At 31.7% G+C, this 52,866-nt stretch carries 50 protein-coding genes (1 of these 50 running past the window's edge); 26 read left to right on the plus strand and 24 right to left on the minus strand.

Annotation, left to right across the window (positions count from 1 at the left end; translation table 11 throughout):
• The 3 genes from LS73_RS03215 to purC all read left to right on the plus strand — a co-directional run.
• A protein-coding gene (locus tag LS73_RS03215) for a hypothetical protein (RefSeq protein WP_034556892.1) crosses the window boundary here: on the plus strand, positions 1 to 35 show its final stretch. It extends 1,075 nt beyond the left edge of the window; 35 of the gene's 1,110 nt are visible here — the last part of the coding sequence; the start codon falls outside the window, past its left edge; it ends in the stop codon at positions 33 to 35.
• Between the two features lie 247 nt (positions 36 to 282).
• Positions 283 to 1,650, plus strand: coding sequence for a S41 family peptidase (locus tag LS73_RS03220; protein WP_034556893.1), 1,368 nt, complete (start codon positions 283 to 285; stop codon positions 1,648 to 1,650).
• 20 nt (positions 1,651 to 1,670) lie between these two features.
• Complete coding sequence (purC, locus tag LS73_RS03225; RefSeq protein ID WP_052089471.1) at positions 1,671 to 2,507, plus strand: phosphoribosylaminoimidazolesuccinocarboxamide synthase; 837 nt, start codon at positions 1,671 to 1,673, stop codon at positions 2,505 to 2,507.
• A 172-nt stretch (positions 2,508 to 2,679) separates the two neighbouring features.
• Here purC and apt read toward each other — a convergent pair whose 3' ends face one another.
• From apt to LS73_RS03245, 4 genes are all read right to left on the minus strand, one after another.
• On the minus strand, positions 2,680 to 3,246 hold the full coding sequence (gene apt, locus LS73_RS03230; protein WP_034557419.1) for an adenine phosphoribosyltransferase: 567 nt from the start codon (positions 3,244 to 3,246) through the stop codon (positions 2,680 to 2,682).
• Between the two features lie 161 nt (positions 3,247 to 3,407).
• The gene (locus tag LS73_RS03235) at positions 3,408 to 3,731 is read right to left on the minus strand and encodes a hypothetical protein (RefSeq protein WP_172458495.1); all 324 of its coding nucleotides are present in this window, start codon (positions 3,729 to 3,731) and stop codon (positions 3,408 to 3,410) included.
• A gap of 34 nt (positions 3,732 to 3,765) precedes the next feature.
• Positions 3,766 to 4,197, minus strand: coding sequence for a ribose 5-phosphate isomerase B (gene rpiB / locus LS73_RS03240; protein WP_034556899.1), 432 nt, complete (start codon positions 4,195 to 4,197; stop codon positions 3,766 to 3,768).
• 13 nt (positions 4,198 to 4,210) lie between these two features.
• A complete protein-coding gene (locus LS73_RS03245; protein ID WP_034556901.1) occupies positions 4,211 to 4,873 on the minus strand; it encodes a site-2 protease family protein in 663 nt (220 codons plus the stop codon).
• A gap of 453 nt (positions 4,874 to 5,326) precedes the next feature.
• Here LS73_RS03245 and LS73_RS03250 point away from each other — a divergent pair, with 453 nt between their 5' ends.
• Together LS73_RS03250 and LS73_RS03255 are read left to right on the plus strand one after the other, a co-directional pair.
• Entirely contained in the window at positions 5,327 to 6,313 is a 987-nt protein-coding gene (locus LS73_RS03250; protein WP_034556902.1) for a cation diffusion facilitator family transporter, read from the plus strand.
• 396 nt (positions 6,314 to 6,709) lie between these two features.
• Complete coding sequence (locus LS73_RS03255; protein WP_052089472.1) at positions 6,710 to 7,669, plus strand: lipid A deacylase LpxR family protein; 960 nt, start codon at positions 6,710 to 6,712, stop codon at positions 7,667 to 7,669.
• Between the two features lie 48 nt (positions 7,670 to 7,717).
• On the opposite strand, the gene LS73_RS03260 is transcribed toward LS73_RS03255, so the two are convergent.
• From LS73_RS03260 to LS73_RS03275, 4 genes are all read right to left on the minus strand, one after another.
• A complete protein-coding gene (locus tag LS73_RS03260; RefSeq protein ID WP_034556909.1) occupies positions 7,718 to 8,002 on the minus strand; it encodes a DUF3240 family protein in 285 nt (94 codons plus the stop codon).
• A 43-nt stretch (positions 8,003 to 8,045) separates the two neighbouring features.
• Positions 8,046 to 9,050, minus strand: coding sequence for a tetraacyldisaccharide 4'-kinase (gene lpxK / locus LS73_RS03265; RefSeq protein WP_034556912.1), 1,005 nt, complete (start codon positions 9,048 to 9,050; stop codon positions 8,046 to 8,048).
• 295 nt (positions 9,051 to 9,345) lie between these two features.
• On the minus strand, positions 9,346 to 9,723 hold the full coding sequence (locus LS73_RS03270; protein ID WP_407918743.1) for a RidA family protein: 378 nt from the start codon (positions 9,721 to 9,723) through the stop codon (positions 9,346 to 9,348).
• A 47-nt stretch (positions 9,724 to 9,770) separates the two neighbouring features.
• Positions 9,771 to 10,628 carry a flagellar hook-basal body protein gene (locus LS73_RS03275; protein ID WP_034556915.1) on the minus strand — a complete coding sequence of 286 codons (858 nt, stop codon included), beginning with the start codon at positions 10,626 to 10,628 and terminating at the stop codon, positions 9,771 to 9,773.
• 166 nt (positions 10,629 to 10,794) lie between these two features.
• Here LS73_RS03275 and LS73_RS03280 point away from each other — a divergent pair, with 166 nt between their 5' ends.
• Together LS73_RS03280 and pseH are read left to right on the plus strand one after the other, a co-directional pair.
• Entirely contained in the window at positions 10,795 to 11,595 is an 801-nt protein-coding gene (locus LS73_RS03280; protein ID WP_034556917.1) for a cytidylyltransferase domain-containing protein, read from the plus strand.
• On the plus strand, positions 11,585 to 13,267 hold the full coding sequence (gene pseH / locus LS73_RS03285) for a UDP-4-amino-4,6-dideoxy-N-acetyl-beta-L-altrosamine N-acetyltransferase (RefSeq protein WP_138069979.1): 1,683 nt from the start codon (positions 11,585 to 11,587) through the stop codon (positions 13,265 to 13,267). The genes LS73_RS03280 and pseH overlap by 11 nt, the downstream gene beginning before the upstream one ends.
• A gap of 535 nt (positions 13,268 to 13,802) precedes the next feature.
• Here the strand turns inward: pseH and LS73_RS09820 are convergent.
• Complete coding sequence (locus tag LS73_RS09820) at positions 13,803 to 13,970, minus strand: hypothetical protein (RefSeq protein ID WP_158654959.1); 168 nt, start codon at positions 13,968 to 13,970, stop codon at positions 13,803 to 13,805.
• A gap of 503 nt (positions 13,971 to 14,473) precedes the next feature.
• On the opposite strand from LS73_RS09820, the gene LS73_RS03290 reads away from it, so the two are divergent.
• Entirely contained in the window at positions 14,474 to 16,255 is a 1,782-nt protein-coding gene (locus LS73_RS03290) for an anthranilate synthase component I family protein (protein WP_034556726.1), read from the plus strand.
• Positions 16,256 to 16,510: 255 nt separating this feature from the next.
• Here the strand turns inward: LS73_RS03290 and lhgO are convergent, their stop codons facing one another.
• From lhgO to hisB, 4 genes are all read right to left on the minus strand, one after another.
• A complete protein-coding gene (gene lhgO, locus LS73_RS03295) occupies positions 16,511 to 17,707 on the minus strand; it encodes an L-2-hydroxyglutarate oxidase (RefSeq protein ID WP_244912883.1) in 1,197 nt (398 codons plus the stop codon).
• Positions 17,708 to 17,803: 96 nt separating this feature from the next.
• Complete coding sequence (gene glaH / locus LS73_RS03300; protein WP_104692094.1) at positions 17,804 to 18,775, minus strand: glutarate dioxygenase GlaH; 972 nt, start codon at positions 18,773 to 18,775, stop codon at positions 17,804 to 17,806.
• Between the two features lie 365 nt (positions 18,776 to 19,140).
• Complete coding sequence (locus LS73_RS03305; RefSeq protein WP_104692095.1) at positions 19,141 to 19,629, minus strand: KdsC family phosphatase; 489 nt, start codon at positions 19,627 to 19,629, stop codon at positions 19,141 to 19,143.
• Positions 19,626 to 20,234: an imidazoleglycerol-phosphate dehydratase HisB gene (gene hisB / locus LS73_RS03310; protein WP_104692101.1), complete on the minus strand. Its 609-nt coding sequence runs from the start codon at positions 20,232 to 20,234 to the stop codon at positions 19,626 to 19,628. The genes LS73_RS03305 and hisB overlap by 4 nt, the downstream gene beginning before the upstream one ends.
• Positions 20,235 to 20,434: 200 nt before the next feature.
• Between hisB and LS73_RS03315 the strand changes: the two genes are divergently transcribed.
• The 13 genes from LS73_RS03315 to LS73_RS03375 all read left to right on the plus strand — a co-directional run bounded on the left by LS73_RS03315 (position 20,435) and on the right by LS73_RS03375 (position 38,930).
• Entirely contained in the window at positions 20,435 to 20,890 is a 456-nt protein-coding gene (locus LS73_RS03315; protein WP_052089598.1) for a Fur family transcriptional regulator, read from the plus strand.
• A gap of 233 nt (positions 20,891 to 21,123) precedes the next feature.
• Positions 21,124 to 21,261: a 50S ribosomal protein L34 gene (rpmH, locus tag LS73_RS03320; RefSeq protein ID WP_034557930.1), complete on the plus strand. Its 138-nt coding sequence runs from the start codon at positions 21,124 to 21,126 to the stop codon at positions 21,259 to 21,261.
• Between the two features lie 136 nt (positions 21,262 to 21,397).
• Positions 21,398 to 22,528 carry a tRNA guanosine(34) transglycosylase Tgt gene (gene tgt / locus LS73_RS03325; RefSeq protein ID WP_052089683.1) on the plus strand — a complete coding sequence of 377 codons (1,131 nt, stop codon included), beginning with the start codon at positions 21,398 to 21,400 and terminating at the stop codon, positions 22,526 to 22,528.
• A gap of 17 nt (positions 22,529 to 22,545) precedes the next feature.
• The gene (locus LS73_RS03330) at positions 22,546 to 23,622 is read left to right on the plus strand and encodes a GDP-L-fucose synthase family protein (RefSeq protein ID WP_034558185.1); all 1,077 of its coding nucleotides are present in this window, start codon (positions 22,546 to 22,548) and stop codon (positions 23,620 to 23,622) included.
• Positions 23,623 to 23,909: 287 nt separating this feature from the next.
• The gene (gene flgA, locus LS73_RS03335; protein ID WP_233708873.1) at positions 23,910 to 24,572 is read left to right on the plus strand and encodes a flagellar basal body P-ring formation chaperone FlgA; all 663 of its coding nucleotides are present in this window, start codon (positions 23,910 to 23,912) and stop codon (positions 24,570 to 24,572) included.
• A 434-nt stretch (positions 24,573 to 25,006) separates the two neighbouring features.
• Complete coding sequence (locus LS73_RS03340) at positions 25,007 to 30,664, plus strand: hemagglutinin repeat-containing protein (protein ID WP_104692096.1); 5,658 nt, start codon at positions 25,007 to 25,009, stop codon at positions 30,662 to 30,664.
• 7 nt (positions 30,665 to 30,671) lie between these two features.
• On the plus strand, positions 30,672 to 31,493 hold the full coding sequence (locus LS73_RS03345) for a hypothetical protein (RefSeq protein WP_034556995.1): 822 nt from the start codon (positions 30,672 to 30,674) through the stop codon (positions 31,491 to 31,493).
• A gap of 126 nt (positions 31,494 to 31,619) precedes the next feature.
• Positions 31,620 to 32,267: an outer membrane beta-barrel protein gene (locus LS73_RS03350; RefSeq protein ID WP_034556993.1), complete on the plus strand. Its 648-nt coding sequence runs from the start codon at positions 31,620 to 31,622 to the stop codon at positions 32,265 to 32,267.
• Between the two features lie 8 nt (positions 32,268 to 32,275).
• Positions 32,276 to 33,952: a ShlB/FhaC/HecB family hemolysin secretion/activation protein gene (locus LS73_RS03355; protein WP_034556990.1), complete on the plus strand. Its 1,677-nt coding sequence runs from the start codon at positions 32,276 to 32,278 to the stop codon at positions 33,950 to 33,952.
• Between the two features lie 603 nt (positions 33,953 to 34,555).
• A complete protein-coding gene (locus tag LS73_RS03360) occupies positions 34,556 to 34,738 on the plus strand; it encodes a S24 family peptidase (RefSeq protein ID WP_052089478.1) in 183 nt (60 codons plus the stop codon).
• A gap of 270 nt (positions 34,739 to 35,008) precedes the next feature.
• Complete coding sequence (locus tag LS73_RS03365; RefSeq protein ID WP_138069980.1) at positions 35,009 to 36,256, plus strand: hypothetical protein; 1,248 nt, start codon at positions 35,009 to 35,011, stop codon at positions 36,254 to 36,256.
• A 9-nt stretch (positions 36,257 to 36,265) separates the two neighbouring features.
• On the plus strand, positions 36,266 to 37,753 hold the full coding sequence (locus tag LS73_RS03370) for a phage portal protein family protein (RefSeq protein WP_233708872.1): 1,488 nt from the start codon (positions 36,266 to 36,268) through the stop codon (positions 37,751 to 37,753).
• Positions 37,746 to 38,930 (plus strand): phage head morphogenesis protein, encoded by a 1,185-nt coding sequence (locus LS73_RS03375; protein ID WP_034556988.1) that lies wholly within the window; start codon positions 37,746 to 37,748, stop codon positions 38,928 to 38,930. The genes LS73_RS03370 and LS73_RS03375 overlap by 8 nt, the downstream gene beginning before the upstream one ends.
• Positions 38,931 to 39,103: 173 nt before the next feature.
• Here LS73_RS03375 and LS73_RS03380 read toward each other — a convergent pair whose 3' ends face one another.
• Complete coding sequence (locus tag LS73_RS03380; RefSeq protein ID WP_034556986.1) at positions 39,104 to 39,574, minus strand: phage virion morphogenesis protein; 471 nt, start codon at positions 39,572 to 39,574, stop codon at positions 39,104 to 39,106.
• 190 nt (positions 39,575 to 39,764) lie between these two features.
• Here LS73_RS03380 and LS73_RS03385 point away from each other — a divergent pair, with 190 nt between their 5' ends.
• Positions 39,765 to 40,010, plus strand: coding sequence for a Mor transcription activator family protein (locus LS73_RS03385; RefSeq protein ID WP_104692097.1), 246 nt, complete (start codon positions 39,765 to 39,767; stop codon positions 40,008 to 40,010).
• Between the two features lie 327 nt (positions 40,011 to 40,337).
• Here LS73_RS03385 and LS73_RS03390 read toward each other — a convergent pair whose 3' ends face one another.
• From LS73_RS03390 to LS73_RS03430, 10 genes are all read right to left on the minus strand, one after another.
• Positions 40,338 to 40,550 (minus strand): hypothetical protein, encoded by a 213-nt coding sequence (locus LS73_RS03390; protein ID WP_034558057.1) that lies wholly within the window; start codon positions 40,548 to 40,550, stop codon positions 40,338 to 40,340.
• A complete protein-coding gene (locus LS73_RS03395; RefSeq protein WP_104692098.1) occupies positions 40,547 to 41,200 on the minus strand; it encodes a BRO family protein in 654 nt (217 codons plus the stop codon). Before LS73_RS03395 ends, LS73_RS03390 begins: the two co-directional genes overlap by 4 nt.
• A gap of 136 nt (positions 41,201 to 41,336) precedes the next feature.
• Complete coding sequence (locus tag LS73_RS09980; RefSeq protein WP_172458481.1) at positions 41,337 to 41,504, minus strand: hypothetical protein; 168 nt, start codon at positions 41,502 to 41,504, stop codon at positions 41,337 to 41,339.
• A gap of 160 nt (positions 41,505 to 41,664) precedes the next feature.
• Complete coding sequence (locus tag LS73_RS10505) at positions 41,665 to 42,015, minus strand: helix-turn-helix domain-containing protein (RefSeq protein ID WP_324736860.1); 351 nt, start codon at positions 42,013 to 42,015, stop codon at positions 41,665 to 41,667.
• A gap of 64 nt (positions 42,016 to 42,079) precedes the next feature.
• A complete protein-coding gene (locus LS73_RS03405; protein ID WP_104717589.1) occupies positions 42,080 to 42,586 on the minus strand; it encodes a BRO-N domain-containing protein in 507 nt (168 codons plus the stop codon).
• A 402-nt stretch (positions 42,587 to 42,988) separates the two neighbouring features.
• Positions 42,989 to 43,246, minus strand: coding sequence for a transcriptional regulator (locus tag LS73_RS03410; protein ID WP_233708871.1), 258 nt, complete (start codon positions 43,244 to 43,246; stop codon positions 42,989 to 42,991).
• Positions 43,247 to 43,259: 13 nt separating this feature from the next.
• Entirely contained in the window at positions 43,260 to 43,718 is a 459-nt protein-coding gene (locus LS73_RS03415; RefSeq protein WP_034559001.1) for a BRO-N domain-containing protein, read from the minus strand.
• 401 nt (positions 43,719 to 44,119) lie between these two features.
• Complete coding sequence (locus tag LS73_RS10165) at positions 44,120 to 44,461, minus strand: hypothetical protein (RefSeq protein ID WP_233708905.1); 342 nt, start codon at positions 44,459 to 44,461, stop codon at positions 44,120 to 44,122.
• A gap of 26 nt (positions 44,462 to 44,487) precedes the next feature.
• Positions 44,488 to 44,952, minus strand: coding sequence for a phage protein GemA/Gp16 family protein (locus LS73_RS03425; protein ID WP_034556828.1), 465 nt, complete (start codon positions 44,950 to 44,952; stop codon positions 44,488 to 44,490).
• A complete protein-coding gene (locus LS73_RS03430; RefSeq protein WP_034556829.1) occupies positions 44,939 to 45,124 on the minus strand; it encodes a hypothetical protein in 186 nt (61 codons plus the stop codon). The genes LS73_RS03425 and LS73_RS03430 overlap by 14 nt, the downstream gene beginning before the upstream one ends.
• A 525-nt stretch (positions 45,125 to 45,649) precedes the next feature.
• On the opposite strand from LS73_RS03430, the gene LS73_RS03435 reads away from it, so the two are divergent.
• The 4 genes from LS73_RS03435 (at position 45,650) to LS73_RS03450 (ending at position 52,482) form a co-directional block, all read left to right on the plus strand.
• Complete coding sequence (locus LS73_RS03435) at positions 45,650 to 47,119, plus strand: CDP-glycerol glycerophosphotransferase family protein (protein ID WP_034556831.1); 1,470 nt, start codon at positions 45,650 to 45,652, stop codon at positions 47,117 to 47,119.
• A 361-nt stretch (positions 47,120 to 47,480) separates the two neighbouring features.
• Positions 47,481 to 50,003: a membrane protein insertase YidC gene (yidC, locus tag LS73_RS03440; protein ID WP_158654970.1), complete on the plus strand. Its 2,523-nt coding sequence runs from the start codon at positions 47,481 to 47,483 to the stop codon at positions 50,001 to 50,003.
• Positions 50,004 to 50,092: 89 nt separating this feature from the next.
• Entirely contained in the window at positions 50,093 to 51,592 is a 1,500-nt protein-coding gene (locus tag LS73_RS03445; protein ID WP_034556836.1) for a sugar phosphate nucleotidyltransferase, read from the plus strand.
• Between the two features lie 14 nt (positions 51,593 to 51,606).
• A complete protein-coding gene (locus LS73_RS03450; protein WP_034556837.1) occupies positions 51,607 to 52,482 on the plus strand; it encodes a DMT family transporter in 876 nt (291 codons plus the stop codon).
• The last annotated feature ends 384 nt before the right edge of the window (positions 52,483 to 52,866 follow it).

A 52,866-nucleotide genomic window follows, 5' to 3' on the forward strand; every position in this document is an offset into this window, starting at 1 on the left:
GTAACGAACCATCAATCGAAATGACAATTAGTTAACAAAAACTAATTCAATTTAAGTTTTGATTAAAGTTATATATTGAATTGATTTTTACTATATAAAAATATTCATATGTTATTTATTGATTATAATTATATATAAGATCTATATTTGTCTATATTTATTATCTGGCTATAAATTCATATTTACACAACTTAATTATTTTTGTATAATCTAAGCTTTTTACTTATTGGTTCGCGAATATCATAATACTTTAATAACATAGAAATATCTTAAGGTGCAATAATGAAAAAAATAAATATTTATCTATTATCTGGAGTTCTTTCTTCTTGTTTGCTTATTGGTGGCTTTGGGGTTTCACAGAGTAATAGCATTAATCAATCGCTAAGTAATGCTCTCCCAAACAATACGAATAATGACCAAATAAAACCCAAGAAGAAACTAAGCAAAGCAGAAAGAGACAAAGCATTTCAAAGATTTCTGCATGCAGTAAACATAGTAGAAAGTAGTTATGTCAATGATATTGATACAGATGAAGTTATAGATAAGGCAATCTCTGGGCTATTAAGCAATCTTGATGCCCATTCTTCATACCTGCAAAAGAAAGATTACGAAGAACTACGAACTAAAACTAGTGGTAGCTTCAGCGGAATAGGCATTACTGTTGGAATGAAAGATGGGGCTTTAACTGTAATAGCTCCTCTTGATGATACACCCGGAAAAAAAGCTGGATTAAAAAGTGGAGATATAATACTTAAAATTGATGACAAACCTACACTAGACATGAAAATAGATCAAGCTGTTTCTCTAATGAAAGGAAAAAAAGGCACCAAGGTAACACTAACAGTTATTCGCGCTGGTGAAAACAAGCCTCTTACATTTGAGATAAAAAGAGATGAAGTAAAGATTCGCTCTACTGTAGTATCAAACATTGAAGATACAAACTATGCATATCTTAGGATTTCAAACTTTGACCAAAATGTAACACAGGAAGCAAGAAAAAGCTTAAAACAGTTAGGAAAAATCGATGGAATTGTGCTTGATTTGCGTAGCAATCCTGGCGGGTTACTAGATCAAGCAATAAGTTTGGCTGGATTATTCCTCGAAAACAAAATAATCGTTAGAGAAAAAGGGAAAACTGAAAATATAGAGCTTAAATCAGGACAAAATGCAGAATTCAAAAATATACCCCTAGTAGTGCTAGTTAATGGCGGTAGCGCGTCTGCAAGTGAAATTGTAGCTGGCGCATTGCAAGACCATAAAAGGGCTGTAATTGTAGGTGAGGTTACATTTGGCAAGGGAAGTGTACAAAAAATATTTTCATTTGACAAAAAAGGGGAAGAAGCTTTAAAGCTAACTGTTGCAAAATATTATCTACCCACAGGCAGAAGTATACAGGCAATAGGAGTTACACCTGATATAATAGTGTCAGAAGGTGAAGTTCCACTAGGATCTCAAAATCAAATAGAATTCAAAGAGGCAGATTTAAAAAGACATCTAAAAAATGAATTTTTAGATGAAACAAAAGAAGAAAGCAAAGAAAGCAAGAAAGATTCTGATAAAAGCATTAAACAATCTGCAATAGTAAAAGATATTCAACTAAAAAGTGCCATAGATGTTTTAAAAGCATGGGCTGTTATAAACAAAGAATAATAAAAATACAAAGGATTGATATGTCAAACTCAATATCCACATTAATAAACAAATCAATAAATACTCATAACCTATTATATGAAGGTAAAGGCAAAAAGCTATATAAAATAGACAATGAATTATTAAGTCAATTAGAGCAAAATATACAAGATAAGAACATAAAAACAGATGAATTGATACTTTGCATATTCAAAGATGATTTAACAGCATTTAATGCACAAAAAAAGAGCAACGAAAAAGGTAAGGGAGAACTTAATTGTCAAATATCAACAAAGATTTTTAATCTTTTGGAAAAGGCAAATATCAAAACTCATTATGTTTGCCTGCAATCAAGCATACTTAATGAACTACCAAATGATATAATGTTCTGTAAAAAAGTAAATATCATTCCCATTGAAGTAGTTACTCGCAATATTGCGACAGGAAGCCTAGTAAAAAGACTAGGCATTCAAGAGAAAACTATAATCAAAAATACACCACTAAATTCTCCACTAGTGGAATTTTATTATAAAGATGATTCATTAAATGACCCAATAGTTACAGAATCTCACTGCATATTAATGAATATAGCTACATCTAGCGAGTTAAAAACTCTTAGTAATTTAGCATTAAGTATAAATAATATTTTATTAGAGTATTTTGAAAAGATTGATTTGACATTGGTTGATTTTAAGCTTGAATTTGGCAAAGATTCTAATGATAATATAATCCTAGCAGATGAAATTAGCCCGGATAGCTGTAGATTATGGGATAAGACAACAGGTAGAAAAATGGATAAAGATAGATTCAGAGAAGATCTAGGCAATATACAAGCTACATATAAGGAAGTATTACAAAGGCTATTAAATAGCAACTGACCAAAAAACACAAATATATCAATTGTTTTAGTGTATAAATCAAAAGAATAAAATTAATTACTGTATATATAGCTTTAAAAAATGTAACATATAAAAATAAGACTTAAATTTTAAAATTATAAACTTCAATAAACAAAAAATCAAATAAATATTTAAACACAAGAATAAAATCCTATTTACCACCTATATCAATCAAAGAAAATAAATGAACTTGTTTCTCAAGCTCTTTTCTTATTTTTGTATCTTCAAAATCAACTAAATTAATAAGACAACATAGCTCAATGCACTTGGCTTCTAATTTCTTGATTAGCTTAAGAGCTGCTAATGCAGTTCCAGCCGTGGCGATTAAGTCATCTACCAATATAACATTAACCCCTTTTAATCCAGAAAAAGCGTCTTCTTTAATCTCCAAATAATCCTTTCCATATTCTTTAATATATGATTCCGTATGAACCTTGCCCGGTAACTTAGACTTTTTCCTAATTGGCACAAAACCAGCCTCAAGAGCATAAGCTAAAGCAGAACCGAATATAAAACCCCTTGATTCAACCCCAATTATATATTCAACCTTATAAGCATGATAGCGATGTGCTAACATGTCTATGTATTCCTTGAATAATTTCCCATTATGAATAAATGTAGTAATATCTTGAAATAAAATCCCCTTTTTAGGAAAGTCTGGAATCTGTGTCAATGATTGTTGAATCTCTTCACGTAAAGTGGGCTTATGTCTAGACATTTTTATCTCTCTGTGATGATTGCTCTCTTCTATAATCAAATCATCCATATCAAAAGCGTTGATTGGCTTTGGAATACTCTTATGCTGGGTATGTTTCATAGATGTCCTTTAACAATGATATATATTTGCAATATATACACAATATGGCAACTCCTAAAATCCTACAATAAAGCCTCAATCTTCTGCTCTAAGTCTTTGATACGTGTCTTATAATTATCAGTTTCAATTCTATATTGAGAGTTACGTTGTTTTAGTGTCTTTACTTCGCTCTTTAGCGCATTAAGCTCTTTTGTAAGAATATCAATATTACCTAACGCCCTTTGTAGTGAAAGCTGATGTTTTTGAATCAATACTTCAGTCTCAACTAATGTATAGCGCATATGGGCTGATTGTTTCTTTTCTTTTTGTGCTACACTTCTATAATAAAAGGCATTGACAGTCATAAATAAAATAAATAAAATAAAGATAACCAAGGCAAACCACATAATAGTTCCAGACATCACATCTCTCCTGTATTTATTAGATATTACCGCTTAACTTAGCTACTCTCTGGATATGTCTATCACCCTCAAAATCAGTATATAAAAAGCTCTCAACAATAGCTATGGCTATCTCATTGCCAATTAACCTTTCCCCCAAGCAAAGCACATTAGCATCATTATGCTTCCTAGATAGAATAGACATGTATGGATTAAGACATAAAGCAGCTCTAATATGCCCGTATCTATTGGCTGCAATGCTCATTCCAATTCCACTACCACAAATGAGAATACCCTTAGATTCTTTTTCAAGACTAATTTCCTTGCAAAGCAAATCAGCCACATCGGGATAATCCACCTTAGAATCTGATGAGACTCCTAAATCAGAATGCTCTATATGATTATCTAAGCAATATTGTAATAATACGTTTTTCAGCTTAACGCCGGCATGATCATTTGCAAAGAATAACATAAAAACCTCATTATTATATTGTTAGGAACATCATTATTGTAATTTGCATTACATTAAATATTGCGTCCCTAGTTAATGGAAAAAGTAACAAAAGAATGATAATAATCATACCATAATTTTCGAATTTATTATATAAAGACGCAAATGTGCTATTATTAAACATCAATCCAAGATATGCAAGAGCTTTTGAGCCATCTAGTGGAGGAATTGGAATGAGATTAAAAACACCAAGAACAATATTTATGTAAAGCAAAATAAACAAGAATTGCAATATTAAGGATTGTATATCAATTAGATTGAAATTTAAACCAAGCTTTAAAATCACAACACAGCAAAATGCCAAAAAGAAATTGTAAAATATTCCAGCAAGCGAAACAAACATACAAGCTTTGTAACCACCATTATCTCTTACAGTATCAATGTTTACTGGCACAGGCTTAGCATAGCCAAACATAATAGGAGATCCCATAACAATTAGAGTAAGAGGGATAATTATAGAACCAAACAAATCAATGTGCGGCAAAGGATTGATAGTTAGCCTGCCTTCCCTTCTAGCACTCTCGTCACCATATCGCAATGCAACTAAGCCGTGCATAACTTCATGTCCTATAACAGCTATTAACAAAGCTATGATTTGAAATGCAATGAGAATAATATCCAAACTACTAACGTCCATATTTTATATTTCCTTGCTTTAGAATTATAATGCTTAATTTATATAGATTACAAAATCTAGGATAACCCACCATAATCCTTAATATAAATTTTATTAGTCATAATTAACGCAATCTTTTAGAAAGATAATCAAAATTATATCGATAAGTATAATAGACATAGTGCTTGCTTATATTAATACATTAAAGTTATATCATTGAAAGTCTTTTATGAAATTCTTATGTTTTATAAGTAAGCAAATCAATATTATTTAATCATTTGCACAATAATTAATAACAATGCTATACACCAATACAATAAAGAAAAACAATTTGGTACAAGTAGAAATAAGCATTTGTTGTTAATCAAGGATTGAATCAAGATTCAACCATAATTTGAAAATTTTGTTTCTTGCTATAAGAATGCGGAAAGCATGGAACTAAACAAAATAACAATGATTGTAAAAGGATAGCATATGCAATTTAACAACATAAAAAATAATTATGGCAAAAAGATACGCGATAAAAAATCCCAAGATATAGATTCAAGCTTGCAAAATAAAAATCACAAACAAGAACAATTTGCTCTAAAAATATCTATGTATTGTGCGTGCCTTTTGGCATTTCTAGGTATTGGCTTTGGCTTGGTATTAAAAAGTTCAACATTGGTCTTTGATGGCATTGTATGCTTTGTTAGTGTTGCGCTTGGATTCTTAAGTGTAGTTACCTCGCGATATATATATAAAGAAGATGACGATATATTTCAATATGGATATGTGCGTTTTGAGCCTATGGTGAATCTGTTCAAAAGTTTAGTGCTTGTTGTTGTATGCATATATGCCTTCACAAGCGGGCTACGAGATATTATACATGGAGGATATACGCTAGAGATTGGTGGAGCAGTAATATATACACTATGCGCGTTTATTATATCATTTGCTTTATATCGATATACGTCATTCTATGCTAAGATGTTAGATTCTGATCTTGTAGCAGTAGACAGCACAGAATGGTGGATTGACTGTATAATGTATCTTGGTGGGATCATAGCCTTTGGCATTATTTTCATCTTTGATTCGAAGCAAGAGTATGCTATTAGCCACTATATAGACCCTAGTTTGTTAATGATACTGTCTATATTCTTAGCTATAACGCCTATTAAAATCATGATAGTAAATTTCAAAGACTTAGTAATGGTTGCTCCAAAAACATTAGACAATAAAATTACAGAAATTATGGAAAAAATAAGCAATGAATATGGATTTCAAGATTATGATACCCATGTAGCAAAGAGTGGGAGATTTTTCATGATAGAAGTGAATATCCTAAATACAAACAAAAATGACAAAATATCAATCGGAGAAATTGATGTAATACGCGATAAAATTGAAAAATATCTAGATATTCCAAGCTATAAAATTTGGCTATCTGTAAACATTACTGCAAATCCCAAATGGCTTTAATTGATTTTACAAATATTAAAATCCTTATGGACATTAACGATTATTAAAGCTTGCTAGCAATAAATAACTATCAATAGCCATTTTATGATGATAGCCTTTAAAAGAATATATTACTTGCATGCATTTATAGAATTAGGGCAAAAAATCATAAGAGAAAAATTCTTAGTTAACGTTTAGTTTTAACATGTTCAAATCAAATTCAATTTAACAAACCAAAATGCCATCAATAATTAAATACAAGATTTCTACTAGCCTCTCTCTCATACCCGAAATAATGGAGAAAAAATGTCATACTGTAGTAATAAATTAAGAATAAACATTATTTAATAGATATTATTTCAATCATAAATTAACTATTAAGTTTTTGAGAATTAAATAATTATAGAAAGAATTATTATGAATATAAAGATAATAATAATTTATGTTTGCCTATGTATTAAAGTATTGGCTTCAGATAAACATAGCATAACGATACATACAGAAAATGATGCATATTACTCGCCAACTGACTATGATAGATACTATACTGCCGGACATAATATCACATACAATTCTAAAGGATTCTATAACTCTTGGTTTAAACATATAGGTTTTATTCATTATTTAGCAGATTTAAATAGGTCTGCGTTTTCCATTGGATTGAATCAAGAAATCTATACAGCAGATGACAAAAAATCTATTATTCCTTCGACAAATGATCATCTTTATGGAGGATATTTATATGGCAATTTCACCATATATAACTACAATGATAATTTTATCGAATCCATAGGCTTAGATTTAGGTATAGTCGGTAAATATTCACTTGCTAAAGAAACTCAAAAATTTATTCATAAGCTACTTAATTTTAACTATCCAAAAGGTTGGGATACCCAAATTAGTAATGAAATAATTATAAACTTATATCATAAGCTTCATTATAGATTCTCTATAATAAAAAATATAGCAGAATTGATCCCATATAGTGAAATAGCATTAGGAAACGCATATACTCACGCGCTATTAGGAATAAATCTGCGGGTTGGATATGGACTATCAAATGATTTTGGGATAACAAAAATAAGGTATGGTCATGTTGGCAAATCAACTATTGGTAATGGCTTTAGAATATATCTTGCTGGTGGAATTAACGAAAAAGTAGTAATACGAAATATTTTTTTACAAGGAAATACGTTTGTTAATGGTAAAAAAAGTTCCTTGCAAATTAATAAATTTGTATATGAGGCACAAATAGGATTCCTTATTGGATATGCTGGTTGGAGTATTAGCTATTTATATTCATATAGGCAAAAGGAATTCTTAACTCAAAAAGAACCAATTGGCTATGCTGGATTAAGATTAGAAATAGCATTTTAGTAAACTAAAATGATTTCGCCATAATAATTTATAAGTAAAAATCAAAGCCTATAAATCACATTTATCTCTACATCTAACAGCAAAAACTCTAGCATCATTAAATGTATCTTCAATAAGCTTTGCGAGTGAATTACTAGTATTCTCATCAAGATAGATCTTAATCAAAGCATAGTTTTGTCTTCCTGTTACTTGTTCCTCATCATTTAATAGCATATTTTTGGCTGCATACTTCTTTGCTTCAAGGAAAAAAAAATCATAATACCCATTATGTAAAAGAAAATCAATCACATTATCCTTTATCTCATATCGAACATAAATATCAAGAACTATCATTACAATTCCTTAAAAATTAATTCCATAAAGATTGGCTACTATGCTAATCTTTTAAATATTCTAGAATCTTATCTAATCTATCTTTAGCAATGTCAATATGCAAATCAATTATATGTATTGGTAGGCTAAAATTTTGACATTTGACAAAATCCTTTTGCGTCATAAGAATATATTGCGCATTATAAATTTCTAACAAACATCTAAGCTTATTCTCATCAAAAATATCATGATCTGGCAAATAATATTTATATACAATCATATGCGGTTGCAATGATTCCAAAAATGGATCTAACCTAACTGGATTTGCAATAGCCGTGGCTAAGATGTAACGATTTGATTTAGATTCCGTGTAATTTGTGGAATCTTTTGTATACTCAAACTCTCTAGCAATAAATCCAGATATACAAAGGCTAGTCTTTCGCTTATAGTCTATACCCTCTTTTAGATGCATATCGCAATTAGCATAAAAACTAGGCGGGAAGCGATAATAGCCACTAGGCAAAACCCTATCATAATATGGTAATATCTCTGGTTCTAAGAGAATATCAAATTTCTCAAATGTAAAGCGATAGGAATCATCGAGCAAAATGATCTTAATACCCTGCTCTTTCGCGCGAGAAATAGCCTCTATTCTGCTCTCATCTACAAAGATAGATGTTTTAAGCGTGCTTGTTCGTATAGCAATTAACATTGCTTCATCGCCGCTATCTGCCACATTGCATAGAATCTCTCCATTTCTACTTACTTGCAAAAATCCCTTTGTATCCCTCTTATAACCACGCAAGATAACAGCTAAACATGTATAGTCAATTGAATGCAAAAACTCAAGCAAAGCTATGCAAAAAGGAGTTTTTCCACTACCACCACTTACAAGATTTCCAATACTAATAATCTTTACATCAAAATTTTGTTTGACACCATATTTCTTACGAAGAATTGCTATGAGATAGTAAATAAATGATATAGGCAATAGAAGGAAGCTAATAAATTTATCAAACACATTTGGGGTAAAAAAATATCTATTTATAAATTTCTGTATAAATATCATAATGCATCTTTTATGAAAGTTAAGTTACAGGACATTGCTAAGACTAAGCAAAACATAAGTTATATAGTTTTGAATGATAGCTAAATTTTGATTACGTATAATACAAACGCTATGCTTGGAAAATCTAATAACTTTTCCAAACAAAATCATAAATTCAAAACAATATCAAAGCTAGAGAAAATATAATCTAACCCCAGCCTAAGAAATTAAACCAGTAATAAACAGCCTAAAGCAATGCAAAACCTAATTCAAGTATAACAGCACTTCAATATATAGTAAATAATAACGATTCTTTTTACTTCTTAACTGCCACACATTCTATCTCAACCTTAGAATCCTTTGGTAGTTGCTTTACAGCAACCGTGCTTCTAGCTGGCTTATGGGAAAAATACTTAGCATATACTTCATTAAACTCGGAAAAATAGCACATATCACTAAGATATACAGTAACTTTAACTGTGTGGGTTAAATCACTCTGTGCTGCTTCTAGGACTGCTTGCAAATTCTCACAAACTTGATGTGTTTGGGCTTTTATATCAGAATCTAAAAATTCACCATTTGGTAATAGTGGAATCTGCCCAGAGGTGAAAATAAAATCCCCAACAACAATAGCCTGCGAATAAGGACCAATAGCACTTGGGGCGTCATTAGTATGAATAATCTTTTGTTTCATCATTACTCCTTCTATAAATATGCGTAAAAATATATCATTAATAAGCTTTAAGCACGAGCTGCAAGCTTATTAATGGCTTCAGAATTAAGTTCGTCCATATGTGTTTTCATTACTTTAGAATACATATCCACCAAGCGATTTGTCTCTATCATGGAGCTCATTTCCAAAACCGCATTTACATTGCTTTTCTCAAGGAAGCCTTGTGCAACAGCTCCGCTACCATACATGAGATTCGCCCTAGCTAACCCTCTTGATGATGTATCATTTGGAATCTCCCTATCTTCTATATAAAGACTTGAACCAATTTTTTTAAGAAATTTAGGATTATCAAATGACACTATTGCTAAGCTACCGCCAGGAATATTATCTGCCAATCCCTCATTGCTTAACTCCCTAAAACCAATATTGCCATCAATATCAACACTAATTTTCATATTGGAATTCATTAGGATTCCGCCTTCATTGTCTATACCATCACGAGATAAAACATGAAAACCCTCTTTTGTAACCAAATATCCATCATCACTTATACTAAAACTACCATTACGAGTATATGCCACTCCATTTGGTGTTTGCACAGCAAAAAACATATTAGGAGATTTAAGCGCGAAATCTAAATCATTCTCTGTATAATCCATAGAGCCAACGCTATGATCTGTATAAGATTCTGAAATAACTGGGATTCTTGTCAATGTGCGGTTAATAAATTTAGCTGCCGCCTTTGTCTCATCAGGTATTGGCAATGTATCTTGATGAGCCTGCACCATACGTAAAAAATCTCCAACTACAACATCATCTCTTTTATAGCCACTAGTATTTAGATTAGCAAGATTATTTGAGATAATATCCAATCTATTGAATTGTGTAACCATTCCACCTGTAGCACTATAGTATCCTGTTTGCATACTCTCTCCTTAGAACTTAATGAAATATCATCAAGCAAAAAACAATCCAAAAATAAAGTCTATTCAACCAGTATAAAGAAAATAAAGCAATAGGAATTTTACCAAAGCTTTTATATTAAAGTTAAGTTATAATGTAAACATTATATAACATGATAAAGTTGTATTTATGCCAATCAGACAACAAAAATTTATAGATTGCGTGATTATTCCAGCAAGAGGTGGTAGTAAGAGAATTTTACATAAGAATCTTACTCCATTCCTAGGTGTGCCAATGCTAGAAAGAAGTATTCAGCTTGCTAAAAAAGTATCTAATTATGTCATTGTAAGTAGTGATGATAATGATATTTTACAGTGCGCCTCAAGGCTTGATGTAATTCCTATGCAAAGAGATCATATTCTTGCAAGTGATATTACACCAACTTTGCCTGTTTTACATCATTTAGTCATGCAGCTTTTAAAATCAAATGAAAAATCAACGCTCACAAACCAAGATAATCAATATCATAAAATATACAACATAGATAAAGGGCACAAAAAAAGTAAAAGCCTGCCTAGTCTAAATCAAGATTCTATTGTGCTATGCCTATATGCTACGGCTATGTTTGCAAACGAATATTATATAGAAGAAGCATACAATGCACTATTAAATAACCCATTAGCATCGTATGCTGTTAGTGTTATAGACAACCAAAAGGCTTGTAGATCATTTGCGTTAAGTAATAATGGACACATTGAGTTCTTGTTCCCACAATTCATTGAAAAAAGAAGTCAAGATCTGCCACAAATATACAATGACGCTGGGCAATTCTACTTAGGTTTTGCAAAAAGCTATGTCAACAATATAGCACTTCTAGGCAATAATAGCATTGCAATCAAGATGGATATAGCATATGATATAGATACACAACAAGACTTGGCTATAGCAGAATTTCTTAAGCAGCAATTTGGGAGAAGATATGAAAATTAGGATTCTTACAGAGAGTATTAAAGGTTTAGGGCTTGGTCATGTGGCTAGATGTTATACCTTGGGGCTTATTTTTTTAGAGATGGGATATGAGATAGATTTCTTTGTGCGCGGAAATGCAGACTTCATAGAGTTTTTAGAAACCCAGAAAAACAATATATCAAAAGATAGCAATATAAAGAAAGACATAATGAAGAATTTTTATCCTCTACCAATAGCATGGGAGTGCCTAAAACATAAGGAACTCGTAAAATCTGATATTTATATTATTGATTCGTATGAAATAAATGATTTTTCTTCATTCTTATCTGATGCCAAAATCTTAGTGTTATTTGATGATGATGGCAGGCATTTATCACTACTCAAATCATATTTGAAATCAAAAAGAGGTAAAGCAAAACTCTTTTTATTAAATCCAAATGGGTTGTATCAAAAGCAAGGTTTAGATGAGATTCTAAAGGATCACATACTTACAGGCTTGGAATATGCAATGATTCGCCCATGTTTTCATAAAGCTTTAGAATCAATGAGCAAAAAAGAACATCAAGAGCGAAGACATATCACTGTATGCTTTGGCGGAGAAGATTCGCAAGACATGAGTAATAGAATTTTTAATATTCTAGAAAAGCTAAATTCTACACATGAATTAGATTTAAGTATTAATATAATTATAGGAGCAAACTACAAAGGCAAGCTACTAAAATCAACTCATTTTAAAAAGCCTAACTCTAAAAACTCCAATGAAACATATAACATCTATCAAAATATCCCTCAAGATTTCTTAGCGACATGTCTAGCCAAATCTGAATATAGCATTGTATCAGGTGGTGGAATACTATTTGAGGCTGCTATGCTAGCCCAAAATACACTAGCCATAGAGCTTGCTAGCAATCAAAAAGATCAAATAGAACTTATGGAAGAAAAAGGATTAGTGCGAAAGCTCAATCATAAAAATCTAAAAGAAGACATAGAATATGCCCTATTAAATCCAAAGCAAGATACATTAACATACAATAAGCATGATATAGGCACAAAGATAATAGACTTTGCTAACAGACTAGTGTTAGAATCAATAAATGTAGCACTACAAATAAATCATATATCAAGGCAAAAACATAAAAATTTTACTCTAAATGGATACATAGCAATCAACTTTTGCAACATAAGCCAAGATGAAGCCTTAAGAGTGCTTAGATATCGCAATAATCCAATAATAAGCGAAAATATGTATGGTAGCGACCATATATCAGAAAAAACTCACTTTAACTTCATAGCCTCCCTAATGAAAGATGAACAATCCAAATACTTCCTAGTCCAAGATAGCAAAAATATGCAAGATATAGGAGTAATAAGCCTAAATAGAATCAACATCAAACATAAAAACGCATATCTTGGAATCTATAAAAATCCCGAAGCCCGAACAAAGAATAAAACCAACAAGATTAGCTATGGGACAATGCTTATGGACTTACTAAAACATATCGCATTCTGTGAATATAAGTTGCATATGCTATATTTAGAAGTCATTGCAAGCAATATTCAAGCTATTCGATTCTATGAAAAAGAAGGGTTTGCATTTATGGGAGAATTAATAGATGGCTTTAGTCAACACAAAAACAAAGCTCAAAAATTCTGCAACGTCTTGGTATATGGAATCAAAAACGAGACTATATAGATTCTAATTTCTATGAATTCTTTTTACAAAAGGAATAATAGTAGAAATTATTTATAAATCAACTATTTTTTGTATTTCTGTTTTTATATATTATTAAAGTATTTGTATTAGGCAGGGGAGTGAATGGGTGGCATGGGAATTGTGCCCCTCTATGTGCCTGAAAAATCCTTGAAAATCCATTTGTGTATTTTTATAATTTTTATGTTAAAAGCTTTTGTATTTATATTTGTGTGCTTGGATTTAAGGCTTATGGTTTGCTTTGTTTCTTTGAGTGGGTAACATAGACATTTGGCAGCATAAAATTCTCTTGTGCTTTGTGTCAATATATTGCTCTTGGTGTTTTAGATTGTGTTGTATTAAAAGAGATGTTTCGCTTTGCTCAACATAACAATAGGGTAAAAATCTTTAGAATGACAAGAAGACTTCGCTAAACATGACAAGAGGGAAGCCCAAGCAAAGAGAGGACGCTAATGCTTTAATGAGATATTTCGGGTTTTGCTCAACATGATAATAGGATTAAAGGTTTAGCTTTGAGCTATAAGAATCTATAATGTGCCATAAAATCATGTAGGATATTTTCATTACTTGCTTGCTCTTTAATATAGTCCTTTAAGCTACTAAACTCATCTTTTGTAGATTGTAGCTGTTGCTTAGTAGATTCATTTTCTGTTATAAGGTTTTGTAAAAGCTCTGTTAGTTTCATATTATTCCTTATGGCAGGTGATAAGAAAGGAGATAGCCTTAAGGCTTGTGATAAATGAAGCCTCCTAACGAATATCTAGCATATCTTATAGGATTATTAAAAATTATTTTAATAAACTCTGCTAAAAAGTAGCATTAATATTAAAATTAATGCTATAATTAACTTCATTGCTTTCATGTTATCACCCCCTTTCTTGCCCTTAAGCTAGAATCAGGGGTATTTGCTACTTAAGTTGGTAGCTTAAGTAGCAATGAAATTATACTTCAAATTTATACTTTATCCTTTATCATTAATCTATCTAAATATCTGATAAAAATATATTTAAACAGAATCATAGATTTATTATGTTAGATTTCAATCAAGTCAAGCAACAAACACTAAATGAAATCAAATTTTGATTAATATCAACATGTGTGAGTAAAGCATATTGAAGGTATATGAGCAAAATGATACAATTAATATTTACTTGATTTCTAGCACTTATACTTGACTAAGGAGAAGTTATGAATCTTAGCTATCAAAAAATCAATGTTAATATGCATACAGCCTTAACAATCTACAAAGGCATAGGAGCAAAATTCTTACTTGAATCGGCCACATTACAAAATAGCAGAGGAAGATACTCTATATTGGTTAGGGAGAACAACTTTATACTGTCAAAAGAAATATATAATGGCAAATTTTGCTATTTTTTCAAACAAAAATCCAGAGATTTATATGCAAAACAACAGGCAGATTTCAGTCTTAACTCTCACAGCCAAAACTTTAATCATTTGGAAACAAATACAGAATCAAAAATGAATGCTAAAGTTTTAGAAGATTCCAAAAAGCAAGGAAAAGAAAGTAGAATAAACTATGATAAATTTGATTTATTAAATCTAGAAAGCTATGAAAATCTACCAAGAATCCTAGACAAGCTAAGACCAAATATACAGTCAATTAGAGATGCAAGACATCAAAATGCGCAATATAATATAAAAAATGATAGCCCAAAGTTAGATTTTCTAAGCCTAGCCTCTATGTTAAGAGAGCTATACCCAAGCCTACCAAGTGAGTTAGAATCTATTCCAATACCATTAGGTGGACTTGGATTCCTATGCTACGAATTTTTTAGTGAATGCGAAAACGTATCATTTAACAAACCAAGCCTACAAGAAATCATAGAAAATAGCAATACTAACCAACTTATAAATTCTAATAATAATGAAAAAAGCTATATCCCAGAATGCTTACTTGTATTTCCTCAAGAGTGTGTAATATTCGATCATTTTTATGATGAAGCTTATATTGTTGTTTGTGCGCCTAATGAAAAAGGATTGGATTCTAAAAGTCAAGTAGAATCATTGGTTGCAGAAATACAATCTTGCACACATAAGCAAATTCAAAAAGTATTGCCCGCTAAAGCACAAGAGCGAAATATGAAAGACATGTCTATTCATAATATAAATAATGATGAAGCTTTAAACTCAAAAGTGATATATGAAGATTCCAAAGAATGGTATCAAGAGTATGTTACAAAGATTACCAAAGAAATCTACAAAGGAACATTCCTGCAATGTGTGCTAAGCCGAGCAATAGTCATTCAAAGCAACATGAATCCTCTTTATGTATATGAAAGCCTAAGACGTATCAATCCAAGTCCATACATGTATTATTTAAACTTTGACGACTTTTGTATTGTAGGAGCTAGTCCAGAGCTCATGATTAAATGCAAACATGGTATACAGACTTTAAAACCAATAGCAGGCACAAGAAAACGAGGAAAAACATTACAAGAAGATAGAATACTAGAGGATGAGCTATTAAATGATTCAAAGGAGAATGCCGAGCATTTAATGCTTATTGATTTAGCACGAAATGATATTGGCAGAAATTCCACAATAGGCAGTGTAAGGATTCAAACATATAAAAGTATTGAGAAATACTCAAGCGTCATGCACATTGTTTCAGAAATAAATGGTGAAATAAGAGATGATAAAAACCAAAACGATTGTTTGCGTGCTTGTTTCCCTGCAGGCACTGTTAGCGGTGCGCCAAAGATAGAAGCAATCAAAAAGCTAGCATCATATGAGACGCATAAGAGAGGATTCTATTCTGGAGCAATAATTTACTTTGAACGCAATGGGGATATAGATTCGGCTATAACATTACGCTCAACTCTATATATGAATGGTAAATATTATTTGCAAGTTGGAGCTGGGATTGTTATGGATTCTATGCCAGAATTTGAATATATGGAAACGAGCAATAAGATTAAAACAATCTATGACATTATCATGCAATAGCAGTAGTAGAACATTGCCAAAGATTAAGTATTGATAAATTCAACAAAATCTATATTAGATAAAGAATCTATATGATACAAATAAACACAAATCCAATCTAAAAGCATGCAAAATAAGACAAAAATAATATAAATAGGCAATAAAGTAAAACAGTAATATAGAATAATATAAGAACACATAGCAAAAAGGAAGTAAAATAGTTAAAATACTTATTTGGGATATTGACTTCCCTATTTACTATTAATTAGTCATTTATTATTTAATCATTTCATCAATTTTTTCCAAAATATGAGCACCAATAGGAATAGCAGAAGTAGCTGCAGGACTTGGAGCATTACATACATGCACAGAGCTAGGAGTATTTACAAATAAGAAGTCTTCAATTAGATTCCCGTCATTACTAACTGCTTGCGCTCGCACGCCTGCTGGATAAGGATGCAAATCATGCTTATCCAATATAGGACAATATCTTTGAACTATTTTTAGATAACCACTCTTACAAAATGAATTCTTCATCTCTATTATACCTGTGCCAAAATGCTTAGCAATGACCTTACGAATGCCACCATGTCCAATCATTTCCATAATATCATGATAAGAAAAATCTCTCTTAGTATATCCTTCGCGAGCCCATGCTAAAACTGCATTTGGTCCAACAGTAACACTGCCATCTATCATACGTGTTAAATGGATACCTAAAAATGGAACATCAGGATCTGGAATCGGGTATATTAGATGTTTCACTATGTTATTATGTTTGCTAGGTAGCTGATAATATTCTCCGCGAAATGGACAAATAATAAAATCTGGCTCAATATCCAACATACGAACAATCCTATCAGACATTAGTCCCGAACATGTAATTAGATAGCGAGATTCAAACCGACCTTTTCTGGTTTTCACTACCATACCTTGAGAATGTTCAGTTAATCCTACAACTTCAGTATCATAAAATACCTTACCACCGCTCTCTTCAAATCGCTTAGCCATTGACTGCGCTACTTCCACATAGTTAACAATGCCACTAGATGGAAAGAATATACCACCAAGCCCCCTAATATTTGGCTCTCTTTCTTTAAGTTGCAAAGAATCTAACCAAAAACGCTCCAATCCATTGGCAACAGTCCTTTCCCATAATGCTTTCATTCGCTCCATCTCTAAAGGAGTAGTCGCTACTAAAAGCTTCCCACAAACATCATATTTGATTCCATTCTCATCACAAAAAGACTTTGTAGCCTTATTGCCATCAAAGCAAAAACGCGCCTTAAGACTTCCTGGCGTATAATATACACCAGCATGAATAACGCCACTATTATGACCAGTTTGATGCCTACCTGCTGATTGTTCTTTCTCTAATATAGCAATCTTGCTATCTGGATATTTCCTTATCAGCTGCATAGAAAAAGACATGCCAATAATACCGCCGCCAATTATTATGAAATCATATACCAAAGAAAACTCCTTAAATTTGATTCCAAAGAGCCCCATGATTAAGAGCTACTAAGTTACAAAAACCAACTATCTTTTAGAACATAGATAAGCTATGAGTTAGCTTCTATTAGACCTAGCCAAATGATGATAAGACTTGAAAGGATTAGTGGCAAATGAGAAATATCCTCTTTGCCTCATAAGTTCTCTCCTTAATTTTTCATGCCTTTCAAACTTATCCCTACCATGCAACCAAAAAAGATTGTTGATTAACAAAAACTGTCCAACAGGAACAGGGAAAGAAAGCTTCTTATTGCTATTTTCAAGAGAATCTCCCAAATCTGCCAACCAAGTCCCCTCCTCGTAGTCCTTAGGTTGTGCAAATTGATCTATATAAAGCATAACAGGACGACCGTCATTATCTGTCTCAAAAACAGGATGATATGAATCTTCTGTAACGTTTTTACTAGGAGGTGCAGACCACTTCATTACACGTCTTGCTAGATGATGATTAAAATATTTATCTAAATCTTCCCAATCATCAAGGTGTAAAAGTTGAGAATCGCCTCCTTTCATATTTTGCTCATCAATTTTATACATAAGAACATAATCTGTAACTTGATTAACATAAGTGCCATCATTATGTAATTCAAGTGGCTTTTGCGGTTGTCGCAGATAACTATCAGAATTATCAGTATTCACAACAGCCCATCTAGCATAAAATTTACCAGTCATATCATCAAAATTAGAACGACCAACAAGATGAACAAAAGCGGTAGCAATTTTTACCATTTCATCGCCTTGACTTACATCATCAATACCTTCAGGATTGATTAGCAAAGCACCTTGTTCACGATTTGTTAGAGTTGATTGTAAGATGTTTTGTAGCTTATTATCACATAAGCGATTTAGAATCTCTGCTACACGAAACCGCAAAAAAGACTTATATTCAAGAGATTGGACAGGATATTGCTCTACTTCTTTTAAAAAATCTTGTACAACTTCCTTAGTAAAAACAACTTCCAAAAGCCTAGGCGAATAATCAGAATGCGCAACTTTGAATTGTTTACTTTGAAAAATGACTTCTTTCATAACATCATCTCCTCTTATACAGCTATGTTGTAATCATATATAAAAATAATTTTAATAATTTAAGTGAGAGTATAAAACACGTCACTTGAATAAAAGAATTGCATTTTGTAGCTTAATATTTCTTTAATTAAAGAATCTTGAACTTATTTTTGAATATATTTGTTACCAAATGTTACTATTTAATATTTCAATTGATAAAAAACTTAAAGCTAATTAGAAGATTTAAAGCTCAAAAACAATAAAACAATCACAATCTATTTTATTATTTGTGTTAATAGCAAAATCTAAATAAATTAGAGTAACTTAAAGTAACTATATGCAAATTATATGTTTATTTATTACACATTGAGATTCCATTATAAACATCATTTTACACCAAGCAACATATCTATCATCTCTCTAACAGCACCATGCCCGCCAGCTGCCTTTGTAACAAAACAAGCCTTAGCTAGATTAATAGGACTAGAATCAGAGGGCGCAAAGCTATATGCGCAAACATCATAAAGAACAATATCATTAACATCATCTCCAATACATGCTATATTGGAGGGTGAAATATTATATTTTTTACAAATATCATTAAGACACATAAGCTTATCATCTACACCTAAACAAACTTCATGTATACCAAGCTCTTTAGCTCTATGCTCTACAATAGTAGATTCTCTACCGCTAATAATGCTAACTAAACCGCCACGTCTTATCCATTCTACAATACCCATGCCATCTTTGACATTAAAGCTCTTTGCCTCTACAATGTAATCATTAATATTCATAAGTAGAATTTGACCATTTGTAAGAGTTCCATCTACATCTAATGCTATCATTTTTATATGATTTGCATCTATATTCATAGGCAACCTTTCGTGCTTGGAATGCAAGCCCTATCATTATGAAATACAGCCTTACGGAGACTCAAGGCAAAAGCTTTAAAGGCAGCTTCTGTAATATGATGTAAATTTTTCCCGCGTTTTAAAACAATATGAGCACTTATATTTGCATTAAACACAACAGCGCGAAAAAACTCTTCTACAAGTTCAACATCAAAATCACCAATCTTTCCTACATATCCATTAATGGCGTTACTCATATCAAAAAATAAAAAAGCCCTATTGCTTATATCCAAATCACACTCCACACAAGCCTCGTCCATAACCACACTGCCATTTCCAAACCTCTCAATACGTTCAACTGGAAATATACACTTATACAAAGCTTGACCTATTACAATACCACAATCCTCAACAGTATGGTGAAAATCAACAAAAGTATCACCATTGCATTGGATTTGCAAATCCAATAAACCATGCTTACTAAATGATTCCAACATATGATCAAAGAAACCAACTCCAGTATTTACTACACTATTACCACTACCATAAAGGTTTAACTTTATATTTATATTTGTTTCCTTAGTCTTACGTGTAATATCTGCGAATCTATCGCTATTAAAATCCATATTCATAAACAATCCAACTTGATATTTTAAGGTAATTAAAGATTTTAACATAATTGATCATAATTATAAAATACATTATGCTTTGTTAGAAAATCACTTAAGTATTTGTTATAGAATATTTTACAATTTTTCGTGGAATGCTTGTTGTTTTTGCATACTTCAAATCCTCGACTTTATAATAAAACAATTAAGGATACAAAATGAACTTTCAACGAGAACTAAAGATAAAAAAACTAAAAGTAACACCACAACGTATAGCCATATTAAAAGAAATAGAATCTAACGGACATATAGGTGTTGAGGAAATATATGAGAGAATAAAGTCAAAATATCCCTCCACGTCCTTAGCAACAGTGTATAAGAATGTAGCAACAATGTGCGGAATGTCAATATTAAGAGAAGTTAAAGCACCGGGTCATAAGCAAAAATTCGAGCTTAGCAGAGATAAGCACGTGCATGTAATGTGTGAAAAATGTGGAAAATTAGAGGATTTGCATGTAGATTTCTCATCATTGCAACATAAATGCATGCAAATTAGTAAATATCATTTATATGATGTATCTGCCGTATTTTTAGGAACTTGTCCTGACTGCATAAGCAATAAAAATATACAAGAATCAAATATTTATAGCAGTAAGCAAAGGTGGCACACATAATAACATTTAATATTATTGCTATATTTGTGGGTAGATATATGATAAATATACTTTGATTATAAATATAACAATGATTAGATGGTTAAACATTGCTTCAACATATAATCAATGAATTAGTAAATTGCGAGATAAGGGAAGAAAAGAGATAGTTAATCAATTTAATTTTTATCATAAAGACAATATTTTATGATAGAATCATAGCTTTATTTTTGATGCTATTATGAAGGAAATATATGAAACGCACTTATCAACCGCACAACACTCCAAGAAAAAGAACGCATGGTTTCAGGGTTCGTATGAAGACAAAAAACGGAAGAAGAGTAATTAATGCAAGAAGAGCAAAAGGCAGAAAGGCTCTATCAGTAGCTTAATCTTAACTAATATTAAGCATTAGGTAGCTAATAACAAGTTCCGCGAATTTCACATGCTATACTTGTAAAGATTACAAAAGTAATCCATAACAAAACCCAAACAAACATATATCTTCTATTTGGTATTACAATGAGCATTGATTTTACAATAGAGGCAAAGCATGGCGCAGCTAGGGCTTCTAGGTTTGTCTTAGCGCATGGTGTTGTAGAAACGCCCATTTTTATGCCCGTAGGAACTCAAGGGATTCTAAAGGGTATAGATTGCGTTAGTGCAACTAATATTTTACAAACTAAACTAATACTTGCAAATACCTATCATCTTTATCTACGTCCGGGCACAGATATATTAAGCAAAGCTAGCGGTATACATAGCTTTGCAAACTTTAATGGCAATTATCTTACTGATAGCGGAGGATTCCAAGCCTTTAGTCTAGGAAGTAATGCAAAATCAGATGATACGGGTATAACATTCCAATCCCATATAGATGGGAGCAAACATAGGTTTACCCCTACAAAGGTGATTGACATTCAATACATCATTAACTCCGATATAATGATGGTTTTAGATGACTTAGTTGCATTGCCTGCTAGCAAGTCCAGAATACTAGATTCCATAAATCGAACAACAAAATGGGCAAGACAAAGTATAGAATATCATAATAATCAAAAAAACATAAGAGAAATATGCAATAAAATCTTTGCCATTATGCAAGGCGGCATTGATTATGAAATGCGAAAACGAAGTGCCAATGAATTATGTGAGCTAGATTTCGATGGATATGCCATTGGTGGATTAGCAGTAGGAGAGAGCAATAAAGATATGTATAATTGCTTAGATTATGCTGTTGCCTTTTTACCTGAAAATAAACCTCGCTATCTAATGGGGGTTGGCACACCGCAGAATCTTTTAGAATGCATTGATCGAGGTGTAGATATGTTTGATTGCGTCATGCCAAGCAGAAACGCTAGAAACGCATGTATATTTACTCAAAATGGCAAGATAAATATAAAAAATGCCGGCTATAAAATAGATTTTTCACCACTAGATTCTGAGTGCGAATGCTATACATGCAAGCATTACAGTAAAGCATATTTACATCATTTATTTCGAGCCAAAGAATTAAGCTATCACAGCCTAGCAACAATACATAATCTTTTTTTCTATATGCAATTAATGAGCAATGCAAGAAATGCCATTTTGCATGGATATTGGGATAAATACAAAAATAATATGTTAAGAAAATTAGAGGGAAGCTTATGGCATTAGTAAAAAGGCAAGATTATATGCAAAAAGATTCTAAAATTTTTGTAGCAGGACATAAGGGGCTTGTTGGTAGCAGCATCGTAGAAGAGCTTAACAAAGAGGGTTTTAATAACATCATTACTTGCGCAAAAGATAAATTAGACTTAAGAGATCTAATACAAGTAGATAAGTTCTTTTCCGAACACAAGCCTGAATTCGTATTTCTAGCAGCGGCTAAAGTTGGGGGAATTTTAGCAAATAATACATATCGTGCAGACTTTATATATGATAATCTATGTATTCAAAACAATATAATCTTTAGCGCGTATAAACATCAAGTAAAAAAACTCATATTCCTAGGAAGCTCATGTATTTATCCAAAGCAAGCAGAACAGCCAATAAAAGAAGACTATCTTTTAACAAGCCCATTAGAATACACTAACGAGCCATACGCCATTGCTAAGATAGCAGGAATGAAAATGTGTGAAAGCTTTAACATACAATATGGCACAAATTTTCTATGTATTATGCCTACTAATCTATACGGCAATAATGATAATTTCAATCTATTCAACTCTCATGTAATCCCTGCCCTAATTCGCAAAATGCACCTAGCAAAGCTACTTTCTAACGGAAACACTCAAGCAGCATTAGATGATATTCAAAGGGATTGCGCTACTACTCCCAAGCAAGCCCAAGATATGCTTGACAAATTGCTAATTAGCGCAAAATCTGTTGGAATCTGGGGCAATGGCAAACCTAGACGAGAGTTTTTACATAGCAAAGATATGGCAAGCGCGAGCATATATATTATGCAAAATATAAATTTTTGTGATATTTTGCGACTAAAAAACCTTAATGAAGATTCAGAGATCAGAAATACACATATAAATGTAGGATATGGTAGCGATATTAGCATTGCAGAGCTTGCCAATCTAATAGCTGATATTGTAGGATTTAATGGAGAGATTCTATATGATTCTAGCAAGCCTACTGGCACTATTCAAAAGTTAATGGATTCTAGTATGCTAAATAACATTGGATTCCAACCTAAGATTTCGCTTGATATAGGCTTAAGAGAAGTTTATAAGAACTACTGTGATAAATTTTACAAGTGAAGATTCTAATATTTAACATACAATTAATATAGCAGATGGCAAATATCTATCAATAACACATAGTCATAAGGCTATCATTACAAAATCAAGCAAAAGGAAGCCAAATATATTACTTAAAGCTAGATTTAATCTATAAGCTTTCTTAATTTTATAAGACTTCTTGCCACTTAAATGCTTGATAGAATCTAAACCTACAAAATAAGGCTAGCTTCATATCCAAATAGAAAACAAACATGCCCAACTTGGAAATAATAAAGTATAATCAAGCACAAACACAAGGAATAATCGTGCTAATAAGATTACTATTAATTCTTGCCCTATCTTCTGCCGCCTTTGCTAAAGATAATGTAGCGCAAATAAAGGAATATATAAAGCAATCATATCTTGCTCTATACCCAGAGATGAGCATAGATTCCATATCATTAATTGCTAGAAATGAGCTAAAGATATATGAAATCGAGATTCTAAGCAAAAGCCTATCATCACTAAAATCATCTCAAGGATATATAACTCTTACATATAAATATAAAAATGCAATTATGCAAGAATCTCTGCGTTATACCATGCGCGCATACATCACAATATACACTGCTATACATAATATTCCAATTAGAAGCAACATCAATCCAAACAACATATCACCAAAGAGACAAGAGTTCACAAGTTTACCATCTACCCCTGCAAGCAAAAGCGAAATACTACAATCAAGCTCAAAGGTAGCAATAGCTAGCAATTCTATTATATTGCAAAATAAATTAAGCCCAAAAATCTTGGTGCAAAAAGACTCTCTTGTAAAAATTATTCTTTATTCCGATGGCATTGAGGCTATAGCACAAGGCAAGGCATTAGAATCAGGAGTAAAAGGAAGCATTATTAAGATTCAAAATGCAGATAGCAAACGTATAATACATGCTGAAATCATTGATGAAAATGTGGTAATGATTAAATAAATAATTTTCATATTTGCAACTTTGCGTAATTGCTTCTAACTGCTTCATCACCTAAATACTTAAGCTACATATAAAAACAAAATATATCTTGTCATTCAAATCTTTATAGCCATTAATTACAAATAAAAATCTAATTTCTGATTTAATATAAAAGATATTTCACTTAAAGCTTAATATATGACAACAAATATTAAAGTCAAGAAACTAATACATCAATATATAAATCCCAAACAAAACATTGCAGATATAGCATATAAATAAAACCAATTTATACTAATAATAGTAAATAGTAGGAAAATGTAACAAAGATGATTTTTTTTACATATTTTGACACTATTTAATTAAGTATTTAGAAAAGTTAATGCTATGATAATAGAAATAGCATAAATAAAATATTTATTGCTTTAGGTTATTTCAAAATAAGGAGTTATGATATGTCTATTTTTAAGCCTTTTGTTAAAAAAACATTAGTAGTTGCAAATGTTTTATCTATTGTTCTATCTCAATCCTTATTCGCAAATGGGATTGTTATAGACACTACTCATACGCAAAATAATCCACATCTAACTCATTCTCAAAATAATATAGATATAGTAAATATTGCTAAGCCTAGTCAAGCAGGCATTTCAAATAATTTCTATCAAGAGTTTAATGTATCGCAAGATGGCTTGATACTTAATAATATCCTTAGTAAAGACGTCCTAGCCAATACCAATCTTGCTGGGCTTATATATTCAAATCCAAATTTAGATAGTGCTACTGCTAGATTAATACTAAATCAAGTAACAGGGACTAATATTTCTGAAATGCTAGGCTACTTAGAGATTGCAGGGGGAAGAGCCGACTTACTAATAGCAAACCAAAATGGAATCACTTGCAAAAATTGCGGCTTTATCAATGCAAGCAATGTAAGCTTAGCTACAGGAGCATTAAGCAAGGAGGAGCTAAATAGGCTAAATAGCCTTAGGGAATATAATGAAAATACGCAAATTGCGCTAAATATAAAACAAGGGCAGATTTTAGTCGAGGCATTAGACGCTAAAAATGTAGCAAGCCTTACATTATTAGCAAAGAATATGAAAGTAAAAGATTCCTTGCAAGCGCAAAATCTTCGCATATTATTAGGCTCTAATCAAATAAGCTTTTCACCCATTACTCTACTTTATAGACCCATTAAACTAAATGATGAGGGTAAGACAGAGGCGTTAGCATTAGATGTTGCCTATTTGGGTAGCGTGCTATCAAATAAGATATTCATAGTAGCCACAGATGAGGGCGTAGGGATAAAGAACTCTGGGCTAATGGCTAGTAATGCATCACAACATAGTGGAGATAATGGATTCATATTAAAAGCAAATGGCAAGATAGAAATATCTAAGCCCATAGAGGTTACTACTAGGGCTGGGATTCTAAAAGCAAGTGTTGATGAGCTAGATTCTACAACTTCGCAATCAGCAAAAATAGCCCCCATGCTTTATTCAGAATCTTCTATTGATATAAAAGCAAAAAGCATTGAAAATAACTCAATCATACATGCAAAAGAAGATATAGTTATTGCTGCGGATTCTGTGCTTAGTAAAGGCTCTGCTGATATTGAAAAAAGGGTTATATCTAAAGAGAAGTTCGAATCTTGGCATCCAACTATAAATCACGCATTTGGTAGTCATGGTGGCACAGATAAAAAACACACTACATATACTTATGATATTGTCAACTATGATGAATATATTAATGAGGATACATATTCTCCAAGTATGATATTGGGTAAAAATATCAGAGTAGAGGCAAATGACTTCATCAATGATACGGGCATTATCTATGCTAGCCAGTCCTTTGACAATAATGCAGCTAACTTTAGCAATCTCTCCCCTACTCTGCGAAACATTACAAGCTATGAAAATGGCAAAAAGGTAGACTATGATAGATACGGTAAATGTACCTTCTTATTGCAATATGTTAACAAAAATATGTTTTGTGGAAGCACTTATACCTCATCATCATTTACCCGTGCTAGTCAATATAGCCTGCTCGACTTTACTGCACCAAGTATTGATTATAGCTTGATTGAGAATAATTCCTATGATGTTGTATCTTTAGCTCTTGATTCCATAAAATTTCAGCCAGATGCATATCAGAGCGATTATCAAAGCTTCATTGCTTCAGATGGATTTAAAAGACATTTAAAAAATGCGGGCTTACAGTTTGTAGGCAATAATATCACACAGGCTACATATATAGACCCTATTAATACGCTTAAACAAAATAATGACTATATGAGCTTTAGACTTCCAGCCCCAAGAAATATAGATAATAGAAATATAAACAATGCCAATCTAAAAGTAGGCGTATGGGCGAACTCTATCAATATAAACTCTACTAATGTCCTAAACTCCTCTAGCATTAGCTCTGATAGAAACATGATGATAAACGCAGATTTCATTATCAACAACAATGGCAAGCTAGTTTCTACAGAGGGATTAGATCTAAATGCAAATACCTTCAATCAAAGCGGAGGAGCAATCAATGCAAAGTCAATTGCCATTCGTGCAGATACAGCAAATATACAATCAAGCACTTTAAGCAATTCAGCAAAGCAGATTGCTTATAAATTTAAGTTTAATAGCAAACAAGATATATTTAAAAACCCATACAAAGTATCATATATAGATTCTACTTCTAGTAATACTACCTTAGGCTCTATGGCTAATATTTCAGGAGATAGCATTAGCATATTTTCTAATAAGTCTAATATTTCAGGCGTGAATATAAACGCTAAAAACGACATAGCAATAAAGTCCAATTCACTAAAAATCGATACCATTGAAACAAATGATAAATATAGCGATTTAGTAGCTATACATGAAGATACAAAGCAAATAACTACAAGCATTAGCGGTAGAAACATCTCACTTCAAGCAAGCAAAGATATGAATCTAGTCTCTGCAGATATAAAGGCACAAGATAGCCTAACCCTAGAATCAAATGGAGATATAAGCATTGATACAGCCCAAAATACAAATAAATCAAAAACAGAAAGAATTGATAAAGAATCTAAATTTTGGGATAAAGACACAAAACAAATTTTCTCTAGCACTACTACAACGAAAACTACACAGGTATTTAAGACAACAAATATAGCTTCAAACTTCACTGCAAGCAACATAACCATAAATGCCACTAATAATCTAACTGCATATAATCTAAACTCAAATGCAGATACTATAAATATGAATGCTAACAATAATATAGCATTAAGCAATAAAACAGATAGCTCTAATACTATAATAGATACTAAAAAGAAATTATTTAAAAGAGTATCATATATAGATTCTACTTCTAGTAATACCACCTTAGGCTCTATGGCTAATATTTCAGGAGATAGCATTAGCATATTTTCTAATAAGTCTAATATTTCAGGCGTAAATATAAACGCTAAAAATGACATAACAATAAAGTCCAATTCACTAAAAATCGATACCATTGAAACAAATGATAAATATGGTAATTTGGCAGCTATGCATGAAGATACAAAGCAAATAACTACAAGCATTAGCGGTAGAAACATCTCACTTCAAGCAAGTAAAGATATGAATCTAGTCTCTGCGGATATAAAGGCACAAGATAGCCTAACCCTAGAATCAAATGGAGATATAAGCATTGATACAGCCCAAAATAAAAATAAATCAAAAACAGAAAAAATTAATACTACACACAAACTTTTCTCTAGCACTACCAAAACAGAAACTACACAAGTATTTAAGGCAACAAATATAGCTTCAAACTTTTCTGCAAGCAACATAACCATAAATGCCGCTAATAATCTAACTGCATATAATCTAAACTCAAATGCAGATACTATAAATATGAATGCTAACAATAATATAACATTAAGCAATAAAGCAGATATCTATAATACTATAATAAATACTAAAATAGAAAACTCTGGGCTACGCTTTGAAAGCAGCAATGGATTCTATGGCATGAGTATAGGCAAAGATACTAAAAAGACGAATCAAAACAATCTAGCCAATATACATAATAATGCTTCTCTAAATGCAAACAGCATATCAATGAATAGCAAAGATATAAATATAGAATCTAGCGACTTAAAAGCTAAAGATTCTATAGCTCTAAATGCAAATAATGTAGATATAAAATCGCTAGATAATGAATATAAAAATACAACTACAGAAGAGTTTAAATCTAATAGATTTAGTATAGGCATAAAGTCAAAAGAAGTAAATGATTTATCTATAAATATCCTAGCTAAAAACCCAACTAAACGAGCTTTAAACAAGATTCCTGCTAATTTTACACAAAACTTCGCTACTAAAATTAATCCTGCCAAAGTAGATTCATTTGGCTTTAAAGCAGGCTTCACGCATAAAAACAATAAAAGTACCGATCATTCATTTAGCACTTTTGCCTCTAGCTCAAATATCACTAGCGATAATATAGCTATAAATTCGCTAAATGATACCAATATCATAGGATCAAATCTTAACAGTCAAAATATAGCCCTAAGAGGTGAAAATATAAATATAGAAGCAGCCAAAGAGTTAAATACTACAAGCAAATCAGAAAATAATACTACAATAGATGCGAGTTTAGAATTTAACATAGGGAAAAAAGGAAGTGCTGAGGGCTTAAGTCTAGGCGGCAGCTATGCTAATCAAAAAACAGAATCTAGTAGTAAAAATATTACACATAAAAGCTCTAGTATAAAAGCTAATAACCTAATAATACAAGCCAAAGATTCTACAAATATAATAGGCTCAAATATCGATAGTAAAAAAGCTAATATAAATACAACAAGCTTTAATCTAAAAAGTGCGGAAAATACTAGCGAATATTCTAGTAAGGAAAAAGATATATCAGTAGATGCAAAGCTTACATATAACGGCACATACGGTGTAGATGCAAATGTTAGTAATAATCAAACAAATGAAAAAACAGAATCTAAAAGTAATCTAGCCTCAAATCTTAATGCTAATGATTTTATACTTAATGCAAGCAATAATACTAATATAATAGGCTCAAATCTAAATGCGAATAATGCAAGTATAAGCACAAATAATCTAAATTTACTAGCTTCAAATGATACTAATAACAGAAATTTTAATAGCTTTGGTGCATCATTTAGTGCTTCATTTAGCAAAAATATCCTTAATAATGGCATGAAATTTAATGTTAATGGCAAGTTAAATAATCTAAGCTCTAATACTTATAATAGTGCTAAGTTAAATGCCAATAATTTAAATCTTAATATCAATAATAATCTTAATCTAATAGGTGGAAATATAGAATCTAAGTCTCTAAATACAAATATAGCCAATGATGTAAATATAGCTAGTTTACAAGATAGTGAAAGTAGATTTAATATAGAAGCTAGCATTAGTAATTCTAATAGCCTTATCCCTAAGCTTAATAGTGCTTTAAGCTTTGGCAATCATAAAAATGTAAAATTACAAAGCGGTATAAACACAGATACTATAAATATGAATGTAGGCAGTAATATTGCTTTAAGCGGTGCATATATAGATAGCGATAATGGAAATATAAACGCAAATTCTATATCACATAATAATTTAAGCAATAGTTCATCATATTCTCAAATATCTAACAATGTTTTCAGAAGTGAGTTGCCCGGTATTGGGCTAGATTCTGGCTATACTTTATCTAGTATTAGTCATAATATTGCCCTTAATGCCAATGGTAATGTGCTAAGAAGTAATTCTATAAATAAACAAGTAAAAAATCAAGCTGAAATTATCCCGAAAAGGATGGATATCATAAATAAAGCTATATTCGCTCCAAAATCTCTTGTAAAAGATTATATTATAAAGGATGAATTAGATTCTATAAAAGATTTTGCAAATAAGCCGATTAATTATATAGCAAATAATCTTAATAAAGGCATTAAAGTAAGATTGATAAACGATGGCATAAATAGTTTATCAGACAATGCTAAAAAATCTATTAATAATAAGATTGATAGTGGTGTAGACAAAACATTATTAAAGCCTTTGGATGTTAGTATAGCAAAAGCTATATCTAATGGAATTAAAGCAGCAAAAAATAACAAAAAGTAGGTGAAACATGAAAAAATTAAATCTTACATTAATATCTACCTTAGCATTTATGAACGCTGTATATGCAGATTCTAGTGATAGATTTGCAGTATTTTTCTTAGGCGGTGGAGTAAATGGCATCTATAATATAAGCAGGCTAACAGAACTACAGCCTGTTGATTATAGTAGCATAGCTAATACTTTTCCAAATTTTAGTTCAAGTAGCAATGTTATCAATAGAATGTGTAAAAGTGGCACTTGTGATTTAAGTAGTTTAGGCGGTGGTCTAGGTGTTGAGGCTGGAGTAAAGCTTCGTCCTTTTAGCTTTTTAGAGTTTGACTTATGGGTTGGATTTGATTATTCTGCTATGCTTGATAGTGGCGACTATCCGAACTCTATAAAGCTAAAAAAAGAAATAGGGGGCTTTGATTATAAAAATACATATAAAGACGGCGAGTATGATAGTGTATGGCCTGATCTTATGCACTTCTCTTTTAATGCTACTGCTACCTTTAGGGTGAAACGTTTTGGATTTACAGGGGGTATTGGTGCTAGTATATGGGATAAGTCTTATAATATCAAATTAAAAAGACAAAAAGATTTTTTTAATGATGAAAAAGAAGAAAAAAATAAAAGTGGTGGTGCTAATGGCGTTTCTTTAGATCTTATACTAGGCTTAAGCTATCGTTTGGGAGAAAATAAAGGGACACAAGAAATCGTAGCAAGATTTGTAATGCCATTTAGAGAAATGGTACACCAAGAAAGTGGAAATAATGGGTATGTAGACTACAACGAGAGAACGACTTTACATCCATATATGATAAATATCTTTTATAGGCATTACTTTTAGAATCGCAAACGTTCACATAACTAGCAATTTGCTAGCCTATTGTATGTAGATAATATTATCTATATACAATAGGCTAAACAATATGATTATAAGCCTATAAATTATTTAATTATTAAGGAGATTATTATGAAAAAATTATTAGTAGCAGGTTTAATTAGCTTTAGCCTAAGTGCATCTTTAGCAGAAGCAAGATTCTTTTTAGGAGTTGAAGGTGGATGGGGTAAAGGGGAGACTACATTTGAAAATAAAGTAGTGAAATATGGTGAATTTACAAATTCGAAAGCTATGCACGGTTGGCTTGCCCTATTAAATATAGGTGGCGAGTGGATGTTTAATGAAATGATTGGCATGAGGACATTTTTATCGCTTGGTTATGGACAAAATTACTTTGTTGAAAAAACATTCCACGATATTGAATTAGGCATTAATGCCGATATGATCTTAGATTTGTATAATAATGGCTCCTTTTCTTTTGGATTATTTGGTGGTATTGGTAGTGGATATAACTCAACATTTGAAAAGTTTGGATTCGCAGGAATAATAATTGGAACAAATATTCCAATATATGGAAGAGCTGGTTTAACATTTGGACTTGGAGAAAATAGCAGGGTAGATCTTACAACATACCTACCTATAGCATCTTATAACGTTATTGGATTTAAAGGTGGTCTTGGTGAACTAAGTGAAGGTGACATCAACGATTTAAATAAATTTGGAATTGCTGGTGCATACAACCCAATTAGATTTACATTAGCATATAGATACATTTTCTAATTCTAACCATGTCTAATAGAACCGACAAAAAACGTTTTGTTTCATCAAGGAATACAAATAAGATATTATTATCTATCTGTATTCCTACATTTTTCATCAATGCGTTTTTAGCTCCTAGCATTGCCTCACAAGGCAAAGAGACTTTATGTTTCCCTATTCATAAAATATATTTCTCCTCCATTTCAAGTTATCTATATCCAACAACAAAACTACAATCAGATGAAACAATAGATGATGATAACGGCTTTATAACAAAACAATTTCCATTTACAAAAACCATAATAAAGCCATATTTAAATCAATGCTTAAATGGGCAAGATATAGTCTCTTTATTACAAAATCTAAATGAAACAGCGATCAAAAATGGGTATATAACCACTCACTTTGGCATAGGTGAGCAAGACCTAAGCTTAGGAGAGCTTGAAGTTCGCACTCAAATAGGTAAAATAGGAGATATAGACTATCAGAGTAATGGCAATATGCTTTTCTTTAAAAAGGACTTTGCTATCAAGCATGGTGATATTTTGAATCTAAAAAAGCTAGAACAAGGTGTATCAAATCTAACAAAGATAAAGCATATTGATACAAATATGAAAATACTACCAACATATAGTGATGATATGAGCGATGTTCTAATCACACTTAAGAAAAAGGGGATTCCATTATCTGGGAAATTTATATTTGATAACAGCAGCACATTATTTGACCATTATCAAAGCACACTGCTATTAAATTATGAAAATCCTCTAAAATTAGCAGATACCCTAACATTATATTTACTAGGCTCAATCCCTTTTAAAAATAAACCAATTTCAAAGAATTATAATCTATACTCCTCAATTAGCTATGCCGTGCCTATTCGTAGATTCTTACTTGAAACAAATCTAGCATATTCCAAAAATGCGTTGCAAATTCCTTTAAGTAATTTCACATTAGATTATCATAGCTGGAGCTTTAATATAGACACAAAGCTTAGCTATGCCCTTTTAGCAAACCAAAAGCATAATATATCTATCGGATTTAGTCTTGGCTCTAGAATCTCCAATAGCTTTATAGAAGATGTAGAGCTAGTAGTGCAAAGGCAAAGAATCTTACAATACTCTCTATTTAGCCAATATGCCCTAACTCTTAGTCCATATAGATTCTCAATTAATCTTAGTATCTTACATGGCTTTTCAATGCCTACTCCAGTATCATCTAGTTTTAATTATATTGTCCCAACGCTCAATCTATATGCCTATGTTCCATTTAAGATTAGTAAGTTTACTACAATATATACCGCTAGCATTAGGACGCAAGTAGCTCAAAATAGACTTTATGCAAATGAGCAAATCTTAATCGGTGGATTATATGCTGTAAGGGGATTCCAAGGAATAAATCTATCAGGTCAATTTGGAGTTATATGGCGTAATGATATATCTGTATATATACCAATGTTTAGTAAATCTAAATGGGAACTAACCATTGCCCCAAGTATTGGGATTGATGCAGGATATATTAAAAATTTGCTAAAAAATCAAATTACAAATCTACCAGATTCTGGTGTGTTTTTATCTGGTGCTGGTATAGGATTGCAATGTATATTAAAGCACTTCAACATACAAACATGGTGGCATTTTCCAATTTATAGTGCCAATAGATTTAAAACACAAAGTTTCTTTTTTGCTATGTCTACAAATTGGTAACTTCTACCCAATACTTATTGTCAATAATAAATGTGTATTATGCAACTTTCAAATAAAATAAAAGCGGTAAGAGAATATAAGGGTTTTACACAGGTTTAATTATCACAATATAGTTGAGTATATTTAGATTCCATAAAACGATATGAAACAAAAGATAGCAGCAATATCACCGTTGATAACTTAATAAAAATCCCAGGGGGGTTTGGACTTTGAACTATATTATTTTTCTCTCAGATGAAATGTCCCTAAGTTGTCCTTAAGTCTCAAAAAAAGATTCATTAGTATCCCTTAGTCAAAATGATTTGTCTCCTAGTTAAAACGACTTATTCATCAGAGAGCAATCAAATGACATTATCCAAATCCCAGTTTATTATGATGTCTATGCAAGTGCAGGAGCAGGGCTTGTTAATGATAAGCATATAACGCAACATGTTGAGCTAAATAAGGACTTCCTGCGTTCGCGTTTTGGGCTTACTTACTTTGTAGATTTATCAATTATTAGTGCTAGAGGCGATTCTATGCTACCCATAATACCGCCTCATTGCAAGCTTTTAGTGTAAAGCGAAGCTTCTTTAGTAAAGCAAGGCTTCTTTAGAAAAAGACATGCCAAGAGAGGGGCAAATCTGCATTGCTCGCATAGATGATGAATTGTATATCAAACGCCTTCAAAAACGACCAAAATACAAGCTTATAAGCGATAATAAAAGCTATGATGACATCTTGCTAGAGGGAGAAAACTATGAGATTTTGGGCGTAATAGTAGGTTTATTTCAAAAGATGACCTAATATTATTTATTATATTTGTACATCAATGTCCATTAGTCAATAAAATGTCCCTCAATCATATCCCTTAGTAGATTCCTAAGTTAATAAACATATATCTAATACCCCATAAATGTCAGTTATTCGCTTCAAATATAGCCTTATTAATTTTTACTATTTAAACATTTAAAAATTTTTGTTTAAAGGTGTTAAATGTCCTAAAATACGCACTTTCATGACTCTGTAAATAAAACACAAACACAAAGCCCTAATGCAAATAGCACTGCGGAAGTATTGCAAGATGATTTTAAGGGTTGTAGCTCTTTTTCTGCGGAGGCTAGTCTAAACGACTGCCGCACGCATACTGCGTTAGCAGTCTGCCCACACCTGCACAACAAAAAGGGCTACTCCGTTATGCAGTGCCAACGGCACAAATCCACACCTGCAAAAAGCACTTGCAAGACAACGCAGTTATGTAAGATTAAATCCTTTGGTGCAGGCAAAAAGATAAGAGGCACAAACTTTTTAAGCATACGTCCAGACTTAATAATATGTGATGATATAGAAAATGATGAAAACACAGAGAGTAAAACACAAAGAGACAAGCTTTATAAATGGTTCAATAAAGCGATACTAAAGCTTCCAAGCCGCTTAAATCCGCATTATAATATAGTTGTAGTAGGCACAACCCTGCATTATGATAGCCTGTTACAAAGGATAAGCCAGCGAAATGACTTTGCTACTTTTAACTTTCCCTTATTATTACAAATGCCAAGCAATCTAGACGTCTTAACAAAAGAGAATCTAGCCACATTTAAACCAAAGGGCTATAAGCTAGATGATGAAGCATTAAATATCAAAGAAATCTTAAGCGATTACTTAGAGGATAAGGCAAGCTTTTATAGCGAGTTTCAAAATGAGCCACTAGATAAAGATAATGCACCTCTAAGCAACTATACTACTTACACAACACTGCCAAAAGAGCTAGAAATTTGTGTGATAGGCATAGATCCAAGCCTTGGTAAAAGCCGCAGTGATTATTTTGCATTATCTACACTTTTCTATGATAGAGCGCAAAAGAAGCTTTATGCAAGCTCTAAGGGCTATAAACTCACACCCGATAAAATGATAGATAAGATTCTATCTTTGTATATAAAAACGCAAAGCCTCACGCAAAACATAACTATCGCGTGTGAGAGCGTAGCATTTCAAGAGTTTTTCAAAGATGAGCTAAAGAAAAGATTCCAAAACTTAGGGATATTTGCCCCAATTATTGGCATTAAAAACACACAGAATAAAGCAATCCGTTTAGATAGCCTAGCCCCACTCTTAAGTGAGGGTGATTTGCTGATTTACGAACAAGATAATCTATTAAAAGAAGAGCTAGATACCTATCCTAAATGCCCACATGATGACTTGCTAGATAGCATAGACATAGCAAAACAAGCAATGAACACGCATGCGGCTATAAATTATAAAGTAGCACTTCATGCACAAAAGGAATTTGGCAAACATTTTAGAGCATTAAAAGATGAATTATAAAGGATAAAAATGGCACTTAAAGATATTTTTAAAAGCTTTTTTAAAAAGGCAACTACTACACTTAATCCAACATATATGAACGATATTCCAGCAAGCATAAATTATAAGCAAGTAAAAAATGCCTTGCAAAATCAAAGCTTAAGCGAAGTCATTTCTACATTTGAGTTCTTTAAACGCTTTGATACACAAATATCAAGTGAGATTAATAAGAGAAAGACACAAGTAACAAGGCTACCCTTCATCATAAAGTCTAGTGATGAAGCGCAAAATACATTTTTAAAAGACTTCATTACACATAGAGACTTTAGGAAGATTCTATTTGATTGTGCAAGCTCTATTCCTTATGGCTTTAGCGCATTCTTGCTAAATTGGCAAAGTAAAGAGGGCAAAATATTACCAAAGCTAGATTATATAAACCATAGATACTTTGAGAGTGATGAGTTTTTTAATACCTACATTGAGCAGGGGGGAAATAGAATCTATTTACATGAGAGTGAGGATATATTTACGCTATATCACCCAAGCGATTCAGGCAATATTATAGAATCAAGCCTTATGAATAAGATAATAAGTCTAGCTAGCCTAAAACATATAGCTATATCAAGATATATGAGCTATTTAGATAGCTTTGCAGTCCCACCTTTAATAATTAAAAGCGAAGCCCTAACTTCTAAAGAAACAAGCGATATGATTATGAGTTCAGCCCTAAAGCTAAGAAGCAATGGCGTAGGGCTTTTTAGTCAAAATGATATATTAGAAGTATTGAATGGCAATGTAGATAAAGGCACATTCTTAGAGTTTATTAGATATTGTGATGAGGCTATATCTAAGGTTATCACAGGGCAGGTATTAGCAGGCAATAGTGTGCAAAATGGCACGCAAGCTTTAGGCAGTGTGCATGAAAATATCACAAGAAATGTGCTTGAATATGACGCTAATATATTAGCTGAGAACATCATGCCACTTTTACATAAGACATTATCTTATAACTTTGCAAATGTCGCAGCTTTTAGATTTGAGCTTGATACAAATACAGAAAAAGATGAAAAGCTCCAAGCAGAAGTATATAGCATGCTATCAAACATGGGCATTAAAATCCCATTACAACACCTAGAAAAGACTTTTAAAATAGAGGGTTTAGAGTATAGAGATATGCAAGGATTCCCAGTTAGCACAATAGAGGAGAGATTAGGCAGTGTTGCGCATAATAGCTTGCAAGACAAAAAATCACAAAAAGAGCACAACAAAACAACCACATATAAGCAGCTTCCATTAACAGAGCTAGATAGAGCATTAGAGAGCCTAAAGCCCAAAGATAGCTTTGATATAGAATCTTTGCTAAAAGATTGCTTAAGCTTTGAGGAAGCACAAAAAAAGATATTTGACTCTTTTAGCGGAGAGGAGCTACTAATAAAAGAGCAAGAACTAATGGCATATATGCTACAAGCAAATCTATATGGCATGCAACAAGCAGGCGCAAAGGGGATAAATGAATAATCCATTAATAAGCCTAGATTTCACAACGCCACCTTATGAAGCAATAGCAGCCCTATCAGCCAAAAAGCCTACACTCTTAAAGGACTCCCCTGCACAAATAAAGCATGACTTCTATAATAAAGCATTTGTAGTTAGCGGTGTAGCAGATATTGAAATGCTAAGCACAATACAAACAAGCCTAGTAAATGCCCTAGCAAAAGGGCAAAGCTTTAATACATGGAAAAAAGAGATAAAGCCAATATTAGAAAAAAGAGGTTATGGTGAGCTAAATAAAAGTAGATTAGAGAAAATCTATCATACAAACATACAAAATGCCTATGCACAAGGACGCAAAAAGGCACAACTAAATATGAGTGCACCTAGCCATTATACAACAATAGACAAACTAAGCGACACAGCAATAGACAAGGATATAGCAAAATATGATGATGGAATCTACTTTCGCTATGTAACAATGCAAGATAGCAGGGTAAGGGCAGAACACGCAAGATTGCATAATGTCATACTCCCACGAAAGCATCCATTTTGGGATAAATATTATCCACCAAATGGCTTTGGTTGTAGATGTAGTGTAATGACACTTTATGCTAATGACCTAATCAAAAAGGGCTTAAAACCTACAAGCCATATTCCACAAGATATAAATGACATAGACACAATAGACTTTACACCAAATAATGCAAATGATGATTTAAGAAATATCATAGAATCTAAGCTAAAAAACTATGTCAATAATGAGAATGCTACAAATGCCCTGCATAAAATCTTAAAAGAGATAGAGAAAAGAAATAAGCGTTTTAAGCGTGTAAATGAGTTATATATACAAAGTGCACTAAATCAAGATAAAACAAAAGATACTGAAAAGATTGTCATTGCAAGGGCGACAGATAAACTAAAGGCACAATTAAGCACAACAGAGAGTGATATATACCTAAGTGGTTGGACATTGCGCACACATACACACCATGACAATGTAGATAGCTTTGATTATAGTTTAATTGAGGACATGTTAGATAAGGCTTATAAAAGCAAAAGTAGCAGAGATAGACACGAAATATTCTTTATGAAACTAGGGTATTACTATAAAGCTGTATTTAAAAGGGCTGTAAATGATGAAGGTAAAGATGAGATATTCTTGCAAAGTTTGGTAAAGAGCAACAAAGAGATTAAATATTAGTTAGGGCAGCCCATACCCAACAAGAGGTGATAGAGTCCTACGGCAATATCGTTACTTTTTCCCATTAGCTCACTTGGGCAAAGTGAGGGGTGGGATATACACCACGATAGGTAAAACCTCTATGAATGGAATTATAGCATAGGCTCGCAATGTCAATAAAATAACATTAAATCCTACTTAATATTTAAATGCCTTAACACAATCTCCCTTATATCCTGCTCTAAAGCCTTTGGAATCTCTGCTTTTTCATTCACAGGCAAGAAGGGACGAGCAGGGATATTTATCTTTAAGCCTTTACCAGCCTGCCCCCCAAGCTGATGAATAGGGGCATATTCTAGGTTTGTGCCAATGCTTACACTTCCTTGCACACTATCTTTATTTTGTTTAATATCTTTAACTCTTGCATTTATGCTAGATTTTAATGTGCCGCTCTCTCTTAGAATCTTACTGCTTTTTTTGCTTTTTAGTGTCTTTTGTGAAAGAGGCTTCCATTTTTCATTAAATGGGCTTTTTTCTTGCTCAAAGCTTAGTTGTGATTCATTATAAGCTGCATTTGAGATTTCATGTAACATTGGTCCTAGATTATCTACTTGCTTTATGGTGTAGTCTATATCTTTTATTAATTGATTTAGTGATATTTTCATTGTGAATCCTTTTTTTTGTGAAATTTGCAAAGATTTTTATTATGATATGAGCTTTATAATATCGCTAATTGTCATGTTTGCTAGTAAGGGCAAACTGCTACGCAGTGTGCGAGCGAAGCGAAACATCTAGTAGGCGAAACATATCAAGGGTACTAAACATCTAATTTATCTTTAATTATAAAGGATCTACATGCACTATTTAGAAGAAATATGTATTGCTTATAAAAAAGGCATGAGCTTTGAAAAGATATGCAGAAAATATGGAGGTATAGGCATTTATGTCCCAAAGGTAAGCCCAGAAGCAAAAGATAGAATAATAAAAGAGTTTAATGGTGGGAACTATGCCTTTTTAGCATATAAATATAATTTGAGTGAGAGCACTATAAGAAAGCTTATAAGAGAGGACAGGAAGAGGAAGAGGAATTGTCAATATTAGCGTTTGTTTTCCTTTTTGTCTTTTAATTCTTTATCTTGCTTGTAGAGTAAATACACAGCATATACAGCCAATAATCCACTAATAAAAGCCATTACATTTAAAACTATCTCATTCATTTTGACTTCTTTTTGTCATGTTGAGTAGTTTTCCGTGCGTCATTCTGAACCTTTGCGTCATTCTGAACCTTTAGGTGAAGAATCTAATAATCATGCATCCCTCCACCCGTGTCATGTTGAGCGTTAGCGAAACATCTGTTACATTGTCATGTTGAGCCACTACTCTGTCATGTTGGGGCAAAGCCCGAAACATCTTAGAATCATCTAAAGCCTAACATTGTGATTCTAAATACTTCTCTACATCTTGCACTTTCTTTACAATATTTTGCAATGTATCGCTAAGTAGCCATAGCTCTTGCTCCTCTACTTGAAGCTCTTTTACGCCAATGCTAAGAAACATAGCAATATGTGCTAAAGCAGTTATATCATGATGAATATCATTTAAAGCATCGATTGCGTCTATTTTTGATTGTATTTGTGTCATAGCACACCTTCTTTTAGGACATTTTCTATCGCACTTTTACTTCTTTGGACAATCTGTCCTATTTGTCTTATGCTCTTGCCTTCTTTTCTTAAAGAGAGAATGCGAGCCTTTTCATTAGCACTTAGCCTTTGCCCATAGTGCTTTGATACTACTTTTGCTTCCAGCTCTTTAGATATATTTCTATCATAGAGATTTAAAAGCTTTCTTTGCAATGTAATGACTTCATCTTTTAAGTTTTCATTCTCTCTTTTTAAGCAATCTTTGCGGGAATTAGAATCTTTTAGTTCAGAAATCAAAGTAGATTCTATATTTGGATTTAAATAATAGCCTCTCTTTCTAATGCTTGGCAATACTTCACTTACTACCCATTGCCTAAAGGGTTTAGCTTTTGGTTTATCACTGCGCATTAGCACAAAGTAGAGTTGAGGCTCTGTTATCATACTAAATTCTTTAATACCATAGCCTGTATCAAAGCTAGAGGAATTTAATTCCCCCAGCTCAAACTCCGCTTTTATTGCATTTGCAACCTTATTAACAGATTCTAGCTCCAACACTTTACACACATCAGCAAGGCAAAACAAAGGATTTTGATTACTACCTATAACTCTAACTTGTCCTAAATCTTTATGATTAAATATTTGTAGTTGCATATTAATCTCCTTTTAAAAGTAGTTTAGTTCTTTAAAAGGGATTGTTCATTTGCTTAAAGTCAGTGTTGCTCGCCTTTTGTAAAATAGAGTTTATACGCTAAAAACGCACACAAGCCAATTGTTACTAATGTAAGTATTATTTGTCCCATTTTTTGCTCCTTTCGTCTAATTTTATGGACATATACATAACGCACACGCTACCTAATGAAATAATTATCGGCATAATACCAAAATCACCATTAAGTAGGGCAAATGTTCCATTGACAAATAAACCTAAGCCTATATTTTTTGTTAAATCATACATAAATTATAGCAATCACATCAAATAAACTTAAATCAACAATCCAATTTCAAAGAACAATCAAACATATTATTTATGTTAGATATTAGAAGTATAACACATTAAAAGTTTAAAATCAAGTATTCTAATATATATTTTATGTTTTATATGATAAAATAACACTTTAAAAGTGTTGTTTTGCAAGTATCGCCTTAAGTGTGTAGAAATCCTGAAGTTGCTCCTTAAGCCTTGTGTTTTCTAGGTAAAGCTCTATGGCTCTTGTAAGCGGTTCGCTTATATTTTCCTGTCTTGATGCGTTATTTATAGCACTCTCACTATACCCAATCTTCTCGCCCAATTCTCTATATGTCAATCCCAATTCTTTACATGTCTTTTTAATCAAATTATCACTTTTTTTATCTGTTTTATCTTGTGCTTTATCTACTAAGTCATGCTCCGCACTTTCTTTGTCATGTTGAGCGGAGCGAAACATCTTAGAATCTAGCCTTGTGGCTTTAGTCTTTTTATCTTGCATAGTTATCCTTATATTTGCATATCATATTATCTTTGCCCTCTATAATCCATATTATTTATATACTTTATGCACTGCGCTCTTGCTCTTTAGATATATTTCTATCATAGAGATTTAAAAGCTTTCTTTGCAATGTAATGACTTCATCTTTTAAGTTTTCATTCTCTCTTTTTAAGCAATCTTTATGAGAATTAGAATCTTTTAACTCTGCGATTAAAGTAGATTCTATATTGGGATTTAGATAATAGCCTCTCTTTCTAATGCTTGGTAGGACTTCAGAAGTTACCCATTGCCTAAAGGGTTTAGCTTTTGGTTTATCACTGCGCATAAGCACAAAGTAGAGTTGTGGCTCTGTTATAAAGGTTGCTTGCTGTGTCCTACCTAAGCTATCTTGTATGGGGTAGATTAAATCTACCCCACCTTCAAACTCCCTGTTTATCGCATTTTTAACATCAGAGACATTGCCTATCTCCAACACCTCACAAATATCCCTAAGGCAAAATAAAGGATTCTCATTACTGCCTATAACTCTAACCTGTCCTAAATCTTTATGATTAAATATTTGTAGTTGCATATTAATCCTTTTTAGATTCTAAATCTTTTACTCTTTTTTGCAATTTATCAACTTGATAAATAAGTCCTACAATGATAAGCACTTCTGCAATTTCCAAAATATCACCAAATATTTCCATTTTTCAATCCTTTATGCTAAAATATTAAGAAGATAAATGAGAACCCCGCCTATTTGCTGTCTAGGCGAGGCGTAACCCTTATGTGTTAAGAGTTACATAGATTTTTACAATCAAGTAAATAATCTTTAAAACTAATATCGTGATTACTAGTTTTTTTCTCATTTTATCCTCCTTCCGTAGACGTATTATTTACTGCCTACAAAAGAATTATAACAAAAATAATACGAGTTTGTCAATAATTTTAACTTATTTTATACTTTATTTTTAATTAAATAGCGTATTTGTTACGTTCTTGTAGTTAGTTTTTGAAGTATTGATGTTAATTCATCAAGTAGATTTTTTTCTTCTTCTAATTCCTTGATTTTTAAGAACATTTCACATGCTTTTTGCATAGGAATAGAGATTTTATCAGTTCTGGCTGCTTTAGAAATAGCCTCTTCACTATACCCTATCTTTTCCCCAAGCTCTCTATATGTCAATCCCAATTCTTTACATGTCTTTTTAATCAAATTATCACTTTTTTTATCTATCTTATCTTGCATATATACCCTTTATTTACATCATTTTTCTTTGCAAGGCAATTACTTCATCTTTTAAGCTTTCATTCTCTCTTTTTAAGCAATCTTTATGCGAATTAGAATCTCTTAGCTCATTAATAAGGCTAGATTCTATATCTGGATTTAGATAATAGCCCTTTTTTCTAATGCTTGGTAGGACTTCAGAAGTTACCCATTGCCTAAAGGGTTTAGCTTTTGGTTTATCACTGCGCATAAGCACAAAGTAGAGTTGTGGCTCTGTTATCATGCTAAATTCTTTAATACCATAGCCTGTATCAAAGCTACCCACTTCTAGCGTGGATAGCTCAAATTCCCTTAAAACAGCTTCTTTTACTTTGTAGGTATCTTGTATTTCCAATATCCTACACACATCAGCAAGGCAAAACAAAGGATTTTGATTACTACCTATAACTCTAACTTGTCCTAAATCTTTATGATTAAATATTTGTAGTTGCATATTAATCCTTATTTTTATCCATACTAAAAACTTTATATGTTAAAGCACATAACCATATAATAATCACACCAAATAACAAATTTTCTAACATTCTTAACTCCTTTATGGTAGCATTAGGCATACACAAATGTTGGTTATTGGAGGCGGGCTTAAAGCCCTCCCTCCCACCCTACCATTATCTTAAGAACTATTAATCATTTTAATAATCCAAATGATAATGGCTACAAGTCTGGACAACTTGATTATTAAATCTAACCATTTCATTTGTGCATCTCCTTTCTTTGGATTTAAAAGTAGCTTTTTACTACTTTTATGACACAATTATAATATATTTTAATTCTTTTGTCAAGGTTTTTAGTATTAAAAAAAATATTTTTTACTTATTTAAAGGTAGCAATATACTACTTTAATAGTAGTCTTTTAATTGTGCGGAAGTCTTGTAGCTCGGATTCTAACTCATTGATTTTAAGCAACATTTGCAATGATTTTTCAACTTGCAAATTTATTTCATCGCTACTCGCAAGTCGCTTAATGCTGGCTTCTGTTAGTCCAATCTTCTCCCCTAATTCTCTATATGTCAATCCCAATTCTTTACATGTCTTTTTAATCAAATTATCACTTTTTTTATCTGTTTTATCTTGTGCTTTATCTACTAAGTCATGCTCCGCACTTTCTTTGTCATGTTGAGCGGAGCGAAACATCTTAGAATCTAGCCTTGTGGCTTTAGTCTTTTTATCTTGCATAGTTATCCTTATATTTGCATATCATATTATCTTTGCCCTCTATAATCCATATTATTTATATACTTTAGACTCTTATCCCATTTTGCAATCTTTCTTAAGCCAATAATCACCTTTGTAGCCTCACTCTTGCTTAAATTCTCAATAGATTCTATATCTCTTTTTGTTTGCTTTTTAAAAAACTCCTTTGCTTTTATATCGTTATATCTCACAATATTTAGCATATCTTCTATCATTAGGGCTTGATTTTTTGTAATTTTAGAGATGCTCTTTTTTCTTAAAGGTAGAAGCTGCGCCCTACCAATGCTATCTTTTAAGCAATAGTCTCTATCTTGTTTCTTACCATTAAATATGTCTAATACTTCCCATAGCTCCTTTATGCTTAAATCTTTAGAGCTTTCTACTCCATAGCGAACATGCAGCCACTCACTCCAAAATGAAGCAATATATAGCTCCTTATACCTTGCATGTGTATGGATTTTAGCTAAGAGAATCTAGCTTAATTCTTTTCACCGCCTTTTCTATCATATTAGCCCTATACGCAATGATAAACTCTTCAGCTTCCACTTCACTAGTAAATGGCTCACTCCATATTTGTAGGACTTTGCCGCCACGACCTATGCCATTGATACAAATAAAGGTAAAATTTTGCCTTTTAAGGTGCAAAATTCTTTGCCTCGCTGTTTTGCACGAAAACATGCTTTTCTAAGCTTTTTTAACAATATTATTTTGCAAAGCAAACTCCTTACCACTTATCCATTGTTTCATTTTTATCCCTTACTAATTTATAGCTATAATCCAATAACCACAAATGGAAAGTAGTTATTCAAGACTTATAGTCTATTTGTAGCTTAATTTATAAAGCTACTTTTAATCTTCAAAGTTTAAGCTTGCAACCACTTTTTTAGACTCATATATAGTATTTTGTCATGGTATATAGGCAAAGTTCAAATTTTTACGTTCACTTTAATTTAAGCAATACTTTACATCTTACAGCCATGCCTATTATCATTCAAGACAGTTTTTCAAAAGCCGCAGTATTATGTGCTATAATTACACTTTTTGAAATTGGTATAAATTATTATCGTTTGAAAACTAATGAAGTTTTATGTAAATAAAGCTATATGATTTAATTTTATAAAAAGTTCGTATGGATATAAATAGTCAAAAACACAATTATTAAGGATTTGAATGAGAATTTTTTACCTTTGTGTTATATTTGCCATAGCTCCAAATATGGCATTTGCCTATCTTGACCCTGGCACTGGATCACTTCTAATATCATCGTTTGTTGCAATTATTGCTTCGGGTATTTTTGTATACAAAAATATATTTTATAAAGTTATAGGTATTATTCGTGGCGGTAGTATTAAAAGGGCAAAAAATACCAGAAATAATGCACTTGTGTTTTATAGTGAAGGTAAGCAATATCACAATGTTTTTAAGCCAATTTTGGAATATCTAGATTCTATACAATATCCATATACCTATCTAACTTCATCAAAAGAAGACTTTTTACCATATTATAATAAATCTAAGTATATTTCTAATAATGCACAAATTAGTTTAGAATCTACCCCAGACACTTTAATGCCTGGCGAATACAAAAATAATAAACAAGCTACTTTTGAGTATATAGGGAGTAGCGATAGTAATAAAGCAATTACTAGATTAAATTCTCTTAGAGCTGATGTCGTGATGATGACTACACCACAGCTTGATGTCTTGCAATTGAAGCGAAGTAAGGGTGTAAAGCATTATTGTCATATAATTCATTCTTTGCCTCATGTAGATAATTATGAGATTTTTGCACTTGATTATTTTGACAGTGTTTTCACAAATTCGCCAATCCATACAGATTATATTCATGAAGTAGAGCGCATTCGCTCTCTACATACAAAGCAAGTTGTTATTACGGGTTGTAGTTACCTTGATGAATTGGCAAAAAAGCTTGAGGCTTATAAGAAAAGTAGCAAAAAAATTCGCTTCTTTAATAATGATAAAAAGACTATTTTGATTGCTCCATCATGGGGTAGAGAGGCAATTTTAAGGAAATATGGGCTAAAGCTTATTAAACCATTAGCAGATTCTAAGTTTAATGTAATCATTCGCCCCCACCCTCAAACTCTAATAGCGGAGAAAGAGCATATAGATAAGATAAAAGAGGCATTAAGTGGATATGATAACATCGCATGGGATACTAATAGGGACAATATCTATGCTATGGATAATGCAGAATTAATGGTTGGTGATTTTTCAGGCGTGTTGTTTGACTTTGTTTGTTTGTTTGAAAAACCAGTGCTTACACCGGATTTTAACTTTAATGTTATTGGGTATGATTTAGAAGATACAGGTCGCACTCCTTGGGTAGAATGGGCATTAAAACAAATTGGCAGAAAAATAAAAATAGAGGATTTAGATAATATAGCATATATCATAGAATCTATGTTGAGTTATGATGAACATGCAGATCAGCTAAAAGCCAATATTGAAGAGATGAAGAAAAATTTATGGCATTTTAAAGGAAAGGCAGGAGAAAAAAGCGCAAAGGAGATTCTAAAAATCCGCTTTAATATATTAAAAAATGAGCTAGGAGGACAAGCTCTTTTGTATGATGAGCTCCGTAGCTTAGAGGAAATAATAAAGGAAAAGGTAGCGTAGTAAATGATGTAAGCTTGCTTACTAAAGTTTTGCGAATTAGAGTATATAATGATAAATTTAGATTAAAGCATAGATATGTGCCAAAAATTCTTGATACCAAAACCTTGAATTTTTAAGAGCGAGATTTCTAAGTATTTAATAGATTCTAATAACAATACTAACAGTACCTAATATAGAAACATTTTATTAGCAAATTATAAAATGCCAAAATATGGATTATTGGTTTGCTATATGGTAACTACAATATATTATCAAATATGCTTTTGTTTTGCAAAAATATTAATGATTTTATCTAATAGCAAACACATTGCCTCCATTGCTAGCGATATTAATCTTAAAATAATAATTTATGGACTATAAAATGACTGAAATCTTATATTATATACTTTTGTTCCCATTAGAACAGCTCTTAGAATGGATGCTATATACATTGTTTAAAGCAACCAAAAGTGGTGCACTATCAATCATACTTTTAAGCTTATTGGTGAATCTATTTTTGCTTAAAATATTTCTATACACAGATAAAAAGGCAAAAGATGAAAGTGAGTTAAAGAAAAAGCTAGATTCTCGTATCAAAGCATGGAAAAGCGTATATAAGAGAGCAAAACTCTATGCTTTTACACAAACACTTTATAGACAGCATAACTACCACCCTATATATGCTTTGCGCTCACTGCTTGGCTTATTATTACAAATACCATTTTTTATAGCTATGTATGCAGTGATTGCCAATGCAGATTTTTTATTAGCAAAACCTTTTTTATGGATACATGATTTAAGCAAACCAGATTCTATACCATTTGGTTTATTTGGATTAGAATCTATTCACTTGTTGCCTATTCTAATGACACTTTTTACTTTGATTAACGTGATGATTGTATCAAAGGAATTGGGAGCTAGATTACAAGGTGCAGGTATTGCTTTGCTTTTCTTAGTTTTACTTTATTCTATGCCTAGTGCTTTAGTTCTTTATTGGACTTGTAATATGTTATTTGCCTTATTGAAGGAGTTATATAAGAAATACAAAAAAGCAAGTGAGATAGAATCTATACAATCCAATAAAACAATATCTACGCCAAATATTACAAAATCTAAAGACTTATTAACCATATCAAAAAGCAACTATAAGGGCATAATATTTTTATCAATTATCAATATATGCGTAATGATGTTTATATTTAATACTTATGCATTGATTGCAACGGATTTGGGGCAATTTGAGGCAAGTGAAATAAATATTATACTTGCAGCATCATTTGGTTGTGGCTTACTTATATCATTAATCTTTATATATTTATCAAGCTTTATTAACTCCTTAAAAGTATTAAAAATAACAGCAATAATACTTAGCGCAGTATTTATTATTGGGTTGCTTTATAGTCTTGTTTTAACTGGAGATTATGGACCTATGCAAGGTTTCACGTTTGCAAGACCATTAATATTAAATAATACTCAAATTACAATTGATATTATTGCTGTTATATGTTGCATTATGTGTGCATACTTTCTTAATAAGTCTAGGTTTATTAAAGGATTCTATAAAGTTTCATTAGCTACTTTATGTGTGGTTAGCTCTTTTAGTTTGTATAATATTACAATAGAGACTAATTCCAAAAAAGATATTATGCAAAAATATGCAAATGATAGAAATGGCGATAATAAAGACGATCCTATATTTGCATTCTCTAAAGATAAGACTAATATATTAGTAATATTGCTTGATAGGGCAGATGGCTACACTACCCATAGAATCCTAGAATCTAACAAAGAGCTTAGAGATAAATTTGATGGCTTTATTGATTTTAGGAATGCACTATCTAGCGGGAATCTTACTTTCTCTACACTAACAAGTGTAATTGGTGGGGAATATTACAGTGCACTTAATATAAATAAAAGAGCAAACAAAGACAAGACATTGCAATCTGCCATTAATGATGGTTATGCTAATACCTTTAATGCCTTTCAAAAGGCAGGCTATGCTACAGCAGGGATTATTGATTATCCTGCGGATACAGAGATTTATAAGAAGTTAGATAATAGTAGTAATATAGTTTTTAAAACAAATGCCTATAATGCCGAGTATGCCTTATACCATGATGTAAACATTAATGAAGGCGTCTCATCTCTTTCTAGATTAATATCTATAAGCTTATTTAAAATCTCTCCATATAGTATTAGACCTTATGTATATCGTGATGGAAGATTGCTCCTAATATTAAAGCATGGTATTTCAGGTGTGGTTGAAATAGCTGAAATGTATGCTCTTCGCACACGATTATCAAACACAGCACAAACTGATACCTTTAAATTCTTTCATAATAGCATAACTCACAATCCCTATGTATTAGACAAAGATTGCAATTTTGTAGATAATTCACCAAAGAACAAGCACCCAAATGATTTGCTTTATGGATTGATGAATGGACATTATAATGCAGAAAGTTGTGCATTAAAATGGCTAGGAGAAACATTTGACAAAATGAAAAAGCTAGGAGTATATGATAATACAGAGATTTTTATCACAGCAGACCATGGAGCTCAATACAAATATCTCCCTGTTAAAATGAGCTTTCATGTCCCTTTATTTTATAAGCCAATGCACAGCAGAGGAGAAATGAAGCAAGATGAAAGAGTGATTATGAATTATGACTTAGCAAGTATATTTTGCTCTCATCTAAAGAATGGCTGCCCAAATGTAAAAACAAATATTTTAGAAAACTATCCAAATCAAAGAGATGTAATCTTATATGAAAGTGATTGGAATAAAATAAGAAAAATAAATAAAGCCAATTACAAAATCGATTTAGAAAATTATTATAAATACAATTGGGGACATAATGAAATTTATGATTCTAAAAACTGGGAGAAAATTAGCATTGATTAAATACAATCACATAGACGAATTTATAGAATCTATACCTAAACTTAAGATATAATATCTTTGCACACCCAAACCTAATAAAAGGGGCTAAATTGAGAGCAATAATTCTTGCAGCTGGCAAAGGCACGCGTTTAACTCCAATGACACTAAATAAGCCAAAACCTTTGTTAGAGATAAGGGGTTGGGGTAAAACTATATTGGAAAATATGATATACTACTTAAGAAAATGTGGTGTTGATGATTTAATAGTTGTAAATGGATATAAGCATGAAATGTTTAAGCCACTTGCTAGTAAATTAGGCTTTAAGCAGATAGTAGTTGATGATTATGAAACCAAAAATAGCCAAGCCTCTCTTAAAGCTGCCGCAGACTATATAGAAAAAGGAACTTTTGTTCTAAATGGTGATTTGTATATACAACGCGATTTTTCTAATTGTATAAAGCACGACGTAAGTCAATTTATATCGCAGAAAATTCCAAAAAACACTAGCGGTTGGGCTTATATTACAGATGAAAACTTCAAAATAATTGACATAGATACAAATGCTACGAGTGGTTATGGAGATGGCATTGCATTTTTTGACAATCAAAACGACATTAAGATTCTAAAAGATGAACTAGCAAAGTGCAAAGATAATGAATATTGGGAACACATAATAGTAAGGTCGCTTGATAAAATTAATATTTATTCCTTTGAGTATGATGATGTATATGTAGAAATAGATTCATTTTATGATGCGCTGTATCATAAGCTTCTTACACCCGAAGAAATAGCCATACAATGTTCCGATGATGGCATAGCTTTGAGATTAGAAAGTATGACTAATGTGAATTATAAAATAAACTTTTTAGGTGAGCAAAAAGTAATTCGTATACCTGGAAAGGGCACAGAGCAGACAATAGATAGACAAGCTGAAAAGAATATTCTATCGTTAATAAATAATTTAAATATTGCTCCAAAAAGTGAATTTTATAGTAGCGATATAAAAATGACAAACTACTTGCATGGTTTTAGAAATGCAAATCTTGATGATTTAAACAATCTTTTATTTCTTGAACTTTTAATCTCGAATATAAAAAAATTGCATAGCATTAAGCTAGAACAACACAGGGATTTTAAGCCTATTTTAATGATTGATGAAATTAGGAATTATGAAAGGCTTGTAAATTTTAGCATAACAACCAAAGCAGAACATAAATTTGTCTTAGATATGGCGCGCAAACTTGATAATGGCAAATTTGTGCTATGCCACAGAGATTTACTACCATCAAACATACTTTATAATGGAAGTGAAATAAAGTTAATTGATTTTGAATACGCAGGCTTTAGCTCGCCGATATGGGAGCTTGGAAATCTAAGTGCTGAATTAAAGCTAAATGATTTCCAGATTCTAAAGATTCTAGAACTTTATAATAAAGATATGACAGAAAGTCAAACTTTAAGCTTTAATGATATTATAATAGGGCAAATGCTATCAAATTATGTATGGGCGTTATGGGGTTGGGTTTATGATTATATAAATCATGCTAGAGATTATCTATCAAGATTCCATAAAAATCTTTTGTTTTTAGAATCTAAAAATCTGATGTAATATTTATAGGGAAAATGGATAAAGATTTATTGTTTGGACATATACTTGCCTTTGGTAGTGTATTTTTTTGGTCATCTTTGTATGTATCTGTAAAAGTACTGCTAGATTATCTTGGTCCTCTTGAGCTATTGGTATTACAATTTGTAATTGGTTATTTTTTGTTATTGATTTACAAACCAAAGATTGTGATACTGCAATTTAAGACCGAGATATGGTTTTTTCTATGCGGATTATGTGGCATTACTATTTATAATCTCTTTTTAAACCTCGCTATGAATCATACTTATGCTTCTAATGTTAGCATTATTATTGCAACTGCGCCTCTTTTTACTGGTATTTTTAGCTTTATTATTGGTATAGAAAAACCTTATAGAAATTTCTTTATTGGATTTGTTTTAAGCATTATTGGAGTTTATCTTTTAAGCTTTAACGGTGCAATACATATAAGCCCTTATGGTGATATGCTAGCCTTAGTTTCTGCCATTGGTTGGGGGTTATATGCTGTTTTAGTAGTAAAAATAATGCAAGTAGATATACATATTGTATTAGCTACAAGAAAAGTAATTTTTTATGGCATTGTATGCATGTTACCATCATTTTTGTTTCTGTCATTTGATATTAATGTAGAAAATTTAATGCGCCCTGATGTGATAGCAAACCTACTTTTTGTAGCAGTATTTGCATCCGGGATTTGCTTTATAATGTGGAATAAAGCCACAAAATTAATAGGTGCAATAAGAACAAATATTTATGTATATTTAACGCCTCTAATTACTATTGCCGTATCTATGATCGTGCTTGATGAAAGGCTTAGTATATTGGGCTATTTAGGAGCATTTTTAACGCTTTGTGGCGTTGTCATATCAGAATACAAACGAAGCGAGAAATAGTTATAATTTATTTAAATTAGAATCCATTGTTGTAGATTCTAATATGTAGAATAGTTTATTATAATTTTGCAATTTAACCTAAATAAACTACTTTTAATGAATCTACAAAACATGGCAAATTAAAACTTTATTAACATTATAGAATCTAATCTTGCAAGACTCCTTTATCATGTATCTCAAAAATAATATAACTTTTTTTGGATTAAAAAAACATACCTATATCATTGATTTTAACATTTAGCTTATAAAGTGTAAAAAATTTATAGTAAGGTTATTTATATAGACATAGACTAGGTTGTATCACAAAATAAAAGGAAGATAATGCTAAGGATTAGGATAGTTGGTTTTGGTCCAAGAGGGTTATAATGTTTTACAAAGAAATTT

The organism is Helicobacter muridarum, from assembly GCF_000765805.2.
Taxonomy (GTDB): Bacteria; Campylobacterota; Campylobacteria; order Campylobacterales; family Helicobacteraceae; genus Helicobacter_A; species Helicobacter_A muridarum.

Bases quoted from the DNA above. Each gene is read 5' to 3' on its own strand.
- LS73_RS03220 (WP_034556893.1), top strand. From the start codon at position 283: ATGAAAAAAATAAATATTTATCTATTATCTGGAGTTCTTTCTTCTTGT.
- purC (WP_052089471.1), top strand. From the start codon at position 1,671: ATGTCAAACTCAATATCCACATTAATAAACAAATCAATAAATACTCAT.
- apt (WP_034557419.1), bottom strand. From the start codon at position 3,246: ATGTCTAGACATAAGCCCACTTTACGTGAAGAGATTCAACAATCATTG.
- LS73_RS03235 (WP_172458495.1), bottom strand. From the start codon at position 3,731: ATGTGGTTTGCCTTGGTTATCTTTATTTTATTTATTTTATTTATGACT.
- rpiB (WP_034556899.1), bottom strand. From the start codon at position 4,197: ATGTTATTCTTTGCAAATGATCATGCCGGCGTTAAGCTGAAAAACGTA.
- LS73_RS03245 (WP_034556901.1), bottom strand. From the start codon at position 4,873: ATGGACGTTAGTAGTTTGGATATTATTCTCATTGCATTTCAAATCATA.
- LS73_RS03250 (WP_034556902.1), top strand. From the start codon at position 5,327: ATGCAATTTAACAACATAAAAAATAATTATGGCAAAAAGATACGCGAT.
- LS73_RS03255 (WP_052089472.1), top strand. From the start codon at position 6,710: ATGAATATAAAGATAATAATAATTTATGTTTGCCTATGTATTAAAGTA.
- LS73_RS03260 (WP_034556909.1), bottom strand. From the start codon at position 8,002: ATGATAGTTCTTGATATTTATGTTCGATATGAGATAAAGGATAATGTG.
- lpxK (WP_034556912.1), bottom strand. From the start codon at position 9,050: ATGATATTTATACAGAAATTTATAAATAGATATTTTTTTACCCCAAAT.
- LS73_RS03270 (WP_407918743.1), bottom strand. From the start codon at position 9,723: ATGAAACAAAAGATTATTCATACTAATGACGCCCCAAGTGCTATTGGT.
- LS73_RS03275 (WP_034556915.1), bottom strand. From the start codon at position 10,628: ATGCAAACAGGATACTATAGTGCTACAGGTGGAATGGTTACACAATTC.
- LS73_RS03280 (WP_034556917.1), top strand. From the start codon at position 10,795: ATGCCAATCAGACAACAAAAATTTATAGATTGCGTGATTATTCCAGCA.
- pseH (WP_138069979.1), top strand. From the start codon at position 11,585: ATGAAAATTAGGATTCTTACAGAGAGTATTAAAGGTTTAGGGCTTGGT.
- LS73_RS09820 (WP_158654959.1), bottom strand. From the start codon at position 13,970: ATGAAACTAACAGAGCTTTTACAAAACCTTATAACAGAAAATGAATCT.
- LS73_RS03290 (WP_034556726.1), top strand. From the start codon at position 14,474: ATGAATCTTAGCTATCAAAAAATCAATGTTAATATGCATACAGCCTTA.
- glaH (WP_104692094.1), bottom strand. From the start codon at position 18,775: ATGAAAGAAGTCATTTTTCAAAGTAAACAATTCAAAGTTGCGCATTCT.
- LS73_RS03305 (WP_104692095.1), bottom strand. From the start codon at position 19,629: ATGAATATAGATGCAAATCATATAAAAATGATAGCATTAGATGTAGAT.
- hisB (WP_104692101.1), bottom strand. From the start codon at position 20,234: ATGGATTTTAATAGCGATAGATTCGCAGATATTACACGTAAGACTAAG.
- LS73_RS03315 (WP_052089598.1), top strand. From the start codon at position 20,435: ATGAACTTTCAACGAGAACTAAAGATAAAAAAACTAAAAGTAACACCA.
- rpmH (WP_034557930.1), top strand. From the start codon at position 21,124: ATGAAACGCACTTATCAACCGCACAACACTCCAAGAAAAAGAACGCAT.
- LS73_RS03330 (WP_034558185.1), top strand. From the start codon at position 22,546: ATGCAAAAAGATTCTAAAATTTTTGTAGCAGGACATAAGGGGCTTGTT.
- LS73_RS03340 (WP_104692096.1), top strand. From the start codon at position 25,007: ATGTCTATTTTTAAGCCTTTTGTTAAAAAAACATTAGTAGTTGCAAAT.
- LS73_RS03345 (WP_034556995.1), top strand. From the start codon at position 30,672: ATGAAAAAATTAAATCTTACATTAATATCTACCTTAGCATTTATGAAC.
- LS73_RS03350 (WP_034556993.1), top strand. From the start codon at position 31,620: ATGAAAAAATTATTAGTAGCAGGTTTAATTAGCTTTAGCCTAAGTGCA.
- LS73_RS03355 (WP_034556990.1), top strand. From the start codon at position 32,276: ATGTCTAATAGAACCGACAAAAAACGTTTTGTTTCATCAAGGAATACA.
- LS73_RS03360 (WP_052089478.1), top strand. From the start codon at position 34,556: ATGCCAAGAGAGGGGCAAATCTGCATTGCTCGCATAGATGATGAATTG.
- LS73_RS03370 (WP_233708872.1), top strand. From the start codon at position 36,266: ATGGCACTTAAAGATATTTTTAAAAGCTTTTTTAAAAAGGCAACTACT.
- LS73_RS03375 (WP_034556988.1), top strand. From the start codon at position 37,746: ATGAATAATCCATTAATAAGCCTAGATTTCACAACGCCACCTTATGAA.
- LS73_RS03380 (WP_034556986.1), bottom strand. From the start codon at position 39,574: ATGAAAATATCACTAAATCAATTAATAAAAGATATAGACTACACCATA.
- LS73_RS03385 (WP_104692097.1), top strand. From the start codon at position 39,765: ATGCACTATTTAGAAGAAATATGTATTGCTTATAAAAAAGGCATGAGC.
- LS73_RS03390 (WP_034558057.1), bottom strand. From the start codon at position 40,550: ATGACACAAATACAATCAAAAATAGACGCAATCGATGCTTTAAATGAT.
- LS73_RS03395 (WP_104692098.1), bottom strand. From the start codon at position 41,200: ATGCAACTACAAATATTTAATCATAAAGATTTAGGACAAGTTAGAGTT.
- LS73_RS09980 (WP_172458481.1), bottom strand. From the start codon at position 41,504: ATGTATGATTTAACAAAAAATATAGGCTTAGGTTTATTTGTCAATGGA.
- LS73_RS10505 (WP_324736860.1), bottom strand. From the start codon at position 42,015: ATGCAAGATAAAAAGACTAAAGCCACAAGGCTAGATTCTAAGATGTTT.
- LS73_RS03405 (WP_104717589.1), bottom strand. From the start codon at position 42,586: ATGCAACTACAAATATTTAATCATAAAGATTTAGGACAGGTTAGAGTT.
- LS73_RS03410 (WP_233708871.1), bottom strand. From the start codon at position 43,246: ATGCAAGATAAGATAGATAAAAAAAGTGATAATTTGATTAAAAAGACA.
- LS73_RS03415 (WP_034559001.1), bottom strand. From the start codon at position 43,718: ATGCAACTACAAATATTTAATCATAAAGATTTAGGACAAGTTAGAGTT.
- LS73_RS10165 (WP_233708905.1), bottom strand. From the start codon at position 44,461: ATGCAAGATAAAAAGACTAAAGCCACAAGGCTAGATTCTAAGATGTTT.
- LS73_RS03435 (WP_034556831.1), top strand. From the start codon at position 45,650: ATGAGAATTTTTTACCTTTGTGTTATATTTGCCATAGCTCCAAATATG.
- yidC (WP_158654970.1), top strand. From the start codon at position 47,481: ATGACTGAAATCTTATATTATATACTTTTGTTCCCATTAGAACAGCTC.
- LS73_RS03450 (WP_034556837.1), top strand. From the start codon at position 51,607: ATGGATAAAGATTTATTGTTTGGACATATACTTGCCTTTGGTAGTGTA.